Source organism: Xanthomonas sp. BRIP62409 (assembly GCF_003992965.1).
GTDB lineage: Bacteria > Pseudomonadota > Gammaproteobacteria > Xanthomonadales > Xanthomonadaceae > Xanthomonas > Xanthomonas euroxanthea.
The window spans coordinates 345,079-402,469 of sequence record NZ_QEZJ01000017.1 but is presented as its reverse complement, the minus strand read 5'-3'; the positions used below and the strand labels follow the sequence as shown (position 1 = coordinate 402,469).

General features: G+C 66.3%; 51 protein-coding genes and 2 tRNA genes (2 of these 53 running past the window's edge). 10 read left to right on the top strand and 43 right to left on the bottom strand.

The window, feature by feature from the left end:
* From EO170_RS08090 to EO170_RS08045, 10 genes are all read right to left on the bottom strand, one after another.
* On the bottom strand, positions 1–941 hold the 5' portion of the coding sequence (locus tag EO170_RS08090) for an APC family permease (RefSeq protein ID WP_126943879.1). Its footprint begins 646 nt before the window's first position; the window shows 941 of its 1,587 coding nt (coding positions 1–941); its start codon is at positions 939–941; its stop codon lies off the left edge, out of view.
* A gap of 155 nt (positions 942–1,096) precedes the next feature.
* The gene (locus EO170_RS08085) at positions 1,097–2,962 is read right to left on the bottom strand and encodes a DUF885 family protein (RefSeq protein ID WP_126943876.1); all 1,866 of its coding nucleotides are present in this window, start codon (positions 2,960–2,962) and stop codon (positions 1,097–1,099) included.
* Complete coding sequence (locus EO170_RS08080) at positions 2,959–4,776, bottom strand: DUF885 family protein (protein ID WP_164740959.1); 1,818 nt, start codon at positions 4,774–4,776, stop codon at positions 2,959–2,961. Before EO170_RS08080 ends, EO170_RS08085 begins: the two co-directional genes overlap by 4 nt.
* A 139-nt stretch (positions 4,777–4,915) precedes the next feature.
* Positions 4,916–6,115, bottom strand: a complete 1,200-nt coding sequence (locus EO170_RS08075; RefSeq protein WP_126943873.1) for a Xaa-Pro peptidase family protein — start codon at positions 6,113–6,115, stop codon at positions 4,916–4,918.
* Positions 6,112–7,728 carry an aldehyde dehydrogenase family protein gene (locus EO170_RS08070; RefSeq protein WP_126943871.1) on the bottom strand — a complete coding sequence of 539 codons (1,617 nt, stop codon included), beginning with the start codon at positions 7,726–7,728 and terminating at the stop codon, positions 6,112–6,114. Before EO170_RS08070 ends, EO170_RS08075 begins: the two co-directional genes overlap by 4 nt.
* A gap of 186 nt (positions 7,729–7,914) precedes the next feature.
* A complete protein-coding gene (locus EO170_RS08065) occupies positions 7,915–8,823 on the bottom strand; it encodes a dihydrodipicolinate synthase family protein (RefSeq protein WP_104582093.1) in 909 nt (302 codons plus the stop codon).
* Positions 8,820–10,133 carry an FAD/NAD(P)-binding oxidoreductase gene (locus EO170_RS08060; RefSeq protein ID WP_126943868.1) on the bottom strand — a complete coding sequence of 438 codons (1,314 nt, stop codon included), beginning with the start codon at positions 10,131–10,133 and terminating at the stop codon, positions 8,820–8,822. Before EO170_RS08060 ends, EO170_RS08065 begins: the two co-directional genes overlap by 4 nt.
* The gene (locus tag EO170_RS08055) at positions 10,126–10,371 is read right to left on the bottom strand and encodes a 2Fe-2S iron-sulfur cluster-binding protein (protein WP_126943865.1); all 246 of its coding nucleotides are present in this window, start codon (positions 10,369–10,371) and stop codon (positions 10,126–10,128) included. Before EO170_RS08055 ends, EO170_RS08060 begins: the two co-directional genes overlap by 8 nt.
* Complete coding sequence (locus EO170_RS08050) at positions 10,368–11,618, bottom strand: FAD-dependent oxidoreductase (RefSeq protein WP_126943862.1); 1,251 nt, start codon at positions 11,616–11,618, stop codon at positions 10,368–10,370. Before EO170_RS08050 ends, EO170_RS08055 begins: the two co-directional genes overlap by 4 nt.
* On the bottom strand, positions 11,618–12,556 hold the full coding sequence (locus tag EO170_RS08045; RefSeq protein ID WP_126943859.1) for a proline racemase family protein: 939 nt from the start codon (positions 12,554–12,556) through the stop codon (positions 11,618–11,620). Before EO170_RS08045 ends, EO170_RS08050 begins: the two co-directional genes overlap by 1 nt.
* A gap of 160 nt (positions 12,557–12,716) precedes the next feature.
* On the opposite strand from EO170_RS08045, the gene EO170_RS08040 reads away from it, so the two are divergent.
* From EO170_RS08040 to EO170_RS08020, 4 genes are all read left to right on the top strand, one after another.
* Positions 12,717–13,433 carry an AraC family transcriptional regulator gene (locus tag EO170_RS08040; RefSeq protein ID WP_104582088.1) on the top strand — a complete coding sequence of 239 codons (717 nt, stop codon included), beginning with the start codon at positions 12,717–12,719 and terminating at the stop codon, positions 13,431–13,433.
* A 204-nt stretch (positions 13,434–13,637) separates the two neighbouring features.
* The gene (gene ftsY / locus EO170_RS08035; protein ID WP_164740958.1) at positions 13,638–15,176 is read left to right on the top strand and encodes a signal recognition particle-docking protein FtsY; all 1,539 of its coding nucleotides are present in this window, start codon (positions 13,638–13,640) and stop codon (positions 15,174–15,176) included.
* A gap of 340 nt (positions 15,177–15,516) precedes the next feature.
* Complete coding sequence (mutY, locus tag EO170_RS08025) at positions 15,517–16,590, top strand: A/G-specific adenine glycosylase (RefSeq protein ID WP_104647960.1); 1,074 nt, start codon at positions 15,517–15,519, stop codon at positions 16,588–16,590.
* A 22-nt stretch (positions 16,591–16,612) separates the two neighbouring features.
* Complete coding sequence (locus EO170_RS08020; protein ID WP_104647961.1) at positions 16,613–16,891, top strand: oxidative damage protection protein; 279 nt, start codon at positions 16,613–16,615, stop codon at positions 16,889–16,891.
* 263 nt (positions 16,892–17,154) lie between these two features.
* Here EO170_RS08020 and EO170_RS08015 read toward each other — a convergent pair whose 3' ends face one another.
* Positions 17,155–18,777 (bottom strand): hybrid sensor histidine kinase/response regulator, encoded by a 1,623-nt coding sequence (locus EO170_RS08015; protein WP_104648251.1) that lies wholly within the window; start codon positions 18,775–18,777, stop codon positions 17,155–17,157.
* 507 nt (positions 18,778–19,284) lie between these two features.
* On the opposite strand from EO170_RS08015, the gene EO170_RS08010 reads away from it, so the two are divergent.
* Entirely contained in the window at positions 19,285–19,959 is a 675-nt protein-coding gene (locus EO170_RS08010; protein WP_104647962.1) for a methyltransferase domain-containing protein, read from the top strand.
* 13 nt (positions 19,960–19,972) lie between these two features.
* Here the strand turns inward: EO170_RS08010 and EO170_RS08005 are convergent, their stop codons facing one another.
* The 3 genes from EO170_RS08005 to EO170_RS07995 all read right to left on the bottom strand — a co-directional run bounded on the left by EO170_RS08005 (position 19,973) and on the right by EO170_RS07995 (position 21,640).
* Positions 19,973–20,575: a hypothetical protein gene (locus EO170_RS08005; protein WP_126943993.1), complete on the bottom strand. Its 603-nt coding sequence runs from the start codon at positions 20,573–20,575 to the stop codon at positions 19,973–19,975.
* Positions 20,576–20,985: 410 nt separating this feature from the next.
* The gene (locus EO170_RS08000) at positions 20,986–21,243 is read right to left on the bottom strand and encodes a hypothetical protein (RefSeq protein WP_126943850.1); all 258 of its coding nucleotides are present in this window, start codon (positions 21,241–21,243) and stop codon (positions 20,986–20,988) included.
* A gap of 321 nt (positions 21,244–21,564) precedes the next feature.
* Positions 21,565–21,640: transfer RNA gene (locus EO170_RS07995), tRNA-Phe, on the bottom strand.
* Between the two features lie 179 nt (positions 21,641–21,819).
* Between EO170_RS07995 and EO170_RS07990 the strand changes: the two genes are divergently transcribed.
* The 5 genes from EO170_RS07990 (at position 21,820) to dxs (ending at position 28,493) form a co-directional block, all read left to right on the top strand.
* Positions 21,820–22,356, top strand: a complete 537-nt coding sequence (locus tag EO170_RS07990) for a lipocalin family protein (protein WP_126943847.1) — start codon at positions 21,820–21,822, stop codon at positions 22,354–22,356.
* 138 nt (positions 22,357–22,494) lie between these two features.
* On the top strand, positions 22,495–22,971 hold the full coding sequence (locus tag EO170_RS07985; protein ID WP_039522095.1) for an LEA type 2 family protein: 477 nt from the start codon (positions 22,495–22,497) through the stop codon (positions 22,969–22,971).
* 37 nt (positions 22,972–23,008) lie between these two features.
* Positions 23,009–24,802, top strand: coding sequence for an acyl-CoA dehydrogenase C-terminal domain-containing protein (locus EO170_RS07980; RefSeq protein WP_126943844.1), 1,794 nt, complete (start codon positions 23,009–23,011; stop codon positions 24,800–24,802).
* A gap of 749 nt (positions 24,803–25,551) precedes the next feature.
* Positions 25,552–26,208 (top strand): HNH endonuclease, encoded by a 657-nt coding sequence (locus tag EO170_RS07975; RefSeq protein ID WP_039815122.1) that lies wholly within the window; start codon positions 25,552–25,554, stop codon positions 26,206–26,208.
* A 368-nt stretch (positions 26,209–26,576) separates the two neighbouring features.
* Positions 26,577–28,493: a 1-deoxy-D-xylulose-5-phosphate synthase gene (dxs, locus tag EO170_RS07970; protein WP_126943990.1), complete on the top strand. Its 1,917-nt coding sequence runs from the start codon at positions 26,577–26,579 to the stop codon at positions 28,491–28,493.
* Positions 28,494–28,628: 135 nt separating this feature from the next.
* On the opposite strand, the gene EO170_RS07965 is transcribed toward dxs, so the two are convergent.
* From EO170_RS07965 to thrS, 29 genes are all read right to left on the bottom strand, one after another.
* Positions 28,629–29,885, bottom strand: coding sequence for a glycosyltransferase (locus tag EO170_RS07965; RefSeq protein ID WP_126943841.1), 1,257 nt, complete (start codon positions 29,883–29,885; stop codon positions 28,629–28,631).
* Positions 29,875–30,486 carry a hypothetical protein gene (locus EO170_RS07960; protein WP_126943838.1) on the bottom strand — a complete coding sequence of 204 codons (612 nt, stop codon included), beginning with the start codon at positions 30,484–30,486 and terminating at the stop codon, positions 29,875–29,877. The genes EO170_RS07965 and EO170_RS07960 overlap by 11 nt, the downstream gene beginning before the upstream one ends.
* Positions 30,464–31,621 carry a glycosyltransferase gene (locus EO170_RS07955; protein ID WP_126943835.1) on the bottom strand — a complete coding sequence of 386 codons (1,158 nt, stop codon included), beginning with the start codon at positions 31,619–31,621 and terminating at the stop codon, positions 30,464–30,466. Before EO170_RS07955 ends, EO170_RS07960 begins: the two co-directional genes overlap by 23 nt.
* A complete protein-coding gene (locus tag EO170_RS07950; RefSeq protein WP_126943832.1) occupies positions 31,612–32,571 on the bottom strand; it encodes an NAD(P)-dependent oxidoreductase in 960 nt (319 codons plus the stop codon). The genes EO170_RS07955 and EO170_RS07950 overlap by 10 nt, the downstream gene beginning before the upstream one ends.
* On the bottom strand, positions 32,568–33,416 hold the full coding sequence (locus tag EO170_RS07945) for an MBL fold metallo-hydrolase (RefSeq protein ID WP_126943987.1): 849 nt from the start codon (positions 33,414–33,416) through the stop codon (positions 32,568–32,570). Before EO170_RS07945 ends, EO170_RS07950 begins: the two co-directional genes overlap by 4 nt.
* Before the next feature lie 35 nt (positions 33,417–33,451).
* A complete protein-coding gene (locus EO170_RS07940; RefSeq protein WP_164740957.1) occupies positions 33,452–34,483 on the bottom strand; it encodes a 3-oxoacyl-[acyl-carrier-protein] synthase III C-terminal domain-containing protein in 1,032 nt (343 codons plus the stop codon).
* Positions 34,484–34,618: 135 nt separating this feature from the next.
* Positions 34,619–35,638: a TraB/GumN family protein gene (locus EO170_RS07935; protein WP_164740968.1), complete on the bottom strand. Its 1,020-nt coding sequence runs from the start codon at positions 35,636–35,638 to the stop codon at positions 34,619–34,621.
* A 91-nt stretch (positions 35,639–35,729) separates the two neighbouring features.
* Complete coding sequence (locus EO170_RS07930) at positions 35,730–36,191, bottom strand: cupin domain-containing protein (RefSeq protein WP_104647970.1); 462 nt, start codon at positions 36,189–36,191, stop codon at positions 35,730–35,732.
* 35 nt (positions 36,192–36,226) lie between these two features.
* On the bottom strand, positions 36,227–37,018 hold the full coding sequence (locus EO170_RS07925; RefSeq protein WP_104582018.1) for a WecB/TagA/CpsF family glycosyltransferase: 792 nt from the start codon (positions 37,016–37,018) through the stop codon (positions 36,227–36,229).
* A 4-nt stretch (positions 37,019–37,022) separates the two neighbouring features.
* Positions 37,023–37,817 (bottom strand): polysaccharide pyruvyl transferase family protein, encoded by a 795-nt coding sequence (locus EO170_RS07920; protein ID WP_104582017.1) that lies wholly within the window; start codon positions 37,815–37,817, stop codon positions 37,023–37,025.
* Positions 37,818–37,853: 36 nt separating this feature from the next.
* Positions 37,854–39,053 (bottom strand): glycosyltransferase, encoded by a 1,200-nt coding sequence (locus tag EO170_RS07915; protein ID WP_104582016.1) that lies wholly within the window; start codon positions 39,051–39,053, stop codon positions 37,854–37,856.
* Between the two features lie 64 nt (positions 39,054–39,117).
* A complete protein-coding gene (locus tag EO170_RS07910) occupies positions 39,118–40,602 on the bottom strand; it encodes a lipopolysaccharide biosynthesis protein (protein ID WP_164740956.1) in 1,485 nt (494 codons plus the stop codon).
* Positions 40,603–40,619: 17 nt separating this feature from the next.
* The gene (locus EO170_RS07905; RefSeq protein WP_126943823.1) at positions 40,620–41,669 is read right to left on the bottom strand and encodes a glycosyltransferase; all 1,050 of its coding nucleotides are present in this window, start codon (positions 41,667–41,669) and stop codon (positions 40,620–40,622) included.
* On the bottom strand, positions 41,666–42,808 hold the full coding sequence (locus tag EO170_RS07900; RefSeq protein WP_126943820.1) for a glycosyltransferase family 4 protein: 1,143 nt from the start codon (positions 42,806–42,808) through the stop codon (positions 41,666–41,668). Before EO170_RS07900 ends, EO170_RS07905 begins: the two co-directional genes overlap by 4 nt.
* Before the next feature lie 67 nt (positions 42,809–42,875).
* Positions 42,876–43,964 carry an acyltransferase family protein gene (locus tag EO170_RS07895; RefSeq protein ID WP_126943817.1) on the bottom strand — a complete coding sequence of 363 codons (1,089 nt, stop codon included), beginning with the start codon at positions 43,962–43,964 and terminating at the stop codon, positions 42,876–42,878.
* 13 nt (positions 43,965–43,977) lie between these two features.
* Positions 43,978–45,069, bottom strand: a complete 1,092-nt coding sequence (locus EO170_RS07890; RefSeq protein WP_126943814.1) for an acyltransferase family protein — start codon at positions 45,067–45,069, stop codon at positions 43,978–43,980.
* Positions 45,066–46,352, bottom strand: a complete 1,287-nt coding sequence (locus EO170_RS07885) for a polysaccharide biosynthesis protein GumE (RefSeq protein ID WP_164739166.1) — start codon at positions 46,350–46,352, stop codon at positions 45,066–45,068. Before EO170_RS07885 ends, EO170_RS07890 begins: the two co-directional genes overlap by 4 nt.
* Positions 46,353–46,446: 94 nt before the next feature.
* Positions 46,447–47,901 (bottom strand): undecaprenyl-phosphate glucose phosphotransferase, encoded by a 1,455-nt coding sequence (locus EO170_RS07880; protein WP_104582011.1) that lies wholly within the window; start codon positions 47,899–47,901, stop codon positions 46,447–46,449.
* Positions 47,902–48,145: 244 nt separating this feature from the next.
* Entirely contained in the window at positions 48,146–49,585 is a 1,440-nt protein-coding gene (locus EO170_RS07875) for a GumC family protein (RefSeq protein WP_104582010.1), read from the bottom strand.
* Positions 49,567–50,265: a polysaccharide biosynthesis/export family protein gene (locus EO170_RS07870; RefSeq protein ID WP_164739129.1), complete on the bottom strand. Its 699-nt coding sequence runs from the start codon at positions 50,263–50,265 to the stop codon at positions 49,567–49,569. The genes EO170_RS07875 and EO170_RS07870 overlap by 19 nt, the downstream gene beginning before the upstream one ends.
* Before the next feature lie 472 nt (positions 50,266–50,737).
* Positions 50,738–50,814, bottom strand: a tRNA-Pro gene (locus EO170_RS07865).
* A gap of 60 nt (positions 50,815–50,874) precedes the next feature.
* Entirely contained in the window at positions 50,875–51,231 is a 357-nt protein-coding gene (locus EO170_RS07860) for a MerR family transcriptional regulator (RefSeq protein WP_005995911.1), read from the bottom strand.
* Positions 51,212–51,511, bottom strand: coding sequence for an integration host factor subunit alpha (locus EO170_RS07855; RefSeq protein WP_002811076.1), 300 nt, complete (start codon positions 51,509–51,511; stop codon positions 51,212–51,214). The genes EO170_RS07860 and EO170_RS07855 overlap by 20 nt, the downstream gene beginning before the upstream one ends.
* A 21-nt stretch (positions 51,512–51,532) precedes the next feature.
* Positions 51,533–53,911 (bottom strand): phenylalanine--tRNA ligase subunit beta, encoded by a 2,379-nt coding sequence (gene pheT / locus EO170_RS07850; protein WP_126943811.1) that lies wholly within the window; start codon positions 53,909–53,911, stop codon positions 51,533–51,535.
* 115 nt (positions 53,912–54,026) lie between these two features.
* Positions 54,027–55,022 carry a phenylalanine--tRNA ligase subunit alpha gene (locus EO170_RS07845; RefSeq protein ID WP_104582008.1) on the bottom strand — a complete coding sequence of 332 codons (996 nt, stop codon included), beginning with the start codon at positions 55,020–55,022 and terminating at the stop codon, positions 54,027–54,029.
* Between the two features lie 261 nt (positions 55,023–55,283).
* Positions 55,284–55,643, bottom strand: a complete 360-nt coding sequence (gene rplT, locus EO170_RS07840; protein ID WP_016903313.1) for a 50S ribosomal protein L20 — start codon at positions 55,641–55,643, stop codon at positions 55,284–55,286.
* 10 nt (positions 55,644–55,653) lie between these two features.
* Positions 55,654–55,851 carry a 50S ribosomal protein L35 gene (gene rpmI / locus EO170_RS07835; RefSeq protein ID WP_002811096.1) on the bottom strand — a complete coding sequence of 66 codons (198 nt, stop codon included), beginning with the start codon at positions 55,849–55,851 and terminating at the stop codon, positions 55,654–55,656.
* Positions 55,852–56,090: 239 nt separating this feature from the next.
* A complete protein-coding gene (gene infC / locus EO170_RS07830) occupies positions 56,091–56,618 on the bottom strand; it encodes a translation initiation factor IF-3 (RefSeq protein ID WP_304941635.1) in 528 nt (175 codons plus the stop codon).
* 63 nt (positions 56,619–56,681) lie between these two features.
* Positions 56,682–57,391 carry the 3' end of a threonine--tRNA ligase gene (gene thrS, locus EO170_RS07825; protein WP_126943809.1) on the bottom strand. 1,195 nt of this gene lie beyond the right edge of the window, so only the last 710 of its 1,905 coding nucleotides appear in the window; its start codon lies off the right edge, out of view; it ends in the stop codon at positions 56,682–56,684.

Below are 57,391 nucleotides of genomic sequence, written 5' to 3'. Positions count from 1 at the left end.
TAGATGTTGCCGGTGCCGCTGGGCGAGACCATCGCATCGCAGATCACCAGGGCGGCCAGCCACGCCATCCCCAATGCCAACGCGATGTCGTGATAGGGCAACGCGAATACCTTGTCGATGCCGCTCCAGCCCGGCGCCAGTTGCGCGGCCGGGATGCTGCCCAGGAACGCCAGCTGCAGCAGCACATAGATCACCGTGGACAAGGCCACCGAGAGGATCAGGGCGATCGGGATATTGCGCTGCGGGTCGCGTACCTCGCTGGCCACCGACACGATCGGCGTCAGCCCCAGGTAGGCAAAGATGATGCCGCCGGCGGAGATCGCCGCTTCCACCCCGGCCATGCCCGACGGTGCGAACCCGTGCACGCTCAGGTTGCCTGGATTGAAGTGCTTCATCAGCAGCACGATCACCAGGATCGGCACCAGGAACTTGAAGATGCTGACGATGTTGTTGGCCAGCGCAAAGGTCTTGACGCTGAAATAGTTGAGCAGGAAGAACAGCAGCAGCAGGGCCAGCTGCACCAGCCAGCCCCAGACGCTGGGATGGGTGCCGTTGGGCTGGTTGAGCAGCGGAAACCACGCCGCCGCATATTGCCGCGCCGCTTCCACCTCGATCGCGATCAGGCTGGAAAACGCGATCAGGGTGATGAAGCCGGTCAACGAGCCCAGCAAGGCGCCATGCGAATACTCCGGGTAGCGCACCACCCCGCCGGCGCGCGGCAGCGCGGCGCCGAGTTCGCAATACACCAGGCCGAGCAGCAACACCGCAATGCCGCCGAGAATCCACGACAGGATGCCGGCCGGTCCGGCGATGGACGAGACATGGCTGGCCGAGAACAACCAGCCCGACCCGAAGATCGAGCCCAGCCCGATGAAGGTCAGGTCGGTCAGGCTCAGTCGCTTGTGGAACTTGCCTTGCGTGGTCGCACCGTGTGTGGTCATAGCTGGCCCCGGACAAATGAAAGCGCGTGCTGCGGAAGATGGCGTGGTCGTGCGTGGCGTATGGCGGTCAGTGGTTCTGCGATCGCGCGTCGGTGGTCTTGTACGACGGCAGCAACACAGGTCCGGCAAACGGATGCAGGCGCAACTGGCCGCACTCAGTCATCGGCAGCCGCCCCCGTCCCTGCATCGGCGGTATCTGCCGCGGTGCCGTCCGCATACGGCGAGACACCCCCGTCGGCGATGAACCGGTCGATGCGCGCTTCCAGCACCGGCAGCGGCACCGAGCCGGTCTGCAGCACCGCATCGTGGAAATGGCGCAGGTCGAATTTTTCGCCCAGGGCGGCTTCGGCCTTGCGCCGCAGTTCCAGGATCTTCAGCTCGCCCAGGTAGTAGGACAACGCCTGCCCCGGCCAGGCGATGTAGCGATCGACCTCGGTGGTGACTTCATGCTCGCTCAGGGCGGTGTTGTCGCGCAGGTAGGCCTGCGCCTGCGCGCGCGTCCAGCCCTGGTGGTGGATGCCGGTGTCGATCACCAGGCGGCAGGCGCGCCACATCTGGTAGGTCAGATAGCCGAAGCGGTCGTAGGGCGTGTCGTACATGCCCATTTCCTGGCCCAGGTACTCCGAGTACAGCGCCCAGCCTTCACCGTAGGCAGAGATGTAGGCGTAGCGGCGAAACTCCGGCAGCCCCTGCGCCTCGGCCGCCAGCGGCATCTGCAGCGCGTGGCCGGGCGAGGACTCGTGCAGCGTCAACGCGGTCAGGTTGTACAGCGGCCGCGATGGCAGGTTATAGGTGTTGACCAGGTAGATGCCGGGGCCGCCACGGCCGCCGGTGTAGAACGGCGCCAGGTCCGGCGGTACCGGCTCGATCGCGAAGCGTCGCCGCGGCAGCCGGCCGATGTAATCGCCCACCTTGGCGTCCACGCGCTTGGCGATCCAGGCGGCCTGCTTGAGCAACTGTTCCGGCGTCTTGGCATAGAACTGCGGGTCGCTGCGCAGGAACTGCAGGAAGGCCGGAAACACCGCCTGCCCGGCCGGCGCCTTGAAGCCGCTGGCGGCGATGGTCTGATCCATCTGCGTGCGCAGCTTGGCCACTTCCTGCAGACCGATCTGGTGGATCTGCTCGGGGCTGAGATCGAGCGTGGTGAACTCGCGGATCTGCGCGCGGTAGTACGCCTGCCCATCCGGCAGGGCTTCGCCGGCCAGCGTGGTGCGCGCGCGCGGCTGGTATTCGTTGCGGATGAAGTCCAGCAGCTTGGCGTAAGCGGGAAGCACCTGCGTATCGATGGTGTTGACCGCCTGCTGCCGCAATTGCGCCTGCACGTCGGCAGGCAGCGTCGCCGGCATCTGCTTGAACGGTGCGTAGAACGGATTGGCCTCGCCCTTTGCCTGCACCACGTCGGCGATGGACTGATCGCGCCCGGTCAGGGTCACCCGGGGCTGGCTGAAACCGCGCGCCAGGCCGGCACGCATGTTGTCGGTGTGCTCGGCGAAATAGCGCGGGATATCGGCCAGCATCTTCAGATAGCGCTGGTAGTCCTCGCGCGTGCGCAGCTTGGCCTCGGCGCTGAAGCCCAGGTCGCTCCAGAACGCCGAGTCGCTGTTGAACGGCATTTCCCAGGCGCGGAAATGCTGCTGGTCCAGCAGCACCAGCAGCTGCTGCCGGTACACCTGGTAGCTCACCTGATCTTCGGCCGGCAACTGCGCTGCCGGAATCGCATCCAGTTCCTTCAAGGCCTGTTGCCAGTACGCGGTACGCAGGTTCTGGGTGGCCACATCGACCTTGGGCAGATGGTCGGACTGCCTGTCCTGGGTGGCCTGATTGTCTTCATCCACCGCGCCGGACAACTGCGCCTGGCGCCAGCGCCATTCGCGCGTATACAAGGCCTTGAAGCGTGCCGCTGCACTGTCCTGCGTGCTTGCTGCCGGCGCTGCGGCCTGCGCCTGCATTGCGGTGCCGCCCAGGCTGGCAGCAATCAGCACACCCAATACGCTCGCGCGCCAGACGGTGATGGTCCTCATCCGCGTGCCTCCGGCGCCGCCTTGGCCTGCGCAATCCACTGGCGCACGCGCTGCTGCAGCATCGCCAGCGGCATGGCGCCGCCGCCGAGCACCGCATCGTGGAAGGCGCGCACATCGAAGCGATCGCCGAGTTCTTTTTCCGCCTCCGCACGCAGCGCAAGAATCTGAAGCTGCCCCAGTTTGTAGCCGAGGGCCTGGCCCGGCCAGACGATATAGCGATCGGTTTCGGACTGGATGCTGGGCTCGTCGTCGGACGGATGCGCGTGGAAGAAATCCACCATCTGCTGGCGGTTCCAGCGCTTGTAATGCACGCCGGTGTCGAGCACCAGGCGATTGGCGCGCAACAGCTCGCCCGACAGCCGGCCGTAGTCGTTGTACGGGTCCTTGAAGAAACCGATCTCCTTGCCCAGGCGCTCGGCATACAGCGCCCAGCCTTCGATATAGGCGTTGTAGCCGGCCTGCTGGCGGAACGGCGGCAATGGCAGCGTCTGTGCAAGCGATATCTGCAGGTGATGGCCCGGCACGCCCTCGTGATAGGCGGTGGTTTCGATATTGACCAGCGTGCGGCTGGCGAAGTCGCTGGTGTTGACCTTCACGATCGCCGGCTTGGTGCCTTCCGGATTGCTCTGCCAGTATTCGGCGCCGGGCGCGCTGCGCCGGAATGCGGGCATCGCCTGTACCTCCAGCGCGGTCTTGGGCAAGTGGCCGAACAGCTTGGGCAGCTCCGGCTGCATCGCGGCGATGTAATCGCGGTACTGCTGCAGGATCTGCTCGCCGGAACTGGCGAAGTGGCGCTTGTCGGTGTCCACCGCCTTGCGGAAGCTGGCCAGGTCGGCAAAGCCCTGCGCCTTGGCGATCACCGTCATCTCGCCTTCGATGCGCGCCACTTCCTCCAGGCCGATCTGATGGATCTGCTCCGGTGCCATGTCGGTGGTGGTCTGGGTATGGATGGCGTAGCGATAGCGGCGCTCGCCATCGGGCAGCGACCACAGCCCTTCCTGCGCGCGCCCTTGCGCGGCGTATTCGTCGCGCACGAACGCGGCCAGCTTGGCGTAGGCCGGGCGCACCTGCTGCGCGATCGCGGCAAGCAACTGCGTGCGCAGTGCATCGCGCTGGTCGGCCGGCACCGCGGCATCGAGCTTTTTCAGCGGCGAGGCGAACGGGCTCTGCTCGCCGGTCAGCGCAGCGATCTTGTCGATCTGCTCGGGCAGGCGCTCCAGCAGATACCGCGGCTGCACCAGGCCGTCCTTCGCGCCCTGGCGCGACACCGCGATCACCTGGTCGATCACCGTCGGAATCGTCTGCAGGCGCTTGATGTAGTCCTGGTAATCCTTGGCGTTCTCGAACGGAAACGCATCGCCGTAACCGGCCAGCCCCAGCTGGATGCCGCCGATCGGCTCCAGCGGCATCGCGTAGGTCTTCAGGTCGATGCCTTCCAGCGTGTCACGCAGCTGGCCGAGCATCATCTGCAGGCTGAGCTGGCGCTGCTCGTCCAGCGTCTTGCTGTCGATCGCTTCGAATTGCGTGAGCAGCTCGGCGGTGGCGCTGCGTTCGGCCTGCACCGCTTGAAGCGAATAATCGCTCCAACGGTCGTTGTACCGCTTGTCGCCGATGATGCTGGCGAACTCGGGGTTGTGCTGCAGGTGGTATTGCCACTGCTTGTCCAGCAGCGCATCGAAGGCCTTGGCGGCCTGTTCGCCGGTCGGCGCGGCCGTGGCCGCAGCCGATGTCTCCGCGGCAGGCGGCGCCGGCTTGCAGGCAGTGAACAGGGCGGCGGCCAGCAGGCCGATGGCGACAGGACGCAGGTGGTTCATGCAGTGACTCCAGGATGCAATGGCGGCGGTAGGAGCGCGCCTGAGCGCGACGGCTTTTATCGGAAATGCCCGTTGGGCTTTATCGGAAATGCCCGTCGCGCCCGGGTGCGCTCCTACGCGTGCGTGGGCCTGTACAAGCTCATGCAAAGGGGTGGTCGATCGCCGGCGACGGCGGCGTAAACCACTGCGCGCCGGCATCGGTGACATGAAAGTGGTCTTCCAGGCGCACGCCGAACGCGCCGGGCACCACGATCATCGGCTCGTTGCTGGCGCACATGCCCGGCTGCAGCGGCTGCGCATTGCCGCGCACCAGATACGGCGCTTCGTGGATCGCCAGCCCGCAGCCATGGCCGGTGCGATGCGGCAGGCCGGGCAAGCGGTAGTCCGGGCCCAGCCCTGCCGCCTCCAGCACGCTGCGCGCCGCCTGGTCCACTGCTTCGCACGCAACACCTGGGCGTATCGCTGCAAACGCCGCCGCCTGCGCCGCCTGTTCCAGGTCCCAGATGCGCCGTTGCGCGTCACTGGGCGTGCCGTAGATCCAGGTGCGGGTGATGTCGGAGTGGTAGCCCTGCACGGTGCAGCCGGTGTCGATCAGCACCAGCTCGCCGGCGCGCAGGTGCTGCACGCCGGGAATGCCATGCGGGAATGCGGTGGCATGGCCGAACTGCACGATACAGAAGGTCGAGCCGTTGTCCGCGCCCAGCGCGCGATGCGCCTCGTCGATGAAGCGCACCAGCTGGTCGGTGCCGATGCCTTCCTGCGCGATGCCGGCGGCCAGCCGCTGCACCAGCAGGGTCATGTCGCAGGCCTGCTGCATCAGTGCCAGCTCGGCCGGCGACTTGCACATCCGGCAGCCATCGATGATGGCCCCGGCATCGCGGATGGCCGTGCCCAGGTGCGCGCGCAGGCCGGTGTGCACGGCAAAGGCGATGCCCGGATCCAGCGCCAGTGCATGCGCATGGCGGTCATCCATCGCCTGCACCACCAGCGCGTACGGGTCCTCGTGTTCTTCCCACAGATACTTGGCGACCGAAATCTTCAACACCGCATCCAGCGAGCCTTCTTCGAACGCGGGGCAGATCAGCACCGGGTCGCCGTCCAGCGTGAGCAGCAGCGCGACCAGGCGCTCGCTCGCGCCCCACGGCACGCCGGTGAAATAGCGCAGCGAAGTACCGGCGCCGATCAATAGCGCATCCACGCCGTGCATGCACATCAGGCGGCGTGCGCGTTCGATGCGCTGTGCGTATTCCTGCGCGGCGATCGGCGCGGCGCGTTGCGTCCACGGCGCCAGTTGCGCGCGCGCCTGCTCCAGCGACAGCCCGCCGATCTGGCCGCTCATGTGCCCGCTCCAAGATCGGCGGTGCTCCACTGCCCATCGACCAGACGCGCCACCCCGCCCGGATTGCGCTGGCGCAGTTCGGCCGGCAGCAACGCGTCCGGCACCGCGTCGTAGCTGTGCAAGGCGGCAAAGCGGCGGATGGAACCGGGCATGCCCACCGCGGTGAAGCCCGGATGCCCGGTGCTGGGGAATGGCCCGCCGTGATTCTGCGCCGCACTCACCGCCACGCCGGTCGGCATCTTGCTGTTGATCAACCGCCCCACCCGCGCCCGCAGCACCGGTGCGATGGCCTGCCAGTCAGCATCGTCGCTGCCATCGGCCGCGCGATACAAGGTGCCGGTGAGGTTGCCTTCGAATGCCGCGGCAAGCTGCGTCATCTGCGCGAGGTCGCGCGCACGCACCAGCAGGCTCACCGGGCCGAAGGCCTCGGTCTGCAGTGCATGCGGATTGGCGAGAAATGCCTGCGCATCCACGCTCAGCAAGGTCGGCGCGTAGCGATAGCCGTCTTCGCCAGTATGTCCACCGGCCAGCAGCGTGGCGCCGGCAGCGCGCAGGGCCGCCACACCGCGTTGCACGCCTTCCACCCCGGAGTTGGAGAACAGCACCATCGGCAGGGCGGCCTCGAAATGCGCCGTGGTCGCGGCCACGAAGGCATCCCCGGCTTCGCCCTGCGGCACCACCACCACCCCGGGATTGGTGCAGAACTGGCCACTGCCCAGGGTGCACGAGGAGAAGAATTCCTGCGCCAGCGCGGCACCGCGTTCGGCCAGAGCGCCCTGCAGCAGGAACACCGGGTTGACGCTGGACAGCTCGGCATAGAACGGCACGCCGGCCGCATCGGCGGCGGCCTTCAGCGCCAGCCCGCCGGCACGGCTACCGGTGAAGCCGATCGCCCCCAGCCGCGCATCGCCGGCCAGTCGCAGGCCGGTCGCGTTGTCGATGTGATACAGCAACTGCACCGCCGCAGCCGGCAGGCCCGCCGCGAGCAAGGCTGTGTGCGCGAGTTGTGCCATGCGCTGGCTGGTGGCCGGATGCAGCGGATGCGCCTTGGCGATCACCGGGTTTCGCGCGGCAATGGCCGAGGCGAAATCGCTGCCGGCAATCGCATTGAAGGCGAACGGAAAATTGTTCGGGCCAAACACCACCACCGGCTTGCCCAACGGCGCCAGATGCGAACGCAGGTCGGCAGCGGTGTCGATGATGGGCTGGGTCCAGCTATAGCTGCGCACCGCCAGTGCGGCCTGACGCAACTGCCCGCTGGTGCGCGGCAGTTCGTTGCCGCGCAAGCGCGTGGGTGCCGGCAGTGCGGTTTCTGCATGGGCCAGCGCCACCAGGGTGTCGGCATCGGCATCCAGCGCATCGGCGTAGGCGTCCAGGAATGCGGCGATCCTTTCGACCGGCGCCGCCGCAAGCTCTGCTGCAACCGCTTGCGCTGCCGCAATCGCGGTTTCGACATCCTCCGCACCGCTGACCGGAAACTGCGGCCCGATCGCCTCGCCCGTACTCGGGTCGGCGGCACGGAAGCTGCCGGTCGCGGCGCGGCTAGGTTGCCACCGGCCGGCCAGCAATACCTCGGCCTCCTGGATGGTGGTGGATTGGAGCGTCTCGTTCATTGCGGCACCTTCGGTTACAGGAGGACAGACCCTGCGCACTGTGCGGCAGCGGCTGGCCAGAAAGCGACGAGGATGCGGCGCTGATGCCACACCCTCGTCGACCCACGTCTCGCTACACCGGCCACCCCATGCGCGCATGACTCCGTGCGCGTCGCGTATCCAGGGACGTGCGGCGAGACCTCATCGTCAGGACAGTGTGGGCGCAGTGGCGATGGCGTGATCGATGACCTTGAGCGCGGCCTCGCGCTCGGCACCGTCGACCACCAGCCGCGGCGCGCGCACGCGCTCGCTGCCCAGGCCCACCTTTTCCTGCACCAGTTTGATCAACTGCACGAACTTGGGCACGGTATCCAGGCGCAGCAGCGGCAGGAACCAGTCGTAGAGTTCCTTGGCCGCCGGGTAGCCGCCATCGCGCGCGAGTTCGAACAGGCGCACCGATTCCTTCGGGTAGGCGTTGACCAGGCCGGCGATCCAGCCCTTGGCGCCCATGCTCAGGCCTTCGACGATGGCATCGTCCATGCCGACCAGCAGCGCCAGGCGGTCGCCCAGCAATTCCTGCAGCGCGGCGAAGCGACGCACATCGCCCGAGGACTCCTTCACTGCCTGCAGGTTGGGGAATTCGGCGGCCAGCTCGGCAATCTGCGCCGGGCCGAAGTCGGTCTTGTAGGCCACCGGGTTGTTGTACAGGATCACCGGCAGGTCGGTGGCGGCGATCACCGCGCGCACATGCGCGCCCATCTCGCGCCAGTCGGTGGAGTAGACGTAGGGCGGCAACACCATCAGCCCGCCGCAACCGAGCTCCTTGGCCGCCTTAGCCAGCGCCACCGCCTCACCGGTGGCCAGGCTGGCGATGCCCGGCACCACCGGCACGCGGCCGTTCAATGCGCTGATCAGCGTCTTGAGCACGGCGATCTTGTCCTCCACGCTCAAGGTGGCCGCTTCGCCCAGCGAACCCAGCGGCACGATCGCGGTGCAGCCGGCGTCCACCAGTTGATTGGCGTGCTTGCCCAGGAAGGCGTGGTCGATCTCGCCGGAGGCGGTGAACGGGGTGGTGATGGCCGGCAACACGCCGTGCCAGAACGCAGCAATACTCATGGATGATTCCCTTGCGAGTCGGAAGTGAACGGGTCGGCCAGCGCCGCGAGGCGGACCGGGAACAACGGCGGCCGGCGGCCGGCGTCGGTGGAAAGCGCGGGCGGGCAGCGCCCCAGTTCGGCCAGCGCGGTGCCGCAGATGCGGCCCTGGCAGGCGCCCATGCCGCAGCGCGAGGCGAGCTTGGCGTCGCGTGCATCGTCGAAGTTGTCCAGCGCAGCCAGCGGCACGTCTTCGCAGCGGCATACCAGCGTGTCGGGCCGGGCCAGCGTGCGGATGCGTGGATCAAGAGCGAATTGCTGTTGCACTAATTCGGCAAACGCACGCGCGGCACGCCGCCGCGGCTGCAGCCGCAGCGCGGCGTCCGGTGCGTCGGCAGCCATATGCCCGGCCATCGCACCTTCGACCAGCGCGCAATCGCGCCCGCCGATGCCGCAGGCTTCGCCCGCCGCGAACACCTGGGGCACGCTGGTGCGCAGCAGCGCATCCACCTGCACCTGTTGATGCGCGCCGCATGCATCCAGCCGGCAGCCGAGCAGCTGTGCAAGCTCGGTGTTCGGCACCAGGCCATAGCCCACCGCCAAGTGATCGCAGGCGATACGGGCGCGACCGGCAGGGCCTTCGATGTCGATCTCGCGCAGTTGCGTGTCGCCGTGCGCGGCAACCACGATGCTGCCGGCGCGATAGGCCACCGCGCGCAATTGCAGGCGCAACGCCACCGCCTGCGCCGCCTTGCCCGGCCAGCGCCACAGCTGCAGCGCAAACTGCCGCAACGCGGCTGCCGACGTCTGTTCGTGAATACCGAGCACCCGTGCGCCATGCCGTTGCAGCGTGGCCGCACTGGCCAGCAGCAGCGGGCCGCTGCCGGCGACGACCACGCGCGTGCCGGCCAGCGGCCAGCCCTGTTTGGCCAGCGCCTGCGCCGCGCCGGCGCCGGTGACGCCGGGCAAGGTCCAGCCGGGGAACGGCAGCAGCAGTTCGCGTGCGCCGGTGGCCAGTACCAGGGCGGCGTAATGCAGCTGCAGGGAACCGTCCGGGCCATCGGCCAACAGCCAGCCCGGCTGCGCCAGCAGGATCTGCGTGCGCGTCAGCAGCGTGATCGACGCAGCGCCCTGCACCTGCTGCAACAGCGTGCGCGCGTCGGCGGGCGCGCCATGCAGCGCGTCGCTGCGCCACACCTGCCCGCCGGCACGCGGCTGCATGTCGACCACGCCCACGCGCACGCCATGACTGGCCGCGGCCTGCGCCGCCGCCAGGCCGGCCGGGCCGGCGCCGATCACCAGCACATCGAAATGCTGCACGCGCTCAGTCATCGGTGCGTACCTGCATGCCGTCGCGCGCATCCACCAGGCAGGCGCGTTGCTGGCCGATGCCGTCGATGCGCACCCGGCATTCGAAACACACGCCCATGCCGCACAACGGCGCGCGCGGCTGGCCGTTGCACGATTGCCGGAACTGCAGCGTCGCCTGTGCCACCGCCGCGGCCACGCTGGCGCCGGCCGGCACTTCGACCGCTTGCGCGTCCACGTGCAGGCGCACCGTCGCGCTCATGCGGCGGCACCGTGCACGGCGCGTGCCGGTGCGTACGGGCTGGGGTCGATGGCTGGCGTGCGCCCGAGCAGGCTGTCCACGATCACCCGGGCGCTCCCCAGCGCCGTGGTGACGCCCAGCCCCTCGTGACCGGCGGCCACCCAGACATCGCGCCGCCCGGGCATCGCCCCGAGATACGGGCGCCCGTCCGGGGTCGCCGGGCGCAGCCCGGTCCACACCCGGATCGCCTGCAACTCGCGCAGCACCGGCAGGTACGCGAAGGCGCGCTGCAGCATCTGCTGCAGCACCGGCAGCGACAGCGCGCGATCGTGCTCGCCGAACTGGCGCGAGGAACCGATCAGGATCTGCCCGGTCGGCCGCGGCTGCACATTGAACGCTACGCTGGTGGCGTCGGCGCCGTGCGCCGAATCGGCATAGCCCAGCTCCAGCAACTGATGCCGGATCAGCCCCGGATGCCGGTCGGTGATGACCAGATGGCCCTTGCGCGGGCGCAGCGCCAGCTCGGGCAACAGCTGCGGCAAGGCCACGCCGCTGGCGACCAGTACCGGGCCGGCCAACAGCTGGCCATCGTCCAGACGCACCCCCTGCGCCTGCAACTGCTCCACCCTGCGGCCGGCAAACAGCTGCGCGCCGGCCTTGCAGGCCAGGCTCACCAGATGCCGCGCCACCCGCGGCGGATACACCACGGCCTCGCCAGGCACGCGCATGCCGCCGGCCAGGCCCGGCACCAGGTGCGGCTCCAGCGCATACAACTGGCTGGCAGCGATGGCATCGGCCTGCAGACCGGCCGCCGCCAGCCGCGCGATCTTGGCCGGCACCGCCGCCAGTTCACGCGCATCGCGCGCCACCCACAGCGTGCCGCAGCGGCTGAACTCGGCCTCACTCAGTTGTGCGAACCGCTCCCACAGCCGCAGTGAGTACGCCGACAACGCCAGCTCGGCCGGGTCGTCGTCCATCGCCACCAGGTGCCCCATCGCCGCGGCGGTGGAACCGCCGCCGATCGGCCCCGGCTCGACGATCGCCACCCGCAGCCCTTCGCCGGCCGCCGCCTCGGCGCAGGCCGCCCCGACGATGCCCGCGCCCACCACGATCAGGTCGTAGCTGCGTCGCGTACCGGCGACGGCCGGCACGCTGCGGGTGTCGTTGGCTGGCGCATCCGCGGCGGCCAGCGACGCATCGGGCAAGCGGGCGACCCCAGCAGACGCTGCGCCGGCATGTCCCTCCTGCGCGCGCAGCTGCTCGTCCATCAGGCCACGATGCCCCAGGCGAACGGGTCGGCCGGGTCGATCAGCAGCTGCGTGCGTGCGGTGAGGTAGGCCTGCCCGCTGATGCGTGGCGCAATGCCACGCCCGCTGAGGCGATAGCTGCCTTCGAAGGCGCTGCCCAGGATGCCTTGCTGCACCCAGCGCTCGCCTTCGGCCAGCTTGCCGTCGGCGGCCAGGCAGGCCAGCTTGGCGCTGGTGCCGGTACCGCACGGCGAACGGTCGTAGGCCAGGCCCGGGCACAGCACGAAGTTGCGCGCCACGCCGCTGCCGTCGGGTGCGGCGCCGTTGATTTCGATGTGGTCGATCTCGCCACCGGCCTCGCCGGTGATGCCGGCCGCTTCCAGCGCCAGCCGGATCGCCTCGGTGTAGGCGGTCAGTTCGCGCTGATGCGCCAGCTCCAGCGCACACGGCGCCTGCCCGGTGATGAAGAACCAGTTGCCGCCCCAGGCCACATCGCCGCGCACCGGCCCGTGGCCGGGCACGTCCACCTCCACGTCGGTCGCGACGCGATAGCTGTCGACATTGTCCACCGACACCGTGCCGTCTTCGGCCAGTTCCACGCCCACCGTGCCGACCGGCGTCTCGATGCGGTGCCGGCCCGGCGCAATGCGCCCCAGCTCGGCCAGCGTGCGCACCACCCCGATGGTGCCGTGCCCGCACATGCCCAGGTAGCCGACGTTGTTGAAGAAGATCACCCCGGTGCAGGCGCCGGGGTCGCGGGCCGGCAGCAGCAAGGCGCCGACCATGGTGTCCGAGCCGCGCGGTTCGCAGGCAATCGCGCTGCGCCACGGGTCGAAATCACGGCGAAACCGCTCGCGGCATTGCGCCAGATCGCCATCGCCCAGGTCGGGGAAGCCGGAGAGGACCACGCGGGTGGGTTCGCCGGCCGTATGGGAGTCGATGACGTCGATCGTGTGCATGGCTCATGCTCCCACTGCCGGCTGGCAGGCGACTAGCGTCCAATGCGAGTTGCAAATGCGGAAATCCGCACAATCGACAAGCCGATTCACGGCCCCGCGTTTGCGCTAGGATCCAGACAGGGCCGCGCCTTTCGTGCAGCCGTCAATCGTGACCTCCACCATGACGCCGATGGACCTCAACCTTCCCGCGCTGGAAATGCAGACGCTGTTCGATGCGCTGCCGGACGTGGTGTTCTTCATCAAGGACAGCGAGGGCCGCTACACCCATTGCAATCTGACGCTGGTGCGCCGGCTCGGACGCAAGCTGCGCAGCGACATCATCGGCAGCTCGCCACTGGAAGTGTTTCCGCTGCCGCTGGGCGGCAGCTACATGATGCAGGACCGCCGCGTGCTGTGTGGCGAGCTCATCGACAACCAGTTGGAGGTGCATCTGTATCCCAACCGCCTGCCCGGCTGGTGCCTGACCTTCAAGCGCCCGCTTTGCGAGGCCAATGAGGTGATCGGCGTGGTCGGCATTTCGCGCGACCTGGGCCAGCCCGACAGCCGGCACTCGGCGTACGAGCGCCTGAGCCAGGTGATGGATCACATGCAGGCCAACTTCGGCGACAACCTGCGCGTGCAGAGCCTGGCCGACCTGGCCGGCCTGTCGGTGGCGCAGCTGGAGCGGCACTTCCGCCGCGTCTTCCAGGTGACCCCGCAGCAATTGCTGACCAAGCTGCGTATCGAATCGGCGATGCGGCTGCTGTACGGCGACGACAGCATCGCCAGCATCGGGCAACGCTGCGGCTTTGCCGACCAGAGCGCGTTCGCGCGTCAGTTCAAGGCAACCGTCGGCATGACCCCGCGCGATTACCGTGCGCTCAAGGGCCAGCTGTAGGCACGCAGACACGCGCCGGCACATCGCTGCCACAAATGCCGAATTCGGCAGCATCGATGGTGCTGTGGCAACGCGGTTTGCCGGGTGGATGCGGCGCTGTCGCAGCGCGCATGACGGTGCCCGGCCAAGGCCGCGCTGAAGGGCGCGTCAAGGCGAACCAGGGCCCGGATGATAGAATTTCGGGTTTCCCCTACTGCGTTGCCAATGGCCAGCTTTTTCCGCCGTAACAAGCCAACCACGCCCGACAGCGCGCGTACCTCGCGCTATAGCCTGGAAGAACTGGCAGCCGCATTCCCCACCGCGCCCTCCGCTGCCACCCCGGCGTCGCCGGTCGAGGCAATGCCCACCGCCGAACCCGGCGCGGCGGCGGCGACGGGATCGCCTGCGCCTGCCGCACCCGTGAGCAGCGAACCGGTAGCGCCAACGCCGGCCGCAACGCCGCCCGCCGCAGCACCGGCCGAACAGCTTGCGCAGGACATCGCCGCGCGGGCCGGTCAGGCGCAGAGCGTTGCCGCAGTCCCCAGCGCACCCACACCGCCGGCAACACCAGCGCCTTCGGCCCTGCAGGCGCTGCCCGATCCGATGCCCGCTGCCACGCCCAGCCCCACCACGGCAGTGGTGGTGCCGCCGGTAGTCGTACAGCCACAGAGCGCGCCCCTGCCACCGGCAGCTACGCCATCGCAACATGCCACGCCCGCAGTCGCCCCGCCGCCCGCGGCCGCCCCCATTGTCGTCGCCCCGGCCGTGATCAGCGCCCCAGTGCCGGCCAGTTCCGAAAACGACAGCATCGTCGGCCAGCGCGATGCGCTACCGGCCGCCCCGGCCGGCAAACCGGGCTGGCGCGATCGCCTGCGCAACAGCAGTTTCGCGCGTAGTTTCGGCGGTCTGTTCTCGCGCAACCCCAAGCTCGACGACGACCTGCTCGACGAGATCGAAACCGCGCTGATCACCGCCGACGTCGGCATCGGTGCCACCACCGCCCTGGTCGAAGGGCTGCGCAAGCGCATGAAGTCGCGCGAGTTCGTCGATGCGCAGGCGATGTTCAAGGCCTTGCGCGCCGACCTCATCGCGCTGCTGCAGCCGGTTTCCAAGCCGCTGGTCATCGACCGCGCGGCCAAGCCCTTCGTGGTGCTCACCGTCGGCGTCAACGGCGTCGGCAAGACCACCACCATCGGCAAGCTGGCCAAGCGCTTCAAGGACGACGGCAACAGCCTGATGCTGGCTGCCGGCGACACCTTCCGCGCCGCCGCGGTGGCGCAGCTGCAGGCCTGGGGCGATCGCAACGGCGTGGCCGTGATCGCGCAGGGGCAAAACGCCGACGCCGCCTCGGTGGCGTTCGACGCCCTGCAGGCCGCAAAGGCGCGCGGCACCGAGGTCTTGATCGCCGACACCGCCGGCCGCCTGCATACCCAGACCGGGCTGATGAACGAGCTGGGCAAGATCCGCCGCGTGCTCGGCAAGATCGATGCCGCCGCGCCGCACGAAGTGCTGATGGTCATCGACGGCACCACCGGGCAGAACGCCATTTCGCAGCTGCGCCAGTTCCATGCCGCGGTCGGCGTCACCGGCCTGGTCGTGACCAAGCTCGATGGCACCGCCAAGGGCGGCGTGGTGTTCGCCCTGGCCCGCGAGTTCAATATCCCGATCCGCTTCGCCGGCATCGGCGAACGCCCGGAAGACCTGCGTGTGTTCGACCCGGTCGCCTTCGTCGACGCCCTGTTGCCGGAAGCCTTGGGCAGCTGAGTGGAACGCGCCTGCCCACATCTGCAGCCGCTATGCAGCCAGGCGCTGCAGGCAGGCTGCACGGTGCGGCAGGTGTCGGGCAACTGGTCGCGTGCCAAACGTGTACTGGAGTTTGCCCAACCCCTGCCGGCGGCGCTGCGCAGACAGGCCCGCGCCACTCCCGCGGCGGTCTACTACCATGCACCGGCCGCGCCGCACGGCCCTGGCGATGAAGGCGTTTTCTGCGAACAGTGCCTGGTCGGACTGGCCTTTCCGCTTCGCTGAGCGGCACCGTCGCGCCACACCCGCCGCCGGTCCGGCCCCGCCCTGAAGCCCTTGCCCTCCATCGCCAGCAGAGCCCATGCCAGCCGACCACGCCACTGCCACCGCTGACGCTTTCGTCGACCGCCTGCTGCACTGGTTCGACGGCCACGGCCGCCACGACCTGCCCTGGCAGCATCCACGTGCGCCGTACCGGGTATGGCTGTCGGAAATCATGCTGCAGCAAACCCAGGTCGCGGTGGTCATTCCGTATTTCCAGAAGTTCGTCGCCCGCTTTCCGACCCTGGCCGATCTGGCCGCAGCCGACAACGACAGCGTGATGGCGCATTGGGCCGGGCTGGGCTACTACGCACGCGCACGCAATCTGCACGCGGCCGCCAAACAATGCCTGGCCCTGCACGGTGGCGAACTGCCACGCGATGTCGATGCCTTGCTCGCCCTGCCCGGCATCGGCCGCAGCACTGCGGGCGCGATCCTCAGCCAGGCCTGGAACGACCGCTTCGCGATCATGGACGGCAACGTCAAGCGCGTGCTGACGCGCTTCCACGGCATCGCCGGCTATCCCGGCCTGCCGGTGATCGAAAAACAGTTATGGCAACTGGCGACGACGCATGTGGCGCACGTGCCGGCTGGCCGCCTGGCCGACTACACGCAGGCGCAGATGGATTTCGGCGCCACGCTATGTACGCGCGCCAGACCGGCCTGCGTGCTGTGCCCGCTGCAGGACGCTTGCGCCGCGCGCCGCGATGGCCTGGTGGACGCACTGCCCACGCCCAAGCCCGGCAAGGCGTTGCCCGAGCGCGAAGCCACTGCCTTGCTGCTGGAAAACGCGGACAGGCAGATCCTGCTGCAGCGCCGCCCGCCAACCGGCATCTGGGCCTCGCTGTGGACGCTGCCGCAGGCCGAGACCGATGGCGGCATGCGCGCCTGGTTCGCGGCACATATCGACGGCAACTACGACCGCGCCGACGAAATGCCGCTGATCGTGCACACCTTCAGCCACTACCGCCTGCATCTGCAGCCCTTGCGCATCCGCAAGGTCGCGCTGCGCCCGGTGGTACGCGACAATGACGATCTGCGCTGGGTCGCCCGCGCCGATCTCGCATCGCTGGGCTTGCCGGCGCCGATCCGCAAACTGCTCGACGCCCTCTAGGCGCGCACTCAAAGGAATCCGCATGTCCCGCACCGTGTTCTGCCAGTACCAGCAATGCGACACCGAAGGCCTGGATTTTGTGCCGTATCCCGGCGAGCTCGGCCAGCGCGTGTTCGCGCAGATCGGCAAGAGCGCGTGGCAGGCGTGGCTGGCGCATCAGACCATGCTGATCAACGAGAACCGGCTCTCGCCACGCGACCCCAAGCACCGCGCGTTTCTCGAGGCCGAGTTGCAGAAGTTCCTGTTCGAGCGCAATGCCGACAAGCCCGACGGCTATGTCGCGCCGATGCGCGAAGAGTAAGCGCACCAGGATTCGCCGCCGCCCGCCAGCGACTGCGCTCGTGCCGGGCAGGGCCGGCCGGTGAATCGCATCGGCGTGCATCGCGTGTGCCTTGCGGCTCCTGCGCCTTTACGCAAGCAGGTGGATTGCTCGCTACAACTGGTTGACCGTTCCTGAGCGGGATACGCCTGGCGCAGCGCATCCCCGGCAGCGCAGCGACACTGCACGATCGCCGACCAGCTGCAACCGACATCCGGGCATCGCAATGCCCGGATGCGCGCAGCTCAGCCGACGCCGGTGGGCCCATCCAGCAGCATGCGGATCCGCTTGAGCAGTTCCTTCTGCGTGTACGGCTTGTTGACCACGTCAAATTCCGCACCGCCGACGTCGGTGCGCTCGATGCTGGCATCGGCATAGCCGGTGGTCAGCAGGACCTTGACCCTGGGCAGCATGCGCCGCGCCTCGCGTGCCAGCACCACGCCATTCATGCCGCCGGGCATGATCAGATCGGTAAACACTGCGTCCACCTCCGGATGCTGTTCCAGCACCTCGACCGCCTCCCGTCCGCTGGATGCGGTCAGGATGCGGTAACCGGCATCTTCCAGGAACATCTGCGCCACCACCGCCACATCCGGCTTGTCTTCCACGATCAGGATGGTCTCGCTGCCGCCCTTGTCGATCGCGCGGCCCTTGGCCGCCTGCAGCTCGTTCTCGAACTCGCTGGAAGCGGGAAAGTACAGCCGCACCGTAGTGCCCTCGCCCACTTCGCTGGAGATGCGCACGGTGCCGCCGGATTGCTTGACGAAGCCGTACACCATCGACAGGCCCAGGCCTGTGCCCTGCCCTTCGTCCTTGGTGGTGAAGAACGGCTCCATGACCCGGCTGGCGACATCCGGCGGCATGCCCGAACCGGTATCGCTCACCGCAAGGCTCACATAACGGCCCGGTGCCAGCTGGTGATACATCGCCAGATCGTGGCTGGTGATTTCCACATTCTGCGTCTGCACCGTGACCTGCTTGCGCTCGACCTGCGCCATCGCATCGCGCGCGTTGATCAACACGTTCAACAACGCCACTTCGGCCTGCGTGGTATCGATCTGGCAATTCCACAGCCGCTCGTCCAGCGACTGCTGCATGGTGATGCCGCCGCCCAGCACGCGCTCGGCCATGTTGTTCATGCCCGACACCAGACCGTTGAGGTTCACCACCCGCCCGCGCAACTTCTGCTTGCGCGAAAACGCCAGCAGTTGCTGCGTGAGCGTGGCCGCCTTGGCGGCTGCCGCAGCCGCGTGCTCGGCACTGAAGGCGATGCGCTGCGCGTTGTCGCCGCCCTTGTTGGCCATCATCTGGATCACTTCCAGGTGGCCGGCCATCACCTGCAACAGATTGTTGAAATCGTGCGCAATGCCGCCGGTCAGCTGCCCCAGCGCTTCCATCTTCTGCGCCTGGCGCAAGGCGTCCTCGGCATCGCGGCGACGGCTCACATCCAGCTGCGAGCCGAAGAAATACACCAGACGGCCGCTCTCGTCGAACACTGGCGAAACGAACAGCGCATTCCAGAACGACGAACCGTCCTTGCGGTAATTCAGCACTTCGGTGGCGAATTCGCGCCGGTTTTCGATCGATTCGCGGACATCGTCGATGCTGGAGCGGTCGGTCTCCGGCCCCTGCAGGAAGCGGCAGTTGTTGCCGATGATCTCCTCTGCCGAATACCCGGTCATTTCCAGGAATGCGCGGTTGGCGAACACGATCGGATTGTCCGGCAGATGCGGGTCGGTCACCGTCATCGGCATCCGCGTGGTCTCCACCGCCGCAAAGAAGATATCCGAGCGATGTTTCTCGACCGGAAGACTGCGTGATTCGCCGATGTGAGGCGCCCGTGGCTCTCCGTACCCAGGATCGTTCAAGTGCATGTTCTCCGCGGGGCCATTCCCGTGGCGACAGTCTAGTTGGGGCCGGTGAGCTGATCCCTCACATCCATGAGCCTTTCCCGTACGGCCGCGCCCGCCGATGCAACCCAACCCGCCTGACGCAGCACGTGCCGATGCGGCACCTGCGTTGACACCACGTCAATGCCCGCCGCAGCGGCGGCCATCAGCCCCGTGCCCGCATCGCCGGCACATCCAGCCATGGTCCGTGCACGGCCCGGTCAACCGACGAAATGCGATGGCGCCCACCGCCGCAGGCACCGGCGTGCAGGCACGCGCGCAGCTGTGAGCCATTGCCTGCGCCGTCGCTTGCCGAAAGCAGGTTAATGCTGCCGCGACAGGCCGTCCGTGGCAGGCAGGCGCATCGGCGGTTTTGCCGTAGCATGCGCAGGCAGCAAGCAGCTCCTGCGCTTCATTCGGCCGTTCTGGCGCCGTTGCGCGCGTCCTTCCAGCCAGCGCAGGTTCTGGCGACCATGCGATGCCACCATGCCGGGCTACCAGACCCAGATTCACGAATTGACCTTCGGGCAACTGACATACGTCATCCGCGCACTTGCCGATAAGCAGCAATACGCCGATCCGGACGAGAGTGCGTCCGATGCAGGCATCTCTTCGGCGCAATGGAGCCTGTTCGGACAGGTCTGGCCTGCGGGTCGACTGCTGGCCGAAGCGATGGCCACGCGCCCGATCGATGGCAAGCGCATTCTCGAACTCGGTTGCGGCCTGGGGCTGGCCAGCCTGGTGTTGCGCAGGCGCGGCGCCGACGTGGTCGCCAGCGACCATCACCCGCTGGCCGAGGTGTTTCTGGCGTACAACGCTGCGCTCAACTCGCTGGACTCGGTGCCGTATCGCCGGCTCGACTGGGACGCCGGCGCGCTGAACATGGGCCAGTTCGACATGATCATCGCCAGCGACGTGCTCTACGAGAGCCGCCACGCCACCATGCTGGCCACCCTGATCCCCGCGTTGGCCAAGCCCTCGTGCGAGATCGTCATCAGCGACCCGGGCCGCGGCAATGCCAACGCGCTCTCGCGCATGCTGGCGGACATCGGGTTTTCGCTGGTCGCCGGCGAGCGCCAGGCCGCCGCCCAGGTGGCCAAGGCGCCGCGCCTGTTCGTCTACCGGCGCAACATGGACAACTGGTGGCCGGCAGGCGGCTAAGCGGCCTGCCGCTTCACTCGACTGCAGGGTTATAGGCAGACAGGGCGATCGGCTTGCGCGGATCGGCCTTGATCTCCTTGTGCTCGCTCATGCGCAGCGCGTCGGCATCGGGCGAGTCGTCCGAGTTCATCTCCCAGCCTTCCAGCACACGCTTGTGGAAGAACACCCCGCCACGCGCACGGTCATAGCGGAACGTGATGTAGTCGGTCCAGTGCTGGCCGCAGGCCACGCCATTTTGCACGGTGAAGTAGGCGCCCTTGGCCACCAGGCCGTCTTCGCCATCCAGAAACGGATCGCACTGCCCGCCTTCGTCGGCCTTGAAGATCATCCGCGTATTGCGCCCGGCGATCGCAAAGCCGCCATCGGCGGTCGCCATCACGACCAGCAGGGTCCGCGCCGGCGCCGGGGCGCCGTCTGCCTTGCGTGCATCTTCTGTGGCGGCGCGCAGGGCCACCACATAATCCGGCCGCCCATCTCCGCTCAGATCCGCCTCGGCAAGGCCGATGACCGTTTGCCCGGACGGCAGCAGCCTGAACGCAGCAGCAGGCAGCGTCGCTGCGCCGCACGGCGCGACGGCTGCCAGTGTCAGGGCCAACCACCAGTATCGCGTTGTCATTGCCGTTCCTTCATGTGCATGGGACGCCAGCATACGCGGCGATCCAGCTCGGCCGGCCGGTGATGCACTGCGTGAGATCGCATTCGCATGGGCGATGGCAGCCCATTGCATCACACCGGCACTCAATCGCATGGCCGCCGGCTCGATGATGCGAACACGTCTGGCGGCGCAGCGGCACAGGGACAGGCAATGCCGATCCTCATCAGCGGCATCGCCAGCGGCGGCAGGTTGCAAACGCGCTCGCGCAGCCAGGGCGACGAGGTACCGAGCGCCGGCATCGCCGGTGTCCTTGCGCGGCCATGATCGATGCTCGCGTTTCCAGCGATGCGCCAGCGCGCGCAACTGTTGCGCGCCTCAACGGCGCAGGCACCGATCCGGCAAGGTGGATGCCGCGCTGCCGGCGCCGGACGTCAGCGGCGATATTCCTTCGGGTCCAGAAACTCGGCCAGGCAGGAGCCCACACGCAGCGCCTGCTCGCGCGCATCACCGCGGTATTCGCCCTGCCCTGCACCTTCGATCGTGGCGATCGGCGAGGCGCGGTCGCGGTGATACACAAACACCGTCGACGACCACTGCGTCTGTCCAGGGGCCTGACTTTCCATCGTTTCCACGCGGAACTCGCCGCAGTACCCGTGAATCAACGTGCGTCGAAGTGTTTTGTGCGTCATGCGCGGAAGTATCGCCACGTGCAGTTGAAGACGACGTGGAAAAAACCGCCGCGCCCCGGCCGGGCGCGAGCAAATGCAGTCCTTCCCTTTATTCCCCCGGCGCACGCTGCCGGGCCTCCTTGGGGACGCAACCGGCAGCGCCCGGACGCTGGCGTGACAGCGCAGAGCGACACGGCAATTCGTCCAGCCGCATGCGACAGGTCTGCCGGCAGACGCAGCACATCCACCTGCAGCAATCGCTGCAACGTGGCATCAATAAAAACGGGAGAAGATTGCACATCCGGCGATTGCCGGGAAGCCTTGCGAACGAAGGCTTGGAAATGGTGGCCGAGGACGGAATCGAACCGCCGACACGGGGATTTTCAATCCCCTGCTCTACCAACTGAGCTACTCGGCCACTATCGCAACATGCTGCCTGCGTTGCGAGGACGCGCATCATAGCGAGCAGGCGCAGTTTGAGCAAGCGTTGCGATGAACTTTGTTGCGGGCCGGCGCGGCGACGGCGCTTTCCTGCATCGGTTCACACCGCGCGGAAGGCAGCATGGCCTAGCCTGCGCAGGTCCCGAGGAGAATGTCATGCGCCTGCCCTGCCTGCTGTTGTCGTTCGCCTTGCTGCTGCCGTTGATGGCCGCGGCCCAACAGCCGGTACGCGCAGTGCCGCAACTGGACATCTCCCGCTACGCCGGGCATTGGCACGAGATCGCGCATCTTCCGGTGTCGTTCCAGAAGAAGTGCCGCAGCGACATCACCGCCAGCTACACCTTGCGCGACGATGGCTTGATCGGCGTGCGCAACGGCTGCCGCAGCGCCGATGGAGAGCTGACCCAGGCCGAGGGAGTGGCACGGCCGGTCGAGGGCCGGCCCGGGCAGCTGCAGGTGCGCTTTGCGCCGGAGTGGCTGAGCTGGTTGCCGCTGGTGTGGGCCGACTATTGGGTGATCGCGCTCGACCCGGACTACCAATGGGCGGTGGTCGGCGAGCCGGATCGCAAATACCTGTGGATCCTGTCGCGCTCGCCACAGATGCCGCGCGCGCAGCTCGAGCAACTCAAGCGTCAGGCCACGCAGATGGGCTATGACCTGTCGCCGCTGATCGTGGCTGCGCCCTTGCGTTGACGCCAGCAGCCTGAACGCAGGCGGTGCCGCGTGATGTGCCGCAACGCCTGCATACGGACACGCCGCAAGGCAGCAAGGCAGCGTCCGTACTGCGTAGTATTCTTGACGCCGCCTTACACCCGCCAAGGACCTCAGTACATGCGTCGTGCCTACCGTCTCCTGATCGTGTCGCTGGCCTGCGGCCTGCTGCTGAGCGCCTGCGGCGGTGCGGTACGCCGCGTGTCCGAGCCGGCCGCCAGCATCCAGCAATTGACCGTGCGTGCCGACGGCTCCTGGTCGGTCGATCTGCGGCTGCAGAACTACAGCAGCATCCCGATGCAGTTCGAGCGCGTGGCGCTGGAGATTTCCGCCGGCGATCAGCTGGCCGGCAAGCTCGACCAGAGCGTCGGCATCTCGATCGGCCCGGAAACCGCCGACGTGGTGACCGTCAGCGTGCAGCCGACCTCGCTGGGCCGTCTCACTGTGGCCGATGTGCTCGCCGGCGGCCGCTCGCTGCCTTACTCGCTCAAGGGCACGGTGTGGGCGACGCCGCAGGATAAGAAGCAGCGCGATTTCAGCGTCGAATCACGTAACACGCTCAGCCCGGCCCCCGGCCTCAACGGCGTGCTGCGCTGACGCGCACGCCTTCCCGCACTCGTTTGAAGGATTCCGCATGAGCAGCTACACCGCCCCGCTGACCGATTTCCGCTTCGCCCTGCACGACGTGCTCGGCGCGCAGGCCCTGTTCGCCCGGCTCGGCTATTCCGACGCCAGCACCGACATCATCGACGCCGTGCTCGAGGAAGCCGGCCGCTTCACCGCGCAGGTGCTGGCGCCGCTCAACAGCATCGGCGACGAAATCGGCTGTGCCTTCGACAAGAGCACCCACGCGGTGACCACCCCGCCCGGCTTCCGTGCGGCCTACGACCAGTTCGTGGAAGGCGGCTGGAACGGGCTCACCGCCGAGACGCAGTTCGGTGGCCAGGGCATGCCGCACACGCTGGGCGTACCGTTGAGCGAAATGATCAACGCCGCCAACCTGGCCTGGGGCAACTTCCCGCTGCTGTCGCACGGCGCGATGGAAGCGCTGCGCCAGCACGGCGAAACCTGGCAGCAGGATGTCTTCCTCAAGCCACTGATCGACGGCCGCTGGACCGGCACCATGTGCCTGACCGAGCCGCATTGCGGCACCGACCTGGGCCTGCTCAAGACCCGCGCCGAGCCCAACGCCGACGGCAGCTATGCCATCACCGGCACCAAGATCTTCATCACCGCCGGCGAGCACGACCTCACCGACAACATCGTGCATCTGGTGCTGGCCAAGTTGCCGGACGCACCGGCCGGCGCCAAGGGCATCTCGCTGTTCGTCACCCCCAAGTTCAAGGTGGACCGCGACGGCAACGTGGGCGAACGTAATGCGCTGCACTGCGGCTCGATCGAGCACAAGATGGGCATCAAGGGCTCGGTGACCTGCGTGATGAACTTCGAAGGCGCGCAAGGCTATCTGGTCGGCCAGCCGCACAAGGGCCTGCAGGCCATGTTTACGATGATGAATACCGCGCGCCTGAGTGTGGGTCTGCAGGGCATCGGCCTGTCCGAGCGTGCGTATCAGAACGCGCTGCGCTACACCCGCGAGCGCCTGCAGTCGCGCGCGCTCAGCGGTGCCAAATTCCCCGACAAGCCGGCCGACCCGATCATCGTGCACCCGGACGTGCGCCGCATGCTGCTGACCATCAAGTCGCTGACCGAAGGCAGCCGCCTGCTGGCGCTGCACGCGGCCAGCCTGGTCGATGTGGCCCACCGCGGCACCTCCGAGCAGGAACGCGCCGATGCCGAGACCCTGGTGAGCTTCCTCACCCCAATCTCCAAGGCCTGCCAGACCGAGTGGTCGATCGAGAACACCTACCACGCGCTGCAGTGCTTCGGCGGCCACGGCTATATCCGCGAATACGGTATGGAGCAGCTGGCCCGCGACGCGCGCATCACCACCATCTACGAAGGCACCACCGGCATCCAGGCGCTGGATCTGATCGGCCGCAAGACCGCTGCCAGCCAGGCGGCGGGACTCAAGCTGTTCCTGGCCGATGTGGAAACCTTCGCCAATGCGCAGGAAGGCAATGCCGCGCTGGCCGAGTTCATCAAGCCGCTGCGCGACAAGTGCAGCGAGTGGGCGATGCTGACCCGCGACGTGCTCGATCGCGCCGCCCGCAACCCGGACGAACTCGGCGCCGCCAGCTACGACTACCTGTTCTATTCCGGCTACGTGGTGCTGGCGTACTGGTGGGCGCGCAGCGTGGCCGCTGCCGATGCGTCCGCGCACAGCGAGGAGTTCAAGCGCGCCAAGCGCGAAACCGCCCGCTTCTACTTCGCACGCGTGTTGCCGCGCACGCTCACCCATGCCGCCACCATCCGCAGCGGCGCAGCGCCGTTGATGACGCTGGAAGCGGAATTGTTCGGCGAAGCCTGAGCAAGCGTCATCGTCACGGTGGGCTGCCGCGGTCGTAGCAGCGGACCTGGCCGCGACGAGGTGGTGCCGCTCGGCAAGACGTCGCGCCCGGGTGCGCGCCTACGGCAACACCGCAGAATTCCGCCGCCGTCGTAGGAGCGGACCTGGCCGCGACGAGGTGATACCGATCGGCAAGACGTCGCGCCCGGGTGCGCTCCTACGGCAACATCCCAGGATTCCGCCGCCGTCGTAGGAGCGGACCTGGCCGCGACGAGGCAGTACCGACCGGCAAGACGTCGCGCCCGGGTGCGCGCCTACGGCAACACCGCAGGATTCCGCCGCCGTCGTAGGAGCGGACCTGGCCGCGACGAGGAAGTACCGATCGGCGAGACCTCGCGCCCAGGTGCGCGCCTACGGCAACATCCCAGGATTTCCGCCGCCGTCGTAGGAGCGGACCTGGCCGCGACGAGGCGGCACCGATCGGCAGGAGGTCGCGCCCGTGTGCGCGCCTACGGCAACATCCCAGGATTCCGCCGCCTTTGTAGCAGCGGACCTGGCCGCGACGAGGCAGTGCCGATCGGCGAGACGTCGCGCCCGGGTGCGCTCCTACACGGCTAAGCAAGGCCTGCAAGGCGTCAGAAGATGGTTGCGCAGCGAGGCGGCCGGGGCGGCTGCGCGGAGACGTGCCGACCGATGATTGCAAGACGCACACCAAAGCCGTTCGCTGCGATACACAAACTGTCAACGATCGGGTATAAGCTGTTTTCCCGATGGAGACAGACACGCACGCAGGTGATGTGATCTTCCCCGGAGGCTCTTCTGCTCCGGTCGCGGGCAGCGCTGTCGCTGCAATCCAGCAACTTCCCACCTTGCGCCTGCTGTCGCTCGATGCGCATGGCCGCGTGCTGGACTGGATCAATTGGCAGGACGCCGCCTGTCTTTACGCACGCGATGCGGTGTCCTGGACGCTGGGCGAGCCCTGCATGCAGATCCATGGCGGCATCTCGCGCCTGACCGGCGAGCGCAGCGTGCTGGAACTGCATCCCATCATCGCCGCACGCGGGCACGCGCGTTCGCGTGCGCTGGACCCGACGCCGACCCTCAGCAACACCGCCCTGTTCGCGCGCGACGCGCAGCTGTGCATGTATTGCGGCCAGCATTTCAGTCGCCCGCAGCTGACCCGCGATCACGTCATGCCGGTCTCCAAGGGCGGCCGCGACAGCTGGGAAAACGTGGTCACCGCCTGCTTCCAGTGCAACTCGCGCAAGGCCAACCGGACGCCACAGCAGGCGCATATGCCGTTGCTGGCCGTGCCGTACCGGCCGAGCTGGATCGAACATCTGATCCTGTCCAACCGCAACATCCTCTCCGACCAGATGGCGTTCCTGCGCGCGCAGTTGCCCAAGCGGTCGAAACTGTCGCTGTAGTCCGCCATACCGGCGCGGCGTGATGTTGCAAGCGCCAAATACGACCGTTGGCAATGGCCGATCGAGAGAAAGGCATCGTCGACAGTATCGAGCGATCGGCCCACGACGGCGCATTGCCTCGCATGGCCTCGTACCCGTTATCCCCTGTGCACCGGCTTCATCCGCGAGCCATACGACGGCCAGGCAACCCTGACCTATCCCCAGGCCGCTGACCCAGGTGCGGCAGATTGCCGCAGCCCTGGAAACCCGGCGCGCCCGCCTGCGCTGCCAGCGCGCTCGGCCATCACTTCCCGCTGACAGCTGAACCGGTTTGCTTGCCGGGCCTTCGCATGGGGAGGACAATACGGCTTCAGAACATTGACACGATGATGATCGACTCCACCCGCTATCCGCGCCTGTCCCGCATCCAGACCCCCGACGATCTGCGCACTTTCGACGAGGCCGATCTGACCGCGATCGCCGAAGAGCTGCGCGCCTACCTCATCGAATCGGTGGGCAAGAGCGGCGGGCATTTCGCGGCCGGGCTGGGCGTGATCGAGCTCACCGTCGCCCTGCACTACCTGTATCAGACCCCGGTCGATCAGCTGGTGTGGGATGTGGGCCACCAGACCTATCCGCACAAGATCCTCACCGGCCGCCGCGACCAGATCCACACGGTCAAGCAAAAGGACGGCGTGGCGCCGTTCCCCAAGCGCGAAGAGAGCGTCTACGACACCTTCGGCGTCGGGCATTCCTCGACTTCGATCTCGGCCGCGCTGGGCATGGCGATCGCCGCGCAGCGCAGCGGCGACGAGCGCAAGGTGGTGGCGGTGATCGGCGACGGCGCGATGACCGCCGGCATGGTCTACGAGGCGCTCAACCACGCCGGTGGCATGGATCCGGAGCCGAACCTGCTGGTGATCCTCAACGACAACCGCATGTCGATCTCCGAAGCGGTCGGCGGGCTGACCAAGATGCTGGGGCGTGCCAGCGGCAGCCGCACCCTCAACGCCATCCGCGAGGGCGGCAAGAAGATCCTGGGCGACAAGAAGAACAACCCCACCGCGCGCTTCGTGCGGCGCTGGGAAGAACACTGGAAGGGCATGTTCGTGCCGTCCACGCTGTTCGAGGAAATGGGCTTCCACTACACCGGCCCGATCGACGGCCATGACCTCCCCGGCCTGGTCGGCGCACTGAAGACGCTCAAGACCCTCAAGGGCCCGCAGCTGCTGCACGTCATCACCACCAAGGGCAAGGGCTACGAACTGGCCGAAGGCGACCAGATCGGCTACCACGCCGTCGGTCCGTTCGACCCGAGCAAGGGCCTGGTCGCCAAGACCGGCGCCAAGAAGCCGACCTATACCGATGTCTTCAGCGACTGGGTCTGCGACATGGCGGCGGCCGAACCCAGGCTGCTGGTGATCACCCCGGCGATGCGCGAAGGCTCGGGCCTGGTGCGCTTCAGCAAGGAATATCCGCAGCGCTATTTCGACGTGGCGATTGCCGAGCAGCATGCGGTGACGCTGGCCGCCGGCATGGCCACGCAAGGCGCCAAACCGGTGGTGGCGATCTACTCCACCTTCCTGCAGCGCGGCTACGACCAGCTGGTGCACGACGTGGCCGTACAGAAGCTCGACGTGCTGTTTGCGATCGACCGCGGCGGCGTGGTCGGCCCGGACGGCGCCACCCACGCCGGCAACCTGGATCTGAGCTTCCTGCGCTGCGTCCCGCACATGGTGGTGATGGCGCCGGCCGACGAGGCCGAATGCCGTCAGATGCTGACCACCGGCGTGCGTTACGAAGGCCCGGCGGCCGTGCGCTACCCGCGCGGCACCGGCCCGGGCGTGGCCCTGGACGCCTCGCTGACCACCCTGCCGATCGGCAAGGCGCAGCTGCGCCACAGTGGCACACGCATCGCCCTGCTGGGCTTTGGCGCAAGCGTGGATGCGGCCGAAGCGGTCGGCCGCGAGCTTGGCCTGACCGTGGTCAACATGCGCTTCGTCAAACCGCTCGACAAGGCCATGCTGCTGGAGCTGGCCAGCAGCCACGAAGGCTTCGTCACCATCGAAGACAATGTCGTCGCCGGCGGCGCTGGCTCGGGCGTGGCAGAACTGCTCAACGCCGAAGCGGTCACCCTGCCGATGCTGCACCTGGGCCTGCCGGACAGCTTCCAGCACCACGCCAGCCGCGAAGACCTGCTGGCCGAAGCCGGCATCGACCAGGCCGGCATCCGCGCCGCCGTGCTCAAGCGCTGGCCGCAGTTGATGGCAGGCAAGGCGCCCTCGCGGAATGCGGCTGCAGGCTGAGGCCTGCGCTGGTTGCACGCAGCGGTAGTTGCGGCAGGTGGTTGGAAAATCGCCTGCCGGTCCCGGCAATGCCGTGCGCCACGTGTTGACGCTGATGGATTGCCGCCGGGCGTAAGCGATCCGCCCGATGAGGCCTCAGATCTGCGGCACTGCACCGGTGCGTGCAAACGCATCCACCAGCCGCACGATGCGCGCCTGCGCCTCGATGTCGCGCAGCTCTGCCTGCAATCTACCCACGCCCGCCGGCACCCCGGTGGCAGCAAGCGCCTGGCGCAACAACGCAGGCAGGTCATCCAGCTCGCGCAGCCACCACGACGCAGCTGCGCTGTGCAGGCGCGCGGCGTGGTCGAACTGGTCGTAATCCAGCGGATAGACGATCGACGGTAGTCCCGCGGCCAGGCAGGCATACAGGATGCCGGCACCACCATGGTGGACGACCAAGTCGTAGCGATGCAGCTGCCGTGCGTAGTCCACGTACGGCAGGCGCTGGTAGTTGCCGTGCACCTGCGCTGGCGGCGCGGCGGTATCGCCATCGCTGAAGTGGAAGATCACCTGCGGGAACTGCACGGCCACCGCACGCAGCACCTGATCCATCCGCTGCTTGACCCACTGCAGGTGCGTGCCCAGCGTCACCAGCACGTGCCGACGACCGGGGACGAACTGCGGCGGCGCAACCGCCGATGGCGGCGTGCACAGCTGCGGCCCGACGAAGCGCACTGCCGCAGGCCAGCGCCGGGCCAGCTCGAACGACGGCAGCCCCAGGGCCAGGATGCAGTGCGGCGAATACACCGCCTCGCTGCGGTCGTTGCGATAGATCGCCGGCAATCCGGCTGCACGCATCTGACCGCGATAACACAGGTGCAGGCTCCGTTTGAATCCACGCGTCAGCCGCCGCGCCATGGCATGCCAGATCCGCTGCCGTGCCGTGGATGCCGGAAGCAGACCACCGAAATACGCCGGCGGCCCGTCGCCGGTTTCGATCACGCATGGGGACGGCATGCTGGTCCACCAGGCGATGCCCATCGCCTGCGCCGCCAATCCCGCGCTGGGCAAGGTGAAATCGGCGATCACCAGGTCCGGCCTACGGTCGCGCCAGCGCTGCCGTACCGCATCGCCCAGCCGCGCCATCAGGCCAAGCGCCTGGTGCAACTGGCGGCGCAGCCGCAGGGGATTGTGGCCCACCGCATACGGCGGATTGGCGATCTCGCGCAGTTGCCGGTCGGCTTGCGCGTCCAGCACGCTGACGCCGCTCAGCCCGCAGGCATGGATGCGCGCCAGTGCCGCCGGCGTACTGATGACGTGGACCTCGTGATGCGGCGCCAGCTGCAGGGCGATCGCCAGGATCGGATGCAGATGGCCGCTATACGGGGGTGCGATCAGATCAATGCGCATGGTCACTCCCCTGCACTGCCTGCTCGATCTGCGCGATAAAGGCCTGGCACTCGGCCAGCACCGTCGCATCGCGCAGATAGTGCAGATGCCCGCATGCCGGCCTCAGATCGGGCGCAGCGCCGAACAGCAGGCGCGAGATCCAGTCGCCACGGCCCTGGACGATGCGCAACTGTCCGAACGTCGCGGGCGCAGTGCACACCGGGCCATAGGCAAACACGGCAAGACGCGCGCGCAGCGCCTGCGGCAGCTGCAACGCGGTCAGCAGCTGCAGGCCACAACTGCCGGCCAACAGCACCGTCTTCGGCGCCTGCTCCAGCAGCGCCGCCACGCGCATGCGATCGGCGTCCGCGACGCGTGCGCCGCGTGCGGCCAGATACTGGCGCGCATTGCACACGCTGGCGCGCCACAGCGGTGTGCGCCGGTGCGGTGGGCCCGCGGAGTGATACGGATAATTGCAGTCGATCAGCCGCCGGCCCGCGCCTTGCAGCTGGTGCAGAAACTGCTGTTGTTCCCCGCTCAACGCACAGCGCTCCGGATCGCTTTGCCCGGTGAGGAAGGCGACCTGCAGGCTGGCGCCGTCATTCCGCACGGAAACGTCCATCCGGCAACACGCGGTAACGCCGGGTGCGCCAGCGGATCGTGCGCACCAGCGCAGCATGCGCCAGATGCAGCGGCTGCAGGCACTCCGCGACGACCGACAGCAACGGACGGTGGCGCACCGCACCGGTTACCCGCCATTGCACCAGGCACAGCAGCAGCGCACGCAGCAGCACGGTGCACAGCACGCCGGCCACTGCCGGCCAGGTCGCCTGCACGCAGGCACACACCAGCAAGGCCAGCAGCAACAACGGCGGCAGCCCCTGCAGCAGGCCGATGGCCAGGCCTACGCCCACTGTCTGCCGACGCAGCAGGATCGACGCGAACAACATCCAGCGATGCATCTGGCGTGCGTAGCTGGCCAGATCCGGGATCGCAGTGCGCATCGCCACCGGCGCGACGGATTGGTGCAGCCGCCCGCCGCGCTCACGTACCAACGTGGCGACGGCCAGATCGTCGGTGAGCTGCTCGAGCAACGCGGCAAACCCGCCCCAGGCGCGCAGTTGCTCGGTCCGCGCGGCATAGCACATGCCGTTAATGGTCAACGGCGAGGCGAACGGCAGCCAGCCCAGATAGGTCAGCGCCGCATTGTTGTTGACGAACTGCGACAACAGCCGGCCTGCCAGCGTGCTGCCGTCCTGGTAGTACGGCAATGCGGTGACCACATCGGCGTCGGCCAGATCCTGCAGCAAACGTGCGAGCGCGCCGGCGCCCAGTTGTGCATCGTCGTCGAGGATCAGGCTGATCGGCGCCTGCACATGCGCCAGCGCGTGGTCGAGCTTCCACGCCTTGGGATTGATCCCGGCGGGCGCGGCCGGCACCTGCATGCGCGCGATGCGTACATGCGGATGCAGCGCCACCAAGGTCTCGGCAACGGCATTTCCCGGGCCATCGTCTGCATCCAGCAACCAGACGAACTGCGCATCCGGCAGCGCTTGCAGGTTGGCGGCAAGCACCTGCTGCAAGTGCGCGTCGCCGCCCAGCACCGGCTGCAGGATCGCCACCTCGGCCTGGGGTGCGATGGCGGCGCCCCCCGATGGCAGCGCGCGTGCCCCACGCATCACCCACAGCACCGCAGCCGTCTTGACCATCAGCACCGCCAGATAGGTGGCTGCCACTATCGGAACGACTACGCCCACTGCGCCGCCTGCCAGCGCACGAATGCCTCGATGCCCTGTTCCAGACTGACGCTGGGAGGACCGAGGTCGGCGAGCGTGCGTCGTGGATCGAAGGTCTTGGAATAGGCGAACGCGCCCACGCCAAAGCGGGTGATCGGCGGTTCGCCGCGCAGGCGCAGCACGCGATATGCCGCCTCCACCACGCTGGCCATGCGCAGCGCAGTGGCGATGCGCACCTCGCGTCGCGGCAGCGGCAGCTGCAGGCGCGTGAGCAGGTCCAGCAACAGCTGCTGCAGATCCACCGGCTGGGCGTTGGTGAGGTTGTAGGCCGGCTGCAACTGCGGCGCCGTCGCCGCGCGATAGAGGTAATCGCACAGCGTATCGATGTAGATCAGGTCGCCGATTACCGGCTGCGTCTGGCCGACGAAGCGTGGCAGCGCGCCCTTGCGCGCAGCGGCGATCACGCGCGGGAACAGCACCGTGTCCCCCGGCCCGAACACCGCACGCGGGCGCAGCACGCAGGTGTCGCCCGGATAGTGCTCCAGCAACATTTCGCCAAGGTACTTGGTCTGCGCATAGGTGTTGACGAACGCCGGCCCGATCGGGCTGTCCTCGCTCAGGTCGTATTGATGCGCCTCGCGATAGAACACCGAACTGGACGACACATACAGCAGACGCGGGCAGCCGTGACGCTTGCAGAAGTCGATGACGTTGGCGGTGGCCTGGACGTTGTGCTGCTGGAATTGCGCACGCGTGCCCCACGGCGAGGCCAAGGCCGCGGCGTGGATCACCACATCCGGCTGCCACTGCAGCGCGAACGGCTGGCTCAGGTCGATGCGATGGTAGTTGGGCAGATCACTGGCACGACGACCGATGCCGTGGATCTCCACACCCGGCTGCCCCTGAAAACGTCGCAGGAAGGAACCACCGACAAAGCCGGATGCGCCGGTCACGAGAATACGCAGGCTCATCGCCACTCCGGTTGATAACGGTCAAGACTGGGTTGGCAATGCGAAGGCAGGATGGCCAACTCGGGATGGGCAAGCGACAGCGCATGCATTTGCTGCACGGTGCGCCGGAACGCGTGCCAATCGTGCATCAACAAACGCGTGGGCCAGGCGGGCCACTGCAGCGTCGCCCAGGTTGCCGACGACCACACCGCATCGGCGCACAGCAACACCTCGCGGTCGTGCTGGTCGCGCAACCACAGGCCCATCTGCCCGGGTACGTGCCCGGGCAAGGGCACCGCCAGCACGCTGCCGTCGTCGAACAGATCGTAGGCCGCGCCCAGGCCCTGCCAGGCGCCGGTCAGCGCGCGCACCGGTGCCTGCTCGGCAAACCGCAGGCGCCGATCGAAATCTTCGGGGAGCAACTGCGGCAACAAGGCACGCCGCAGGCCGCCGACGCGTGAACAGGCACGCAGCTGCTGATAGTCGGCACGCAGGCAGATGAAACGGGCGTTCGGCAGATCGCGCAGGCCGCCGACATGGTCGGCATGGAAGTGCGAGATCAGGCACCAGGCGATCTCCTCCAGCTGCACGCCGCGGCGTGCCAGTTGAGCGCCCAGCGTTTCGTGCGCGGGCAGGCGCACCGGCGTGGTCCAGCGATACAGACGCTCGGGCCAGGGATCGGTCGCGCGGAAGAAATGCGCGGCATACCCGGTGTCGTACAACAGCGCACCCCGTTGCGGATGCCGGATCAGCACGCTCAACGCGGGGAATTCCACCGCATGCCAGTGACCATCCGCACGCACCATGCGCTCGCAGTGGCGGCAATGGCCGATACGCAGCAACTCGAGCGACACGCGCGGCGGCATCAGGGCGCGACCTGGTCGGAGCATGCGCACATGCCCTAGTACCGCAACACCATGCCGCCGATCGCCAGCCCGGCACCGGTGCCGAGCAGCGCGAACAGATCGCCGCGCTGCAGGCGTTGCTCGACCCGGGCGTGATGCAAGGCATGCGGCAGCGATGCGGCGACCTGGTTGCCGGTGTCCTGCAGGATGCGAACCACCTGATCGGGGCGCAGCCCCAGCGCCTGCACCACATGCTCCAGGCCGCCGCCGGAGGCCTGGTGCGGCACCAGGCAGCGCAACGCTGCCGTGGTGGTGCCGGCCTCGCGCAGCAGCTGTTCCCAGAATGCAGGCAGCTGGCGTGCAGCGAACCGGTAGGCGCCACGCCCATCCATGCTGAAGCTGCGCAAGGCATCGGGCGCCTGCTCTTCGCCACGCGGATAGCGCGTGCCGCCGCCGCGGATGCGGCACAGCTCCGCGCCGTCACCGTAGCTGGCCAGGCGGCTGGACAGCAGTGCCGAGCCATCATCGGCGGCGCTGCGCGTCACGACCACCGCGGCCGCCCCATCGCCGAACAAGCCGGCCGTGGCCGGCGTCGACGCATCCAGCCCACCCGATGCCACCTCGCTGGAGACGATCAACACGCGCCGGTAGCGCCCGAGCGCCAACGCATTGGCGGCCATGTCCAGGGCCACCAGAAAGCTCAGGCAGGTCGCGTTGACGTCGAAGGCAGGAATGCCCGAATCGCCCAGCCCGAGCGCGCGCTGGATCAACACCGCCTGGCAGGGAATCGGCTGCTCCATGACGCTGCAGGCCGAGATCAGGCAATCGATCTGATCGGCGTCGATGCCCGCGCTTGCCAGCGCCTGGGTCGCCGCCGCTGCACCCATCGACGAAGCCGTCTCGCCCTCGCCCACGTAATGGCGCGTGGCCACTCCAGAGCGCGCGAAGGTGGTGCCTGCCGGCAGCTGCCAGCGTTGATCCAGCTGTTGCGAGGTCACCTCCGTGGCGGGGACATGGCGCCCGGTGCCCAGGATGCGCAGCGGCAATGCGTTCAACACGGAGGTCTCGTTGGACAAGGCGCGCAGCATACCGTGGCTGGCGTGGACCGAGCCGATCGATCGCCGGAGCGCGCAATGCGCATCGCCTGCCTGCGAGGACGGCGATCGGTCAGTCGATCGACATATCGTTCCAGACCACAATCGCCGGGCAGTCGTGCCGACGTGTCAGGGCGCTTCCACCGCGTACCCCAGCGCCTGCAAGCGCGCCAGATAGCCATCGGCCGCGGTCAGCCGGCTGATCGGCAGCACGGCGAAGGTGCTGCGATTGCGTTGCAGCGCGGTGGTGGCGATGCCCAGCCAGTGCTCGCGCATGCGCCGTTCCAGATCGTCGATCCCGCGCTTCCTGGCGGCGCCGGAACTGGCCATGGCACTCATGCAGGCCGCTTGCGGATCTTCGCGTGGCAACTGGCGCAGTGCCTCGATATCGCCCACCGACCAGGCGTTGGCGCGCTCGACCATCGTGGGCAGGTCGCGCTCGACGGTGACCAGGATGCTGCGAAAGCACGCGGTGTCGTCCATGCCGCCGGCGCGGAACTCCTTGATGGCCTGGCGTGGGTCGGCGATCTTGTAATCCAGCGCGGTGGGGGTCGGCTTGATCCCGGCGCGCTTGGCGGCACGCTCCACCACCGACCAGATCACCGGCGAGCGCGCCAGGCCGGAACGCTTGATCGCCGCCTGATACAACTCCCCGGCGGAAAGCATCGGGCGCTTGCGCTCCACCCCGCGATCGCTGCCGAGATAACGCGCCTTGGCAACCGACCAGCGTGCATACAGCTCGGCCGGCAGCAGCTCGCGCAGCTCGCGGCCGTCTTCGTTCTTCATCGCCTTCATCGCCGAGGGCAGCAGGGTCAGTTTGCCGAAGAATCCCATGTCCGCATCGATCTGGACGGTCGGTGCCATCAGCACCTGCTGCGACTGGGCGATGATCGTTTCCACCTCGGTGGACTGCCACTGCAGCCGCTTCGGCAGCGGCGACACGGTGCCCAGGATCCACAGCACATGATCGCCCTTGCTGACCTTCCACAAGCCCGGGCCGGGCTGCACGCCGCGCACCACCATCTCCTCCAGCTCGACCACGGCCGGCGGCGATGGCGCGGCCAGCTGCGGCTTCGCGCCAGCGCTGGCCGCCGCCAGCAACGACACCAGCATCGCTCCCACGCCGCATACCGCCCGCTGGCCTCGCATCACGTCTTGCCCCCTGTGTGAGACGCGGACACTACGCCAAGCCGGCCCTGGCCGCGTTAGGGAAACGTTCGACACCGCCGTCGTCGCTGGCTCAGCGTGGCTCCAGGCTGGCCAGGTGCGCAGCCAGCGGCGAGGCGCCATCGAGCAGTGCGAAGCCCTCCCAGACGAACCCCGGCGAGACCGTGCAGCCCACCAGGGTGAACTCGCCAAGCGACCGCGCCGCCTGCCAGCACCCCGCCGGCACCACGTGCATCGGCTCGCCGCGCCCGGCGGCATCCAGGATCAGGCGTTGCAGCTGTCCGCTGGCCTCGTCGTAGATCGACAGCTCCAGCGCATCGCCCTGCTGCCAATGCCAGCTTTCTTCCGCATCCACGCGATGCCAGGCGCTGGATTCGCCGGCAGCGAGCAGGAAGCGAATGGCGGTCAGCGCCGGGCGCGGCTGGCCGCCATCGGTCACCTGGCGCGCGGACGCATACACCCGACGGAAATGCCCACCCTCCGGATGCGGGGCAAGTTCGAGCGAACGGATCAGGGTGGCGGCGGTCGGATGCATGCGTACATGCTAAGCCAGCCGACGCCGCGCGTGCATCAGGGCAGATGCTTGCCCGCACGCAGGCAGGTGCGGAAGAACACCAGCAGGTCCCAGCTGTAGCGCTTGAGCAGACGACGCGGCTCGTTGAGCAGCCGGTACATCCACTCCATATGCAGGCGCCGCACCCAATCCGGCGCACGTTTGGCGGTGCCGGACAGGAAATCCAGCAACGCACCGACACCGAAGACCAGCGGCACGTTCAAGGCCTGGCCATGATCCAGGATCCAGCGCTCCTGCAGCGGGTTGCCGAAGGCCACCAGCAGCACGTCGGCGCCCGAACGATTGATGCGCTCGGCCAGGCCCTCGCCGGCGGCGGCAAATTCGCCGTAGCCGTCGCACATGCCCACCACCTGCTGGCCCAGGGTGCCGGTCAAGGTTGCGGCAGCGGTCTTGCCCACGCCCGGGCGACCGCCGAGCAGGAAGAACTTGAGCGGCTGCGCCGCTTCGCGGCACAGATACGGAATCAGGTCGGTGCCATTGAGGTTGCCGGCAAAGCGGCGGCCGTGGATCAGGCGGGCCGCCAGGTCCATGCCGATGCCGTCATTGACGATGCGCACGCTGGGCTCGCGCATGCGCAGCCGCAGTGCCTGGCACTGCACGATGAAATTGGTGTTGGCAAAAAACACCCGGCGTGGTTGCCGGGCGGCCAATGCGTGAAACAACTCCAGTGCAAACGCTTCCTGCGTGGTGGAGAGCACCGGAAACCCGCCAAGCGGAATCACCACGCCTTGCGTGGTGGCGCTGGCGGTTGCTGTCGTCTCCGTATCCACGTGCCGGCCCTGCATCATCGAATCACCAAAGGTCGTAAGGAAACGCGGCCAGCAACCCGGCCTGCAGTTTTTCCAGGTCGAAGTCGCCGTTGCCACCGAGCTGCAGGCATTCTTCCACGCTGTTGCCGGAGTGCCACTGCATGCGTCCGGTGCCGTTGTAGTAGTCGTCGTACTTGAAACGATCCTCGCCGTTGCCCCAGTCCAGGTACACCGCCGGAATCCCGTAGGCCTCGGCAAGAATCAACCCGTGCAGCGAACTGCTGATCACCAGCTCGGCACCCAGCAGCGCACTCATGAACGTCGCGGGCTTGACGTTGGGAAACACCAGATGATCGGCGTACGCGCTGTACTTCTCGACCGGCTCGTTGAAATGCGGAACGATGGCGAAGGGGCGCTTGTTCGCCGTTCCCAGTGCATCGGCGGGGAAGAACATCGGCGTCAGCAGACCAGGATCGCCATACACTTCCGGCACCGCGATCCCGCGGTCGAGCAGGAACTGCCGCGTCTTCGGGCCACGCACTGCACGCACATCCAGCGTGCTGAAGGTATTGCGCTCGGCGGGAATCTTGCCGTTAATGCCGCTGCCCCAGACGGTGTCGCCGTCCTTGGCAAAATGCAGCACCGAACCGATGGCGATCAGTTTCTTGCTGAGATCGCGCTTCTCGATCAGCGTCTTGTCCTGCAGGGAGAGCACACAGGACACAATCACCTTGGACAGATGATCGCCCATGTTGACGCCGGCATTCTTCGGCTGCCACCAGAACAAGGCACGGCGTTCCGCATGTTCGATCCATTTCTGCAGCAAAGCATTGGCCATAACGAGCAGTCTCCTTCTAAAGTTGGGTGCGCCGCATCAGTGCGAGAGCGCGGCCTCGGAAGAAGCACGCACAGCTGCGCCATCTGGCTGCGGGTACAAACGGGTTTCCGGGTACGCACCGGGATTGAGTACGCGGTCGGTGGTGTCGGACCAATTCAGGCATTGGCGGTAACGCACGCGCGGTGCTTCCAGCGCGAGACTGATGGCCGCAATGACCGACTCAGCATTGCCGGGAGTGTAGCCGAAACGCGATTGATACGGCCCTACGACGGCATTCGGACACACCGCAGGCAGGCCGAAGAAATCGTATTGCAACAGCTTCATCGAACTATCGGCCAGATACACCGGCACCTGCTCGGACGCGTAAGGTGCGATTCCGAAACGGGCGTGCTTGATGTAGCCGATGGTCTCGGCGTGCTTCATCTCGCCATAGACCACCACGTTGTCGCCGTAGCCCGGGTGCCGGCCCATGCCCGAGCCGATCACATGGAAGGTGACCTGCGGGAACGCCTTGCTGGCCACCACGAAGAACTCCGGATCGAACAACATCGAGCCCACCGCGACTGCATGGATGCCCTCGCCATACGGCGACGGGTCGCCCAGCTGATCCAGGTTGTGGTCCACCCCGTGACCGACGTGGTACACGTTGTCGCGGCTTGCCACTTCCTCCGCCATTGCCGGCGACACCAGTGCGATCACATCCAGCGTCGGTGCAACCCGGTCGAACTCGCGCTCGATATAGGACGCGACGTTGATCGTGCTCAGGCCATCGGAGGCGCGATAGACCAGCTTGGCTGCCGGATTGACGCGCTTGGCCAGCTCGATGAAGGCCACCGCGATACCGCTTTCGAACACGATCACATCCGCCTCGCGCATCCAGTCCAGCAACTGGCGCGGCGGGTGCGCGGCATACCACCGGAACATCGCATCCTCGACAGCGCGCAGCCAGGCGCGGCGCGTGTTGAACGGATGCACCGTCGTGCGCCACAGATAGCATTCCACGCCCTTGTGCGAGACCACGGTATTTGCGGTGTCGTCCAGCGGCAGCCGCATATCGCCCTTCATGCGCGACAGCCGGCTATAGCGCAGCGAGAAAAACCGCGTGGTGCCGCGTAGCGCGAGCTGATCGGTGATGAAATGGATATTGGCGCGCCGTGGCGTGCGGTAATCGTGGGCGGACAAGACCAGATAGCAAGGCCGGCGAATGCCGGAAGCGGCGGCGGGTGTATCGCTCATGGGCCGTGTCCTATGAATGAGTGGGGGAAAGCATGCACGAACGCAGGCGAAGGCAACGTCGATCTCATTGGCGTGCCTTGGCCTGCTTCAGCAACTTGCGGATATTGAGGATGGCAACCACGTCGCGACGGAACGCCGGCCAGATCGCCAACGCCAGCAGGCAGACCGCCGCCATCGTGGCCGCACCGACGGCCAGTTGCTGCCATAGCGGGCCACCGACGGTAATGGAGGCGTAATACGCGCATCCCCCCGCCACGCCATACGCAGTCATCGCGCGCACCGCATTGGTGAACAGCGCGCCCACCGGCGCGTCGGAGATCTTGCCGACCCAGACCAGCGACAACGGCCAGGTCACCAGCAGACCGAACGAATAGCCGATTGCCACGCCCATCGCGCCCCAGCGCGAGCCGACGAAGATGCAGCCGATCAGCACGATGCGGCTCACCAGCGAGAACAGCAACTGCGCGCGCATCAGGCCCCTGGCAAGGAACACCCAGTAGGTTGCATAGGACGCCGTCTGGAAGATACCGCCCAGCGTCAGCACCTGGAACAAGGGCACGGCCTCACGCCACTGCTCACCGAGCACCAGCACGATCAGCGGCATGGCCAGCGCACAGGCGAAGGCGAACAGCGCCACGATCAGATGCACCATCACCGTCTGCCCGCGCAGCAGGAAGGCGCTGAAGCGTTCGCGGTCGTCCTGCAGCTGCGACAGCACCGGCAACGCCACGCTGGTGGCAGGCGCGTTGATCTGGTTCAGCGGCATCATCAGCAACTGGAACGCGCGGTTGTACAGGCCCAGTGCGTCCGGGCCGGTACGCCAACCGATGATGACCTGGCCGACGTTGCGGCTGGCATAGCCCAGCAGCTGCGCGGCCATCAGGTTCCAGCCGAAGCTCATGAAGTCACGCATCGGCGCCGAGCGCTGATAGCCGCCCGGCAACCAGCGCGCGCAGCTGGCGGCGATGACCAGATTGACCACCGCCTGCACCACCTGCTGCACCACCAGCGCCCAGTATCCCCAACCCAGCAAGGCAGCAGCGACGGCCGCACCCAGGCCCAGCACCTGCGACCCCACATCGCTGAGCGCAACCTGGCCAAACCGCAATCCGCGGCTCAAATGCGCGCGGTACTGCGTGGTCATGCCGTTGATCAGGAAGGTCACCGCCAGCGCCTGGGAAATCGTCACCAGCGCCGGTTCTTTGTAGAAGTTGGCAATCACATGGGCGGAGGCGTACACCACCACCGACAGCGACAAGCCGATGCCGCTGTTGATCCAGAACAGGTTGTCGCGTTGCTCGCGGCTGACATGCTTGGCCTGCACGGCAGCGGCAGACAGGCCGAAATCGCGCAGGATCTCGGCCGCACCGACAATGGCGGTGACCATCGCCATCAGGCCGTAGTCGTAAGGCGTGAGCAGACGCGCCAGCAGGATGATGCCGCCGAACTGCACGACCATCTTGGCCGACTGGCCGATCATGGTCACCGCTGCGCCACCGGCAGCGCGCGAACCGAGGCTGCGCTGTGGCGGCGGCGTGGGGGGATTCATCGTCGGGATCTCTGCGGTCACAGCGCGGCGTCTCCATCCTTGCCGAGCGCTTCCAGGTAGGTGCGGTAGTGCAGCTGCCCGATCCGTGGCCAGTCGCGTTGCGATAGATCCGGCGCCGCACCGCGTGGCGCGGCGCGTACCTTGTCCAGCATGCCGGTCAGCAATGCCGCATCAAATTCGCCCTCGTAAAGAAATACCCAGCCCGGGCCGACTTCTTCGGCGATCGCTGCATTGGATTCGCTCCACGGCGCCAGCACCGGGCGTGCCAGCGACAGCGCCAGCAACAAGGTGCCGGAGTTGTGCATCTGCCGGTACGGCAGCACCACCAGCTCGGCCTCGCTGACCTCGCGTGCCAGCACCGGCTCTTCGACATAGGCCAGCAAGGCGCTGATGCGCGGATTCTGCGCGCAGGCCTCCTCCACCAGGCTGCGCATCTGCGGCGTGGCCGGGTTGCCGACGATACGCAGCTTCAGGCGCGGATCATCGACCTGACGCATCACCTCCAGCAGCGTCTCCACCCCCTTGTACGGGCGGATCAGGCCGAAGTGCAGTAGCCGCCCCGGCACCGGCGTGCCCTGCGGCATCTGTGCAAACCACTCGCGATAATGGCCGTGCAGGATGGTGTCGGTGAACGGCGGTCGCGGCGGCGTGGTTGCGTTGATGCGGATCCAGCGACGCGTCAGCCGATCGATCCAGCGCAACAGGCCGCGTTCGCGCCAGCCCCGATCCTCGTGCGGCGCCAGATTGTGCAGGGTGCGCACTACCGGCGTGCCGGTCAGCTGCAGCTTGAGCAGCAACAGCGCCGCACACATCTGCTTGGCCAGGGTGCCGACAGAACTGGGATGGCGCAGCAGGTATTCGGGCCAATGCAGATGCAGCACGTCGTAGCGCGACAACAGCGCATCGCGCATCGAAAAGAAGCGCGGCTGCACTGCATCGGGCAGCGACGCGTACAGCTGGGTCAGATACGGGTTGGTGCTGGCATTGGGCTTTTCGGTAGAGAACAGCACGGTGACCTGTGGCTGCGCGGCCGCCCGCGCAGTCGCTGCCGATGCAGGCGCGCTCATCGCACTGCCTCCTGCGGACGACGGGTGCCCAACGCGGTGTGGTATTCATCGACGTAGCGCCCGACCACATGCTTCCAGTCGTAGCGGCCCACGTAGGCCATGGACGCTGCACGACGCGCGTCGAAATCCACGTCCGCCTGCAGCGCAAGCGCCTGCACCTGGTCTGCGGCCGCATCGATCCTGTCGCGGTTGACGATCACGCCCTGCCCCGATTCGCTGGCAAGGCGCACGAACGGCGGGATGTCGCTGAGGATGGGAATCAGGCCTGCACTCATCGCCTCGACCGCGGCGATGCCGAAGCCTTCGTGGCGCGACAGGCAGACGAAGAACTGCACCTGCTGCATCAGGCTGCGCAGCTGCTCCTGCGAGGGCGACATGCTGAGCTGCACCTTGTCCTGCAGGCCCCGCTCGGCGATCGCCTTGCGCAGGTCGGCCTCGTTCAGATCGTATTCGCGCCCGGCGATGATCAACCGCCACTGCGGATCGCGCTGCAGCGCCGCCTGCAGCAGCTCCAGGGTTTCGATCAGGCCCTTGTTCACCGACCAGCGGCCGAAATACATCATGGTCCGCCCCATCGTTGCTGCGCCCTGCCCTGCATATTTCTCCACGTCCACGCCGTTTTCGATCACCCGCAGACGTGCCGGCGACACCACCTTGGCGAAGAGCTCGCCGTCATTCTCGCTGGTGGCGATCACCCGCGCATATGCCAATGCCGAGGTGCGGGTGAGCGTCTGAAACCATAGCTGCTTCATCCGCGAGGCATATGCGGTATGGAAAAAACCGCCGTGTGTGGACACCACCATCGGCTTGCCATGCAGCGGCTTGGTCAGTGCCAGATAGTCGTAGAAAAAATCGATGCCATGCAGGTGGACCAGGTCGGCCGAGCGGATCGCACCCAGCACGGACGGCGCCAACGGATAACGCGAGGAGCCGCGATACCCGATGCGCCGGATCGGCAAGCCCTGATGCGTCTCCTGCGCCGCAAGCTGCGCACCCGGATCGGTAAACACCCGATCCAGGGTCACGATCTCCACCGTATCGGCGCTGGTGGCCTGATGCTGACGGGCCACATTGAGAACGACTTCTTCCATGCCTCCGATCGAAGGGTGGAATTGGCGGACGACATGCACCACTTTCATTACGCCAATCTCCTGTGCCAGCGACGCAGAGACATCTGCATGTTCGGCCAATCATTCTGGAAGCTCGTCATTTACGTTTCAATCCCAACATCCACGGCGCAATGCGCACCAGCACCGCGCGCATCGGCACGCTGGCACCGATAGCGAACGCACTCAGACCCATTGCCCAGGCCGGGGTGCCGATCGTGCTAGGTGCGATCACGCCCGTTCGTGCCACCACGCTGGTGAGCACCAGAAACACCAATGTGTGCGTGCACAGGATCAGCAGGGTATTGCCGCCGATCCACTGCAGCCACCGCCACTGCCGAACGAAGTAGGCCACACACAAGGTCATTGCAGTACCCAGCAGGCTGACCAGCAGGAACACCGCAGCGGAATGCCCGAACTGCAGATTGTTCACGTCCACCTGCCCGTTCCATCCGGCCAGCCACCACCACGCTGCCGCCAGCACCGGCAGGGCCAATGCCCAGACCGCGGCCCCAAGCGCGCGCAGTGCATCGGCATGGCGCGACAGCCATCCGCCCACGGCGATGAAGAACAGCGCAACGGGCACTACATCCAGCGCGAACGGGAGCCGCAGATGCAATGACGGAAACCAGCCCGCCCATGCCAATGCGAGCAGCACACTGGTTGCAGCCAGGGCGGCCGTCGTCAGGCGCGTGCGCAAGGCGATGTAGGCCAGCGTGGTGACGAACAAGGCCGGCAGGAACCACAACGCCGGCAGCACGTACAGGCGCGTGCCGTTGGCCCAGAACAGACCGACGAACGGATCCCACCACGGCAGGACATGCGATGGATGCGGCGCGCGGCTGGTCACTCCCATCAGCAACCAGCAGGCGTAGGCCACCAGGAAAAACGCAAGGTAGGGAACCAGCAACGTGCGCGCCAACTTCCTGATCGTCGCCACCGTCATCGCGCGGTGGCCGAAGCGCTCGCCGACCCAGCCGGACAGCACGAAAAACAGCGGGACATGAAAACTGTAGGCAAATAATTTGTAGGCGGCCGGCATGCCGTTGGCATGTCCCAACACCACCAGCATGATGGCCAGTGCCTTTGCTGCATCGATCTGCCAATCGCGGGTCAATGCAGGCGCTGGCGCAGCCTTGGCCGCCAGGTCGCCGTGCCCGGCCGGGCTGGAATACGGTGCGGTGGTCATGCCGCAGCGCCAGTCATGCCGCCACCGGGCGGGCACCCAGGGTCCACGGCGCAAAACGCATCAGCACCCAACGCAGCGGCACGCTCGCAAGCAACGCAAACACCGTCACGAACACTGCCCAGGCCAGCCCGGGGCGCGAGGCACCGAATCCGCCGGCCAACGCTGCAACACCGGAAAGCACGAAGAACACCAGCATGTGGGTGCACAGGATCAGCAAGGTATTGCGGCCGATCCACTGTATCCAGGCCCAGCCCTGCACCAGCCGTGCCGCGCAGATCACCATCAATGAACCGAGCACCGCACCGAGCATGAACCCGGCGTGGTTGCGGCCGAATTCCAGCATGTTGACGTCGATCCGGCCATTGCGATCGGCCAGCCAGGCCACCGGCAAGGCCAGCAGCAGCGTCACCAGCGCACTCACCGGCAAGGAAGTCGGCAGACGTGCGGAAATGTGGACCAGCAAGGCGCCCAGCGCGTAGAAGCACAGCGACACCGGTAGTACGTCCAGGCCGAAAAAAAGTCGCAGCTGCTGGCCCGGAAACCAGCCCATCCAGCACCAGGCCAGGGGCAGCGACGCCACCGCGATCAGCACCGGCGGCATCCAGCGGCGCAGCACGAAATAGCTGAGCACCGTCACCAGCATCACCGGCAGGAACCACAGCGGAGGCTGCACGTACAGATCGGGGCCAATACCAGTGAACATCGCCACGATCGGCTCCCACCACGGATGGCTGCCCCACCGCGCCGCCTTCTCGCCGATATTGCGCGTCAGCAACCAGTAGGCGTAACCGAGCAGATAGAACGTCACATACGGCAGCAGCAGGCCGCGCGCCTGCTTGCTGATCGTCTGCGCCAACCCGGTGGTCCGCGACGCATAGCCGGATGCCAGCCAGCCGGACACCATGAAGAACAGCGGCACATGAAAGCTGTAGGCAAACAGCGTCATCGCATGCGGCACGCCCTTGGCGTGGCAGAACACCACCAGCAGAATCGCCAGGGCCTTGGTGGCATCAATGCGCGGGTCGCGGCTGCGCCCGCCGTTGGCAACGTGCAAGCCGGCCACCGGTGCAACCGGCTGCGGTGCGTGCGTTGCCGCCACACTCATCGTGCGCCTCCCGCGGGCAGTGGCAATCGTGCCTCATCGTCGGACGGATCCTGGCTGGTCTGCTGCGCAATGCTTGCAGCAGACCAGGTCGGCCGCATGTGCCACAGGCAGCCGCACACGAACCACCACAATGCCGAGGTCTTGATCGAGAAGTAACCATTGGACACCAGCAAGCTCAGCGCGAACGCAAAGATTGCCAGGTTCTTGAACAGCTGCCCTTCCTTGCTCGGCATCAACAACAGGAACGAATACGACAGCAGGAACGCAAGCACGCCGACGATCGACTGGGATGCGATGAAGTAGGCGATGCCGCTGTCGAAGTAGCGGTACGCCTGCGCAAAATCCAGGCCCATCCATGAGTTGAAGGACAGGTTATTCATCGAATTGACGGTGAAGAAGACCCGGCCCATCGTGTTGTCCTGATAGGCAGTGATCCCGGTGATCCACACCAGCAACCATGCGGTCATGATCACGACCAGGAAAATCAGGAAGGCCAGGCGTTGATCCAGGCGTTTCAACAGCGGCGACAGCAGTACCATCAGCACGCAGGTGCCCGCCGCAAGCCGCCCATCGGAGGCCACGATCATGAAGCCGATCAGGCCGACCGACAGCAGCAGCATCGCTGGCCGCATCCAGCGCCAGAACACCAGCACGATAGCGGTAAAGAAGCAGATGTAATTGCCCATGGTCACCGGCTCGATGAACATCGAGGAGGCGCGGGGAAGATTGGAACCGGGCAGGAAGTTGCGCTCGCCCGGTCGCGTGGCGCTGACGAACAGGTTGCTGTCTTCGTTCCAAAACCCCTCCGCGCTCATGCCGCGCGCGTTGACGAAGAAGCTCTTCGGGTTGACCAGATCGCCGTAGACACTGGGCGTCGCCAACTCGAACGCCGCAACCAACGACACGATGATGGTCATGCGCACGAACAGCTTGGGCACCGACCCGGTATAGGCCGAACCAAGCACCACGAACGCAAACACCACCAGCGCGTCGCGGAAGAACTTCGGATCGACCTGCCAGTTCACCAGGAAGCGCACGAACATCAAGGTGACGATCAGCCCAAGGCCGCTGATGATCAAGGCGATGCGCTTGCGGCTCATCGAGCCAAGGCCGAGCAGGAAACACGCGGCATAGACCATGAACTCGACCGCGTAGGTGATCACCGGACGCACGGTGAACACATTCGCATTGATCAGCGCCAGCACCAGGTTGTAACCGACGCCGACCAGCAGCGTCAGTTCAATCAGCAGGTTGTGCCAGCGAACGCGGGCCTCGTCGCTCATTCGGATCAGCATGCAGACGCCTGCTTGAAAGGGGCGGCTGCAATGCCGCCGCCCGCGGCGCTCAGCGCGCCAGGTCGCACACTCCCCGCCATCATCAGTACGCGGTCTTCTGTCCGAGCACACGTACTGCGGTCAGCACGATGATGCGGATATCCAGCCACAGCGACCAGCGACGGATGTAGTCCAGATCGTACTGGATGCGCTTTTTCATCGTGCGCAGCTCCGGGGTTTCGCCACGGAATCCATTGACCTGCGCCCAACCGGTGATGCCCGGCTTGACGTAATGGCGCTGCATGTAGTGATTGATCAGCTTTTCGTAATGGGTGTTGTGTTGCGCCGCGTGCGGACGCGGACCCACGATCGACATGCTGCCACCGAGCACGTTGAAGATCTGCGGCAACTCGTCCAGGCTGCTCCGGCGCAGGAACGCCCCGAACCGGGTGATGCGGCTGTCGTTCTTGGTCGCCTGCTGGATGGTGGTGCCATGATCGTCATGCACACGCATCGAGCGGAACTTGAACATGTAGAACTCCCGACCGCCCAGGCCATGACGACGCTGGCGGAAGAACACCGGACCCGGCGAACTCATCTTCACACCGACCGCAATCGCTGCCATCAGCGGCCACAGGCCCATCAGCGCGATCACGGCCAGGATCTTGTCCTGCAGTGCCTTGGCGACCACGAAGTAGTTGTCGCGGTCCACGCCACCCTGGCGCAGGTTGATCACCGGCACGTTGCCGATCTGCTCGCCAGACTGGTTCAACAGGCCGAAGTCGAACAGATCCGGCACCAGCTTCACGTTGATCGGATAACGATCCAGGCGCTGCAGCAGCTGCTTGATGTGGTCACGCTCGCCCAGTGGCAGCGAGATCCACACCTGCTCGACCTGGTTGTCCTGCAGATACTCGATCAGCGCATCCGGATCGCCCAGGCACGGCAGCGACTGACGTTGTTCGGTCACCGCGATGTCGTACGGCGTGCGGAAATAGCCGACCAGGTTCATGCCGACCCAGGGATTGCGGCTGAGGTAGTGATTGATCTTCATCACCGGATGGCGCAGACCCACCACCACCACCCGCTGCACGTCCACACCCTGGGTACGCAGGTGATTGAGGAAGCCGCGCAGCACCGTGCGGGCCGCCACCAGCGAGGCCAGGCCACCGACGAACCACAGGCCGATCCAGCCGCGCGACACCTGCTCGCCGACCTGCACGATCAGTGCGTGCACCGCAAACAGCGCGAACACGCCGCCGAACGCACCGCCCAGCACCATCAGCTCGCTCAACAGCCCGCGACCGCGCCAGCTGCGATACAGCGGGAACAGCGCAAAGCAGATCACCGAATACAACAGCGTGGTAGCGATGGCGACCCGGTACGGTGCCGCAGGCACCCACGAACCGAAGACGATGCGATAGGCGATCAGCCCGGAAGCCACGACCATGGTGAGGTCGAAGACACGCAGGACCAGGTCGGCTGCAGCCGAATACTTGGACAACAATCGCGGCGAGGATGTCGTGTAAGTCGCGCTACTCAAGTCTGCCAAAAGCATGGGGATGTCCTCCAAACTCGATACGGTGCATGCGGGGGAACATACGAATCGCACGCGAGTTTTCAATCATCTCCGTCGAGCGATCACCGCGGTAATACCTACCGACCCCAGATCGCACGACAGCCCTTTGTTTCAACAGAGACAAACTTTCAAACGAAGGAGCCCGAAACATACGGGATCCAACCTTTTCCACGCTGAATCAGTTGTCACTTCAATTAACCCATCGTTGTGCAACACCACGATGTCAGTCCAACCGCGCCTGCGCTGGCGTGCCTCGCAGGAAGTAGCGCACCAGAGCCACAGCCACGCCCAGAAATACGCCAAAGATGAAGCCCAAGGCGAGGTTCAATTTGAGTTTCGGCGAAGTCTTAGACGTAGGCACGTCTGCGGTGTCGATGATGGTCACGTTGTTGGCGCCGACGTTGCTCGCCACACCGATCTCCTTGTAGCGCTGCAGGAGCGCATCGTAGAGCTGGCGGTTGGTATCGACGTCGCGCTTGAGCATGTTGTAGCGGATGCTGCGGCTCTGCAGGTCCAGCTCATCGTTCCGCAATCCGGCGATGCGCTGGTTGAGCAATTGCTCCTGGTGCACCGACGCGTCGTAGGTCGCCTTGAGCGACTGGCGGATATTGATGACCTCGCCATTGATCTGGCGGCGCGACTCTTCGATCTGCGCCTTCAGGCGCTGCATTTCCGGATAGTCCGGCTTGAAGGTCGACAGCTTCTGCTGATACTCGGTGTTCAGGCGGATCTGCTCGCCGCGCAGGCTCTGGATCAGCGGGTTGCTCAGCACCTGCGGCAGCGACATCGCATCGCCGCTGCTGACCTGACGCCAGGCTGCCTCAGCCTTGATGCGGGTGTCCTGCGCCGATGCCAGCATCGCGTTGAGGTCGCTCAGGTTCTGGGCAGGAAGCGATGGCTTGTCATCGCCCACCGACACGATCTGCTCGTCGGTGGAATAGGTGACCAGATTCTTTTCCGAGTCCTCCACCTTGTCGCGCAACTGCTCCAGACGCTCGGCCAGGAACTTGGTCGCAAACGAAGACGCCTTGATGCGGCGTTCCTGCGTGCTGACGATGAAGACCTTGGTGTAGGTGTTGGCGATCTTGGCCGCCAATACCGGGTCCGGCGAATCGTAATTGACGTAGACCAGGCGCGAATTGAGGATCGGCTCGACCACCAGCCCGGCCAGCAGCGTATCGGTCAGGCTGCGCTCGATGATGGCCTGGCGCGAGTCGACCGACTTGCCGGCTTCCGGATTCTTGGCAGCGGCCTTTTCCAGCGCCTCGTCGACCTGCTGCTTGAACGCCGGCTCCTGGTCGAGCCTGGCCTCGCGGATCACCGCACGGGCCAGCGAACGGCTCTGCAGCAGCTGGTACTGGGTCTGGTAGAAATCGCGATCCTGCGGCGACTCCACCGGCATCAGGTTGTCGACGTTCACCACGTTGAGCGAATCACGCTCGATCTGCAGCGTGCTGGTGGCGCGGTATTTTTCCGGCATCAGCAGGGTGACGCCAAAGGCCAGCGCCACGGCCGCGACGGTGATCAGGATGATCAACCAGCGCTGCGACACCAGCGCGCGCCAGTAGTCGAGCAAGCCAACGTCGGCCAGCTCAAGATGCCCATGACGATGAGACGGGGAGGAACGATTGTCTGAATTCATACTCATCGGTAAGCGCGCCACACCATCACAAGGGGGGTCAGTTCCAGCATGGTGCGCAGCCAGACGCGTGCGTCCGAGCGATACACCACAACGATGTCGCCGCCGTAGATCTCAGGGTCCGGGTTGGCCCCCTTCTCGATCTGGGTCAGATCGAATCTGGCGATCATCTTTTGCCCGTTGACGGTGCGGAACACGATGACGTTGCCGCGGCTGGCCACCGTGCTGACACCCTTGGCCTGCGCAATGGCCTGCTGCAGGGTCAGGTTGGCGCCGATCACCGGATAGATCCCCGGCTCGTCGACCGCACCGGTCACCGTCACCCGGCGACCATTGGACTCCTGCACGAACACCGACACCTGCGGCTGCTGCAGGTATCCGGCGGCGTAGCGGTCTGCCACCAGCTTTTCCAGCTCGCCGACACCCAGGCCGGCCGCCTTGACGTCGCCGATCAGCGGCAGCGAGATGTGGCCGTTCTGATCGATGCGGACCTGCCGCTCCAGGTCATCGACCTGGAACACCTTGAACAACAACAGGTCGCCCGGGGCGAGTCGATACTCCGGTTGCACTGCCGACATTGCGAGCGGATCCGGAAGCGGCAGGGAGTCCGCCATCTTCGGACCGGTGCTGCATGCGCCCAGTGCCATCGAGCAGATCAACGCCAGGCTGAGGCCTTGGCAGAATCGTCCGATCAGTTTTTTCATGCGTGTGGCTGGCTGCCTCGGTTGGGTGGGACAGGACCTCGCGCAGCATTCGACCGGCTAACACGCCAGCAAGAACGTACGACAGAGAAATTCATCCCAAGACGCTCGGGATCACGACAGGTGTGACGTGTTGCAGTGCACTATGGCATAGAACCAAGGCATCGCAAGACGCTGCTCGCCATTTTTTTGACGGCGTTGGCCTATTGATTCAAGTTCGTCGTTACACCGTTAACAAAACGTGATCCACGTACTAATCCAGCGCGACTGATTCGGAGCATTTTCGGACACTTAGCCACATTCCGTGACCCAGGTCCATGCGAGCGGGACCGCGATGAAACGGACGCGACCAGTGCTTTCATGCTGCTCTGCAATATGCCGATATGCATATCGTGTCACTCGCATGACACGCCGCCGACCGCATGTTGCGGCGCAACAAAAAAGCCCATGTCCGTGAAGACATGGGCTCTGTGTTTGGTCGGGGTAGCCGGATTCGAACCGACGACCACTAGTCCCCCAGACTAGTGCGCTACCAGGCTGCGCTATACCCCGAAGATGTTGCATCCGCCACGAGGGCGGCCTGCGATTATAGCGGCTTTGTGAAACGTTTTCCTAGCGGCGCAGCAGTTGCAGAACCTCTTCCAGTTCCATGCGCACCTGCTTGATGATCTGGTTGCTCAGTGCCGACTCGCTTTTGGCGCCATCGCCTTCCAGACGCAGACGTGCGCCACCGATGGTGTAGCCCTGCTCGTACAGCAGGCCGCGGATCTGGCGCACCATTAGCACGTCGTGGCGCTGGTAGTAGCGCCGGTTGCCGCGCCGCTTGACCGGTTCCAGGCTCGGAAATTCGGTTTCCCAATAGCGCAGCACATGCGGCTTGACGTCGCACAGCTCGCTGACTTCGCCGATGGTGAAGTAGCGCTTGGCCGGAATTGGCGGTAGTTCGCGATTACTGCCCGGATCCAGCATAAGCCTCCACCCGCTCCTTGAGCTTCTGGCCCGGACGGAAAGTCACCACCGTGCGCGCCGAGATCGGAATTTCCTCACCGGTCTTGGGATTGCGACCGGGCCGTTGATTCTTGCGCCGCAGATCGAAGTTGCCGAAACCGGACAGCTTCACCTGACGGCCCTGCTCCAGCGCATCGCGCAGCACATCGAAGAACGCGTCGACAAATTCCTTTGCCTCGCGCTTGTTCAGACCGACCTCGTCGAACAGACGTTCGGCCATCTCCGCTTTCGTCAATGCCATGCCAATCCCCTGGTTACCGCCTCAACTCCGGATTCGGGCGCGGTGCTCACGCTCGATCACGGCCACCACATCGGCAACGACTGCATCGACGTCCCGGTCGGTGAGAGTGCGCGAGTTATCCTGCAAAATCAAGCCCATAGCCAGACTCTTGAAACCTGGCTCGACCCCCTGCCCGACATAGCGATCGAACAGCTGCACCTCGCGCAACAACGGCCCGACCGTGGTACGCACGCTGGCCGACAGGGCCGCCCAGCTCACCTCTTCCGGCACCAGGAAGGCCAGGTCGCGACGAACCGAAGGGAACCGCGACAGTTCACCGGCACGCGGCAACGCGCGTTGGACCAACGCGGTCAGTTGCAGCTCGAACGCGATCACATCCACGTCGATGTCCAAGGCCTTGGCCAGGCGCGGATGCACCTGCCCGATCCAGCCGATGCAAACGCCGTCGCGATGGATGTCGGCCGAGCGCCCGGGATGCCCGAAGGGCTGGGCGGAGGGCTGGAAGTCCAGCACCGCGCCGCTGGCCGCCGCCAGCGCCATCAGGTCGCCCTTCAGATCGTGGAAGTCCACCTTGCGCGCCGGCTCGCCCCACTGCAGCGCCAGGGCATCGCCACACACGGCTGCGGCGACATGCTGCGACTCCTGCGGGGCAGCGCCAGCCTCGGAGGCGGCAGCGAACACCTTGCCCAGCTCGAACAGGCGCACGCGGCCGGCCTGGCGGGCGGCGTTGCGGCCCAGCGTCGCCACCAGGCCCGGCAGCAGGCGCGGACGCATGATCGCAAGCTCGGCACTGAGCGGATTGGCCAGCGGCACCAGGCCGTCGGTCAGCTGCCAGCGCTCCAGCAAGGTGGCGTCGACGAAGGCATAATTGATGGTTTCCTGCAGCTCGCGCGCCACCAGCTGGCGGCGCACGCTGAGCTCGTCGAGCTGGGTTTCGCTCGGCATCGCAATCCGGCTTGCCCCGCCCGGCAGCGTGGTCGGCACGCGGTCGTAACCGTGGATACGCGCCAGCTCTTCGATCAGATCCTCTTCGATGGCGATATCGAAGCGACGGCTCGGCGCCATCACCTGCCAGCCTTCGGCTACCGCCTCCAGCTGCATGCCGAGCGCGCCCAGAATGCGCACGACCTCGGCATCGTCGATCCGGATACCGAGGACGCGCGCGATCCGCGCACGCCGCAGCAGGATCCGCGCCGGCTGCGGCAGATGCTGCGGCAGTTGCGCATGCACCACCGGGCCCGGCGTGCCACCGGCCAGCTCCAGCACCAGCCGCGTCGCCACTTCGATCGCCTGCGGCGGCAGCGCCGGATCCACACCACGCTCGAAGCGATGACCGGCATCGGTATGCAGCCCGAGCTTGCGGCCACGGCCCATGATCGCGGCCGGGTCGAAATACGCCGACTCCAGGAACACGTTGCGCGTGGTCTCGGTGACGCGCGTGTCCAGCCCACCCATCAAGCCGGCCAGCGCCACCGGGCGATCGGCATCGGTGATGGTCAGGAAACTGTCGTCCAGCGTGACCTGCCGCCCATCCAGCAACGCCAGCTGCTCGCCGCCGCGCGATCGGCGCACACCGATCGGGCCCTGCAGCGTATCCAGATCGAACGCATGCATCGGCTGGCCAAGCTCCAGCATCACGTACTGGGTGATATCCACCAGCAGCGAAACCGGACGCACGCCGCTGCGGCGCAGCCGTTCGGCCAGCCACACCGGCGTTTTCGCGGCCGGGTCGATGCCCTCGATCACGCGTCCGCAGTAGCGCGGCGCCTCGCTACCGGCATGCAACTCCACCGCCAGCGTGCGCGTGGACACCGGCGCCACGACGCCGGCATCGAAGGCCACCACTTCGCTGGCGCATGCCGCCGCCACGTCAAAGGCGATACCGCGCACGCTGAAGCAATCGGCACGATTGGGCGTGAGCTTGATCTCGATGCTGGCATCGGGCAGCCCCAGATACTCGGCCAGGGCTTGGCCCACCGGCGCATCGTCCGGCAGCTCGAACAGGCCGGACGCGTCGCTGTCCAGACCCAGCTCCTTGGCCGAGCACAGCATGCCGTTGGACGCGACCCCGCGCAGCTTGGCGGCGGTGATGATCAGTTCGCCGATCTTTGCACCGACCAGCGCCAACGGCGCCACCAGACCGGCACGCGCGTTGGGCGCGCCACACACGATCTGCAGCAGCTCGCCCTGCCCTGCGTCGACGCTGCAGACCTGCAGACGGTCGGCTTCCGGATGACGTACCGCCTCGACGATACGCGCCACCACCACCTGCCCCAGCGCCTGGCCCAACGGCGTGACCTCTTCGACCTCCAGACCGATCGCCGTCAGCGTCGCGGCAAGCTCGTCGCGGCTCGCCTGGATGGGAACGTGGCTGCGCAGCCAATTTTCAGAGAATTTCATGAGGAGCCGGGATTGGGGATTCGGGATTGGGGATTAGCAAAAACGCGTCGACGGAGTCCGGGGCGGACCGGGGCGCTGTTGCAAATCCCCAATCCCGAATCCCGAATCCCCGCCGTCAAGCAAACTGCCGGAGAAAACGCACATCGTTCTCGAAGAACGCGCGCAGGTCGTTGACGCCGTAGCGCAGCATCGCAAAGCGCTCCACGCCCAGGCCGAACGCGAAGCCGGTATAGCGCTCCGGGTCGATGCCGACGCTGCGCAGCACGTTCGGGTGCACCATGCCGCAGCCGAGCACTTCCAGCCAGCGCGTGCTGCCGTCCGGCTGCTGCCAGGCGATATCCACTTCCGCACCCGGTTCCACGAACGGGAAATAGCTGGGGCGGAAGCGCATTTCGAAGTCGCGCTCGAAGAACGCCCGCACGAACTCGGACAAGGTGCCCTTGAGATCGGCGAAGGTGGAATGCTCGTCCACCAGCAGGCCTTCGACCTGATGGAACATCGGCGAGTGGGTCTGGTCCGAGTCGGAGCGGTACACCTTGCCGGCCGCGATCATGCGCAGCGGCGGTGTGTGTGCATCCATGTAGCGCACCTGCACACCGGAGGTGTGGGTGCGCAACAGGCGACCATCGCCGAAATAGAACGTGTCGTGCATCGCGCGCGCCGGATGGTGCGGCGGAAAGTTCAGGGCTTCGAAGTTGTGCCAGTCGTCCTCGATCTCCGGACCATCGGACAACTCATAGCCCAGGCGCGCAAAGATCTCGACGATGCGCTCGAGCGTGCGCGTGACCGGGTGCAATCCGCCCCGTTCACCGCGACGCCCTGGCAAGGTCACATCGATCCGCTCCCCGGCCAGACGCGCGTCCAGTGCAGCGTTTTCCAGCGCGTGCTTGCGCTCGGACAATGCAGCGGTCAGCGCATCGCGCGCCAGGTTGATCGCTTCGCCAGCGGCTTTGCGCTGATCGGCTGGCAGCGTGCCGAGCTGCTTGAGCTGGGCGGTGATGCTGCCGCTCTTGCCCAGCAATGCGACGCGCAAGGCTTCCAGTTGGTCCGGCGTCTGCGCGGCGGCGACATCGGCCAGCGCACGCTCGGTCAGGGATTGAATCTCACTCATTGCACTCGCGCCTCAACTGCTCAGCCGAACGGTGTTTCCGGATGCACCGGAATGCATTGCCACTCAAATCGCGTCCTGCCCGGCATCCACTTAACGATGCCGGCCATCTAAAACGCAAAAGGGGAAGGACTCGCGCCCTTCCCCCTGCATATCTGCTTGCCCTCGCCGGAGGCCTGCACACGGATGCGCAAACCCCGACAAGAAACTACCCTTTCAAAAGTCCGCACATGGATGTGCGGGCTCTTGCAGAGGGACCTGCATTTACGCCGCCAGCGCGCCCTTGGCCTTCTCAGCCAGCGCGGCAAAGCCGGCGGCGTCGTGCACGGCGATATCGGCCAGCACCTTACGGTCCAGGGTGATACCAGCCTTCAGCAGGCCGTTCATGAAACGGCTGTAGCTCAGGCCATTGATGCGGGCAGCCGCGTTGATGCGGGTGATCCACAACGAACGGAACACGCGCTTCTTCTGCTTACGGCCGATATAGGCGTACTGCTGCGCCTTGATGACCGCCTGCTTAGCGACGCGGAAAACCTTGCGACGGGCATTGTAGTAGCCCTTCGCCAGGGTCAGAATTTTCTTGTGGCGGCGGCGCGCCTGCACACCACGCTTTACTCGTGCCATGGTTCAGTCCTCAGAGGTAGGGAAGCATACGGTCAAGACGGCCTGCGTCCTCGGCACGGACGTGATTCGTCTGCCGCAGGTTGCGCTTCCGCTTGGTCGCTTTCTTCGTGAGGATATGGCTACGGTTTGCGTGGCCGCACTTGTACTTGCCGGAGGCGGTCTTGCGGAAACGCTTGGCCGCCGCCCGGTTGGTCTTGATCTTGGGCATTGCAATGTCCTTGATGGTGTTTTGTCACTGACCCGGGCGGCAGTCTTGCGACCACGCTTTCCATCCATGCCCTTGCCTGCTTGTAAGTCCTTGATCGAACACGATCCGGACAGGTCCTGTACCGCTTGCGCGGCGCCCCGGCAAAACCGGGCCGCGCAGTCTACCCGTTGCCGGGAATTCTTGCAAATGGATGCCGTCTCCGGCCAGGCGGGCCCTACCGGGCCCGTCCCAGCGCGGGATCAGATCTTCTTCTTCGGCGCGATCATCATGACCATCTGGCGCCCTTCCAGGCGCGGGCGCGACTCGATGACGATGTCGTCGCCCAGGTCGGCCTCGATCCGCGACGCCATCTCGCGCCCCAGCTCCTGATGGCTCATTTCACGGCCACGGAAGCGAATGTTGACCTTGACCTTGTCGCCCTCTTCCAGGAAGCGGCGCATGTTGCGCAGCTTGATCTGGTAGTCGCCCTCGTCCGTGACCGGACGGAACTTGAGTTCCTTGATCTCGACCTGCTTGGTCTTCTTCTTGGCCTCGTTGGCCTTCTTCTGCTGCTCGAACTTGAACTTGCCGAAATCCATGATCTTGCAGACCGGCGGATCGGCCTGCGGCTGGATTTCAACCAGATCCAGGCCTTCTTCCTCGGCCTTGGCGAGCGCTTCGTCGCGCGACAACACGCCGACCATCTCACCGTCACTGCCGATCACGCGAACGCGCGGCACACGGATTTCTTGGTTCTTGCGGTTCTGTTTGTTGTCAGGGGTACTGATATTGCAATCTCCCAGGGGAATCGAACCGGCGCATCCGGATCATCCAGACCGGCCGGGGTTGGCTCACGCTGCCTGCTCTGCCTGCAGACGCTCGATGAAGGCCGAAACCGTCATGGTCCCGAGATCCTCTCCCGAACGTGTCCGCACGGCGACGGCACCGTTTTCCTTCTCGCGGTCACCGACGACGAGGAGATAAGGCACGCGTTGCAGCGTATGCTCGCGAATCTTATAACCGATCTTCTCGTTACGCAAATCGGCGTTCACACGGAAGCCTTGATTTGCAAGGGTTTTCCGAACCGAGTCGACATAGTCTGCCTGTGCATCGGTGATATTTGCGACAACGACCTGGACCGGAGCGAGCCAGGAGGGGAAGGCGCCGGCGTGGTGTTCGATCAGAATGCCGATGAAACGCTCCATCGAACCGACGATCGCCCGGTGCAGCATGACCGGATGCTTCTTCTGGCTGTGCTCGTCCACGTACTCAGCGCCGAGGCGGCCCGGCATCATGAAATCGACCTGCATGGTGCCCAGCTGCCAGGTGCGCCCGATGGCGTCCTTGAGGTGGTACTCGATCTTGGGACCGTAGAAGGCGCCCTCGCCCGGCAGCTCCTGCCACTGCACCCCACACACGCCCAGCGCGCTGCGCAGCGCGGCTTCGGCCTTGTCCCAGGTCACGTCGTCGCCCAGGCGCTTTTCCGGGCGCAGCGCGATCTTGATCTCGATATCCTCGAAGCCGAACGCGGTGTAGACCGCCAGTGCCTGCTGATGGAAGG

Bases quoted from the DNA above. Each gene is read 5' to 3' on its own strand.
- EO170_RS08085 (WP_126943876.1), bottom strand. From the start codon at position 2,962: ATGAGGACCATCACCGTCTGGCGCGCGAGCGTATTGGGTGTGCTGATT.
- EO170_RS08080 (WP_164740959.1), bottom strand. From the start codon at position 4,776: ATGAACCACCTGCGTCCTGTCGCCATCGGCCTGCTGGCCGCCGCCCTG.
- EO170_RS08075 (WP_126943873.1), bottom strand. From the start codon at position 6,115: ATGAGCGGCCAGATCGGCGGGCTGTCGCTGGAGCAGGCGCGCGCGCAA.
- EO170_RS08070 (WP_126943871.1), bottom strand. From the start codon at position 7,728: ATGAACGAGACGCTCCAATCCACCACCATCCAGGAGGCCGAGGTATTG.
- EO170_RS08065 (WP_104582093.1), bottom strand. From the start codon at position 8,823: ATGAGTATTGCTGCGTTCTGGCACGGCGTGTTGCCGGCCATCACCACC.
- EO170_RS08060 (WP_126943868.1), bottom strand. From the start codon at position 10,133: ATGACTGAGCGCGTGCAGCATTTCGATGTGCTGGTGATCGGCGCCGGC.
- EO170_RS08055 (WP_126943865.1), bottom strand. From the start codon at position 10,371: ATGAGCGCGACGGTGCGCCTGCACGTGGACGCGCAAGCGGTCGAAGTG.
- EO170_RS08050 (WP_126943862.1), bottom strand. From the start codon at position 11,618: ATGGACGAGCAGCTGCGCGCGCAGGAGGGACATGCCGGCGCAGCGTCT.
- EO170_RS08045 (WP_126943859.1), bottom strand. From the start codon at position 12,556: ATGCACACGATCGACGTCATCGACTCCCATACGGCCGGCGAACCCACC.
- EO170_RS08040 (WP_104582088.1), top strand. From the start codon at position 12,717: ATGACGCCGATGGACCTCAACCTTCCCGCGCTGGAAATGCAGACGCTG.
- ftsY (WP_164740958.1), top strand. From the start codon at position 13,638: ATGGCCAGCTTTTTCCGCCGTAACAAGCCAACCACGCCCGACAGCGCG.
- mutY (WP_104647960.1), top strand. From the start codon at position 15,517: ATGCCAGCCGACCACGCCACTGCCACCGCTGACGCTTTCGTCGACCGC.
- EO170_RS08020 (WP_104647961.1), top strand. From the start codon at position 16,613: ATGTCCCGCACCGTGTTCTGCCAGTACCAGCAATGCGACACCGAAGGC.
- EO170_RS08010 (WP_104647962.1), top strand. From the start codon at position 19,285: ATGCCGGGCTACCAGACCCAGATTCACGAATTGACCTTCGGGCAACTG.
- EO170_RS08005 (WP_126943993.1), bottom strand. From the start codon at position 20,575: ATGACAACGCGATACTGGTGGTTGGCCCTGACACTGGCAGCCGTCGCG.
- EO170_RS08000 (WP_126943850.1), bottom strand. From the start codon at position 21,243: ATGACGCACAAAACACTTCGACGCACGTTGATTCACGGGTACTGCGGC.
- EO170_RS07990 (WP_126943847.1), top strand. From the start codon at position 21,820: ATGCGCCTGCCCTGCCTGCTGTTGTCGTTCGCCTTGCTGCTGCCGTTG.
- EO170_RS07985 (WP_039522095.1), top strand. From the start codon at position 22,495: ATGCGTCGTGCCTACCGTCTCCTGATCGTGTCGCTGGCCTGCGGCCTG.
- EO170_RS07980 (WP_126943844.1), top strand. From the start codon at position 23,009: ATGAGCAGCTACACCGCCCCGCTGACCGATTTCCGCTTCGCCCTGCAC.
- EO170_RS07975 (WP_039815122.1), top strand. From the start codon at position 25,552: ATGGAGACAGACACGCACGCAGGTGATGTGATCTTCCCCGGAGGCTCT.
- dxs (WP_126943990.1), top strand. From the start codon at position 26,577: ATGATCGACTCCACCCGCTATCCGCGCCTGTCCCGCATCCAGACCCCC.
- EO170_RS07965 (WP_126943841.1), bottom strand. From the start codon at position 29,885: ATGCGCATTGATCTGATCGCACCCCCGTATAGCGGCCATCTGCATCCG.
- EO170_RS07960 (WP_126943838.1), bottom strand. From the start codon at position 30,486: ATGGACGTTTCCGTGCGGAATGACGGCGCCAGCCTGCAGGTCGCCTTC.
- EO170_RS07950 (WP_126943832.1), bottom strand. From the start codon at position 32,571: ATGAGCCTGCGTATTCTCGTGACCGGCGCATCCGGCTTTGTCGGTGGT.
- EO170_RS07945 (WP_126943987.1), bottom strand. From the start codon at position 33,416: ATGCCGCCGCGCGTGTCGCTCGAGTTGCTGCGTATCGGCCATTGCCGC.
- EO170_RS07940 (WP_164740957.1), bottom strand. From the start codon at position 34,483: ATGCTGCGCGCCTTGTCCAACGAGACCTCCGTGTTGAACGCATTGCCG.
- EO170_RS07935 (WP_164740968.1), bottom strand. From the start codon at position 35,638: ATGCGAGGCCAGCGGGCGGTATGCGGCGTGGGAGCGATGCTGGTGTCG.
- EO170_RS07930 (WP_104647970.1), bottom strand. From the start codon at position 36,191: ATGCATCCGACCGCCGCCACCCTGATCCGTTCGCTCGAACTTGCCCCG.
- EO170_RS07925 (WP_104582018.1), bottom strand. From the start codon at position 37,018: ATGATGCAGGGCCGGCACGTGGATACGGAGACGACAGCAACCGCCAGC.
- EO170_RS07920 (WP_104582017.1), bottom strand. From the start codon at position 37,817: ATGGCCAATGCTTTGCTGCAGAAATGGATCGAACATGCGGAACGCCGT.
- EO170_RS07915 (WP_104582016.1), bottom strand. From the start codon at position 39,053: ATGAGCGATACACCCGCCGCCGCTTCCGGCATTCGCCGGCCTTGCTAT.
- EO170_RS07910 (WP_164740956.1), bottom strand. From the start codon at position 40,602: ATGAATCCCCCCACGCCGCCGCCACAGCGCAGCCTCGGTTCGCGCGCT.
- EO170_RS07905 (WP_126943823.1), bottom strand. From the start codon at position 41,669: ATGAGCGCGCCTGCATCGGCAGCGACTGCGCGGGCGGCCGCGCAGCCA.
- EO170_RS07900 (WP_126943820.1), bottom strand. From the start codon at position 42,808: ATGAAAGTGGTGCATGTCGTCCGCCAATTCCACCCTTCGATCGGAGGC.
- EO170_RS07895 (WP_126943817.1), bottom strand. From the start codon at position 43,964: ATGACCACCGCACCGTATTCCAGCCCGGCCGGGCACGGCGACCTGGCG.
- EO170_RS07890 (WP_126943814.1), bottom strand. From the start codon at position 45,069: ATGAGTGTGGCGGCAACGCACGCACCGCAGCCGGTTGCACCGGTGGCC.
- EO170_RS07885 (WP_164739166.1), bottom strand. From the start codon at position 46,352: ATGAGCGACGAGGCCCGCGTTCGCTGGCACAACCTGCTGATTGAACTG.
- EO170_RS07880 (WP_104582011.1), bottom strand. From the start codon at position 47,901: ATGCTTTTGGCAGACTTGAGTAGCGCGACTTACACGACATCCTCGCCG.
- EO170_RS07870 (WP_164739129.1), bottom strand. From the start codon at position 50,265: ATGAAAAAACTGATCGGACGATTCTGCCAAGGCCTCAGCCTGGCGTTG.
- EO170_RS07860 (WP_005995911.1), bottom strand. From the start codon at position 51,231: ATGCTGGATCCGGGCAGTAATCGCGAACTACCGCCAATTCCGGCCAAG.
- EO170_RS07855 (WP_002811076.1), bottom strand. From the start codon at position 51,511: ATGGCATTGACGAAAGCGGAGATGGCCGAACGTCTGTTCGACGAGGTC.
- pheT (WP_126943811.1), bottom strand. From the start codon at position 53,911: ATGAAATTCTCTGAAAATTGGCTGCGCAGCCACGTTCCCATCCAGGCG.
- EO170_RS07845 (WP_104582008.1), bottom strand. From the start codon at position 55,022: ATGAGTGAGATTCAATCCCTGACCGAGCGTGCGCTGGCCGATGTCGCC.
- rplT (WP_016903313.1), bottom strand. From the start codon at position 55,643: ATGGCACGAGTAAAGCGTGGTGTGCAGGCGCGCCGCCGCCACAAGAAA.
- rpmI (WP_002811096.1), bottom strand. From the start codon at position 55,851: ATGCCCAAGATCAAGACCAACCGGGCGGCGGCCAAGCGTTTCCGCAAG.